This window comes from Acinetobacter ursingii DSM 16037 = CIP 107286, from assembly GCF_000368825.1.
GTDB classification, from domain to species: Bacteria; Pseudomonadota; Gammaproteobacteria; order Pseudomonadales; family Moraxellaceae; genus Acinetobacter; species Acinetobacter ursingii.
On sequence record NZ_KB849718.1, the window covers coordinates 14,874 to 72,544 of the forward strand.

Below are 57,671 nucleotides of genomic sequence, written 5' to 3' on the forward strand. Positions count from 1 at the left end.
ATAAAAGCTACATGATGGCCAGTACTGAGCACTGGCGATCTAAGTCAATGCTGCAGTTCTCATCATCATTGGAATAAGTGGACAAATTCCTGACACGGAATACTATAACTGAGGTCACTTAAATGGGATGCATAAGTTATGTAAGTTACGCCACTTAAATAAGTTGAGGTGCTAAAGCGATAAAAGTGGCACTGTTGGAAATATAGATTTAAGTCGATGATTTTTCCTTTAAAAAAAGTACTTAAAGACGGCTTTGTTGCACAAAGCTGTTTGTAAGGTCTGATTCAGCAATATAATTTCCGAATGAAGAAGCCAGCAACTAAAATCTACCGTACAACGAATTGGTCCGCATATAAACTCAGTGCGAGAAACTTTCAGAGCCAAGTGAATGAGATTCATGCTCGTGTGGCAGTATTAAATAAATTTACGGATTTAGGCAGACCTCACACCCAAGTTGTCACTTAAGTTTGAGAAGCTTAGGGGAGTTCTACTTTTAAAATCTTTGTGCAACAAAGCCACAGTAAATGTCAACAGACCCTAATTAGTCATAATAATATTTTCATAAATTTGTCATGTAAATTGAATATTTAAAGCGTATTTTTCGACCATCCTAAGATGAGGCGATGCAATGCTTTGGCATAAGAAAAAATTTAATAAAAAATCAATAAGTTTGGCATGCTGTAGTTTGGGCACAGTTATTTTGACGGGCTGCCAAAGTCCTGCTTTAGTTCAATCATCTTCTGCTTCAGTACAACCACTAAAACAGCCCCACCGTGTGGTTTTTTTCTTGGGAGATGGAATGGGTATCACGACACTGACAGCTGCACGAATTTATGCTGTTGGTGAAGATGGCCAACTGCCGATAGATCAACTGCCAGAGTCAGCATTTGTTCGTACTTTCTCAGAAGATGCACAGGTTACAGATAGCGCACCATCGATGGGTGCCTATATGACAGGTGTAAAAATGAAAAATGAAGTGATATCCATGCAGACTGGAACAATTGCAGTAGAACCAAATCAGGCCGGAAATCATCAATGTGGAACCAATCCTCAGAACCAGAATAAGCAAGACACTCAAACTTTACTTGAATTGGCCAAAGCACGAGGTTGGGGTACAGGGGTAGTCACAACAACTCGCATTACGCATGCTACACCAGCATCGACTTATGCCCATATTTGTCATCGTGATGCTGAAAATGACATAGCATCCCAATTAGTACCAAGTTCGCAAGGTGATACCTATCAGCGTTATAACGTCAAATTAAAAGATGGGGTTGATGTGATTCTAGGCGGGGGTAAGCGTCAATTTCTGCCGAAAGATCAAGGGGGAGAACGGATAGACCAACGGAATTTGATCGCAGAAATGCAACAAGCAGGCTATCGAGTGGTCTATGATCAAACTCAACTCTCCCAGATGAAGTTAGGAAAGAATGAAAAATTATTGGGTTTGTTTAATACTAGCCATTTAAATTATGACTTAGATCGAACCAAAAAAAACTTGCCTGAACCTAGCTTAAAGCAAATGACGTTGGCCGCTTTGGACATTCTAACCCAAAATAAAAATGGTTTTTTCCTGATGGTTGAAGGGGGACGTATAGACCATGCTTTACATGACACCAATGCTAAGCGTGCATTACAGGATACAATTGCCCTAAACGAGGCTTTGGATGCAACCATTAAAAAACTTCGACAAAGTGACCCTGAATTAAAAAATACCTTGATTGTGATAACTGCAGATCATGATCACACTCTAATTTTAAATGGCTATGCCAAGCGTACTGGAAAATATGTACAAGGTCAGGAAACCAGTGTACTAGGTTTGGTTAAAAACTATAACACTAAATATAAAAAAAATGGAAGAATAATTTACTAAGTTATTGTTTTTAAGTTGATCCTTGTTTTATATGGGGGTGATAATAACTTCTGATTACTAGTTTTTACCTTAAATATACCGATTGAAAGATTCATTTAAAGGCTATGAATACATGAGTTTTACAGTTTGGCTAGGTCAGCATGAGTACTTTTCACAAGATTTAAGATCGACCATGAACGTGATTAAGTTATAGGGGATTGATGAAATAGTTTTTATGAATTTCTGGCTTTCTGGGCTGATTTTATCAAATTCATGTCTATGCAAAATTGCGACATATTTCTCGTGCTGGTAGTTATCCAGAGTTTGGTCTGCATCTATCCATAGTGCAGACCTTTTTTTGGTGACAGTTTTTTCTTAGTGATTTTCGATCTGGATGTAGTGATTTCACGTTTGCAGAATATATCTTGGCGGTGATCCATCTAATATTCGTGATTATAAAGAGAGCTAATTCACAGGTTCTACAGATTATGTAGCGACTAACTATATCAAAGTCTATTTGCAGTTGATGGTTGGCGCTTAGTTTATATTTACGCTTAGGTTTCAGTTAAAAAATCAATATTCTGTTGAATCCGTGATTGAATCATCTGTAGGGTAGATTCTCGAATTTGATGGGGATACAGGCGCTGCGCAATTTGACTAAATTGAAGTGCAATTTCACGCATGGTCAAGATGATCTCATCGACTTCTAGAGTAGTCAGATTAGCTTCTGAAGTACCGAGTTTATGTATGTCATTTCGGGAAATATTGAGCGCTTCTCCCATAATGTCCATTTGATGATAACCACCTGGACCCTCGCAGAAGGTCACATCATAGGCTGGAGCCAATTTCCATTGACCATTTTTCTCCATGAGAAATGAAAAGTTCTTAGTATGGTCATCCCGATTATTGAAAAGCACATTAAACACAGCACGTTTAAAAGCATGCAATCTTTCTCGTACATCTTGCGTACACATCAAGGTTGCCCGGAGAAAATTGCGATAGTCTAGGCTACCTGGAACTTTATAGTCTGCTCCTGTATATGCAGCCAAACTCTGCATTGGAATCCGCATACCATTTTGACGATCGAATCGTTTAGAAGCAAAAGCCGTTAAACCATTGGGCAAATTAAAGAAATGGGTATCTGGAGTCTCAATTGCACAAAGTCGCAAACATTCTGCATAGACGGCTTCAATGGCGCAGACTTCAGGATGCTCTTGCTGAGCAGGAAACTTAATCAGCCAGGCTTCATGTTGATCAGAATCTTGAGTCGAAAACTCTAAATTGACAGGATCTCGGTAAACCAACGCTTTTGGTCTGGCACCTTGAGGGGAGCCACCCATGACCAATAAATGCTGTAGAAATTCACCACCTTCACCTTTGAGTACTTCTTGAACTTCCTGGGCCAGTTGTTGTAAAGGGATATTTTCTGAGGTTTGCATGTCAGCAACACAAGGTTCAAAGGAGAGGGCACCCATTGCGTGACTACTAATATAGGTCAGACGCTCCAAAGGTCCAATTCGTGCTGAATTTAAGCCAATTTTTTTGAAATATCGATCCATCAACATCATGCCCCAACCATCTGGTAAAGCGTCATAGACTGGACCTGGGAGTCCCATTTGATGAGTAGGAAAACCTTGTCTGAATGGTAGACCTTTTAAAGGCAGCAAGTAAGAAGAGAGCTCAACACCTTGCTGTATTGCTTCTGGACTATATTCAAAAACAATGGTGGGTCTACCTGTCGTGGCTGTTGAACTAATCAGCGTTCCCCATAACCATGATTCGCCCCAACCGTTGTAATAAACATTAAGTCTATTGAGCATTATCCCTTCCTCTTAATACGGTGGCGCTTACTTTGACTCTCATAGCGAAGAATGTCATTCACACTGTTAAGCTGAGGTTTAAATAGTTCCTGAAGTTCGTTTAATCGACCCAAGACCATTGCAATACGGACTAAATTTTCAACAGATACATTTCGTCCCGCTTCAAGATTCGAAACTGTATTCACGCCGACACCAGCGCGTGCTGCTACCTCAGCTTGAGACATCTCCAGAAAGAGTCGTTGCTTACGTAAACGCTCACCTAAAAGAGTCACAACTTCTTCTGGTTTAGTGAAATATAAATCCATTAAATTGGGTCTTAAGAATGAATAATTTAATTAAATCACAAAATAATGGAATTAATCTATAGCTATAGTGTGGCTAAGGAGGGCTTTGTTGCACAGCACATCAGAAGGGTAGGTATAGTCCTTGGGTATCGGTTACAGAAAATCATCAGGATGTACTTTGACTGATTGTTGATACGGAGATTTCAGTATTTTCATTTTTCCTAATAGGTCACATTACTTAGAAAGGGTTCTTCGAAAATTAGTTCATACTTTAAAAATCCTATAAATATTGAGGATATTTTCTTAATGCTTTCAATATAGCATGCGGCTATATGTAACTCGAACGGGCTTAATCTGCCTTTCAGTATAAATTTTTTGGGCGTGAGAGGGGAGAGGTGTGAGGGCAAGCAATTTATATCGTGGATACTTCTAAATTACTTATGTAATAGAAGGTGGTAAACATGGATTTAGAGGTAATAACACTAAATATAAAAAAATTGGAAGAATAATTTATTAAATTATTGTTTTTATGTGGTTATTGGTGATGTTATGAATAATAATAACTTTTTCTTGATGAATTTTACCTAAAAAAATTGATCAGATAATTTTCTTTAAATGTCATGCATACATAAATTTGACAGTTTGAAGGGATCGGTATGTGCATTTTTCACAAGGTTAAAGATCGACCATAAATGTGATAAACGGCAGAGGATCATTGAAAAATGAATGGATTTAAACACTACATGTATGCACGAAAAAAAGTATCGCTGCGGTTCTGCTGACAGGCTGTATTGAGCATTGAATGCAAATGATGTAGTAATTGTCTACAGGCTATAGGACCAGCATGAAGAAGTATGAAATGTAGTTGCCAATTTATAACCTTGGTTGAAAAGCATAGCATTGTTATTCGGAGAAGTGAGGTAAGCCATCCTTCTCTTATTCATTTAAAATGATTCTTACTCAACTGATCTCGACTCATGGGCTGGTTCCAATTAGACGGATAATAACTTCCATCCCCTATCTTTTTCTTACCACATTTCTTGCATTTAATCCCTTCTTTGGAGATTTGATTCAGCATCACTGTTGTCGGTTGAATCAAATCAATGACATAGTTCGTTGGTTCAGGAAAAGCAGAAGAGGCTGCTTTATTGCAAAAGAGAACATTCGGATCAAATGGATTGGATTGCACAAAAGCCATGATACAGCCACAGAGTAATTCACCTGCATGTAATCTGTAACATCCATTCAGGTCATCAGACGAAGATTAATCTGAAATTTAAGCACTAAACGCCATAAATCTATGTATGGGCAGACTTTTTTGAGACATATGTTGATAAACATGCGGCAAGTTACATTGCTTAAAAGTCTATCTAAGTTAACGATCTATTCAATTCTGGATAAGTAATCTGAATATTACGATCCTAAATTACCCGAAGAGTATTAAGATTTCTAAGAATCGTGATTGTTGGTTTATTTGGGAAATTAATCAGTGGATTGAAGCAAAGATGATGGCTCATTAAGGATTGTGGGCTTCGACTACTTAAATTTTAGGTATTTTGAATAAAGCATATTTCAAAAATCTTAATTAATGGATTTAAATTACCATAAAAACCTTCAATATTGGCTTGAATCCATTGTTGTTGAGAGTCAATGCGAGACCAATCAATACCATAACCACAATGAGCAATCAGATGCTCAAAGAAAATCCGTTGTGTACGTCCATTACCTTCACGGAATGGGTGTATGACATTAAGCTCACAATACAAGTCGGCAAGTTGAGGAATCAGTTGTTGTGGTGCTAAGCCTTGAAAGTATTTTTTTTCTTGAAGCGGTTTGAGTAGTTTATTGGTTTCAATTTCAATACGGGAAAAATTACAAAAACGGGTGTCACCTTTGGAAATATCGATTTGTCTTAACTTTCCTGCCCAGTCGTATAAGTCGCCAAAGAGCTGCGCATGAATTGATTTTAAGTATTGTAAGTCGTAAGGTGGTTCAGCATATTCAATTAAGTTACTTGCCAATCCAGACAGTTCTAGTTCAGCTTGTTCTAAAATTTGTTCATCATGAATATTGAGTTTGTTCTTTAGGATATTTGTGCCAGGGTAACAATACAGGCTGTCACCCATTTCCCCATATTTATCCATACATGCACCTGACTAAGTTTCGGGTTGCGAATACTTCTTATATTTTTGCAAGATTTCAGCTTTACTTTGTTGAGTTGTTTGAGCTGTCGTTGTAATGCCTTCAAGCTTTAGGCTGGCTTGATAGTTTTGCGCACGTGTCGCTTGAATATATTTTTTTTTCTGTTCAGTGGTTCTGAGCATTTCGAAACTCCATTGATGCTACACGTGAAGTAAGTATAGCAGAGAATCTTTTTGATCAATGCTGCATACACAGCATTTCAAAATGTAATACAACGGTATTGTTTCATGTAATAACAGAAAACTAAAAAAAAGTGGAAGAATTTTTAAAATTTAGACCACCCATGATAAGTAAACCATATGTATTTGTTGATAATTGTAATTTTGAGAAAATTTAGTTGATAAATTAAATGAATTTTAATATACAAAGATATGCTCATTTTTTATATCGATAAAAATGTTAAAATTTGACTATTTAGTAAAAAATATAGAGATATTTATGGGGCAATTTATCATGCCCTTTTGCTTTGAGCGACAAAATGTTCAATTTAAGATAGTAAAAATTAACTCAGAACTACTGAAAATCAAAAAGATTAAACAGAGCCAGAAAGTAGTAGTACAAGCAAAGTTCAAAATAATCTATGTGAAAATTTGGCAAAAAATATTGCTATTAATGCAAACGGAGCCATGCTTACGTGTACATTCTAATTATGTTGCAATCTTACAGTTGATACATAATCTTGATGATTTTATCGAAAAATCACAGCAACACTTGTGCTTTGAGAGAAAAGCTCAGAAAGAGCTGGATGCTAAATTTTTTGCTAGATTTTTTAAGCTGACAAAGAGTTCAATAAAAGATCAACTTTTACCAAATTGTTCAGATCGTAATGAATTTAACCAATGCAATTTGATAAAAAATTAAGCGAAAGCGAATATGCCAAAGATTGAAACAGAAGAGCAATTCTTAGATTTAGCAGAAAAATTCCAAAAAGATTATTGTTTATTACGCAATCATGTTGTGAATACACAATTTGTCGATCTATCAGATGATTTACGTGAAAAAGCCCATGCTCTAAATAAGGAAGCACAACAGATATATGGCTATATATCTAGTTCTAGACAATTAGGTAAATATTATTATCTAGCTTCTTTAAGTTATTTTGCATGCCCGACTACTAGTAATACTCAAGAGCTGTCGTCTGAACGTTATTTGATTCTACAAGCGAGTTTTTTAACATATCGGCAGTATCAAGAATTTGCAAAAATTGATAAAGCTGAGAATAAGCAAAAACATGTTTGTGATCTCTTTCGCTATGTATCACGATATGTTCTGGATTCTAATCATGCTGAATTATTTCAAGAATGCAGTGAGCTACTAAATCGCTATGTCATGTACGAACGTAACTTGAAAAAGGAGGATCGTAATCAACTTTTTAATATTAAAGATTTCAAACAAGTACAAGCCATAGAGTATTTATCGGCTCTATTAATAATTTTTAAAAGACTTGATGATCGTCGTGTTGTTCATCGTCAGCGTAAGTCAAAAAAAAGTAAAGTTTTGCAATGGCCGACGAAAAATGAACTCAAAAAATTTCGTGAAATTAAAACGGGTAAGCAAGTAGATATTGGACATAACGCAAAGATCAGTATTTATGATGCCGCTCTTCACAAAGATGAAGAGGGTGAAGTTGATCTATTAGATCCTGAAATGGAGTTTTATTCAGAAGATGAAAAGTCTAAAAATTTAAATTATATACTCAGCGATAATGCGACGCATCTAATGCGGCATCGCCAGCGCCGTCATGCTCCTTTTGTTACAAATCCACATTATTTGGCGCCAGATATACTGAAGCAAATTGTTTATGTGTTGAGAACCGAGTTATCCGGGCACTGGAGGGATGCTGCAATCGCTGCAGCATGTTTATTGTCACTTTTGACGGGATTATCACCCGTCGCACTGATGGATTTTAACGAGCTTATTCAAGATGGAATTTTGATCCAGAATGGTTCAAGTAGACGTCGCGAATATTTACTCAAATTAAATCTTAAAATTACAGAGCAGAAGATTAAGAGCTTAAATCATGTGCGGTGGAATGAAGTGATGACACATCAACTACATTTACCTTCTGCTTGGTTTGACTATATAGAACAAGCATCGAATCCACTAATTTCATCAACACACATTAATACGAAACTTAAGAATTGGCTTGATAATCGGTTTGTAGGTTCGATCACTGTAGAAAAACTGCAGGCTCAATTATATTTTCATATATATTATGAAACATATAATGAATATCTTGCTCATGTAATTGCTGGGCGGGATAGTCAGCATCACATGCCTGGTATCTATTATGGCGGGCTACCGAAAACTCAACTCAGTAGCACATATCTAGCCTTTTTAGAAAAAGCACTTACACCACATTCCACACATTTTACTGAAGACACGGCTGAACTAAAAATATTGCAACAACAATTCAAAGTGCAATCTGCATTATCTATAGGAAGGATAGGGAGCCAACTGGCACTTGAACCCAATTTTGTGAAAGAGCAATTCCATATTTTACATAGACATTGTCACGAAAACATCCAAGAAGATAAGCACATTATTAATCAACTTAATGCATATGCGTGTTGGATGTGGCATATCAGTTTGTTGAGTTTGGCAAGTCGGCCTAAAAAAAACCTGTTGGGGAATTTGGATGATTATTGTGTTGAGCTCAAGCTTTTATATGTGAATGATAAAAAAAATAGTAAAGCAAGAAAAGATGGTCGTTTTATCCCTTTATCTGATTTTTTCATAAAAACACTGCAAAATTACACTGCCTTTTTAGAACAAATTATTGAAGCGTACGGTTCATTTTTTAGACAAGTCTTTGCAAAGAAGAAGATAACTGTAAATGATCTTTTTGGTAAGGTCATTTTTAGTAAAGATATCTTGCCGATAACTGTCAAAGAATGGCAGAGCAGGAAAATTAAGTTAATCCCTTTATCGAGAAAATGGGTGAATTCATATATGCAAGGAGTCTTTCCAAAGAATATGTATTCGAATTGGTTACGTCATTTTGACATGAACTTTTTGATGCATGAGCAGCAAGAGGGTAAACCAGCATTAGCTTTTCACTTAATTCAGGCCCTGTATGGTCATGACCAACGTGACCGAGAGGCTTTTCATCCGCATTCTTCACTTATCCCGAATGTCTATGTACAGCAAGCCCGCCAGCAATTGCAAGATAATGTCAAATCTTTATCGATTAAACACTTAGAGCGAAAATAGTTGTATGCAAAAAATCAAAGAACTAATAAAACCACAACTAGATGATCTATTTGTTGATATTCATAAAATGGTGAAAAAGTCGCTAGATAGACAGCCTTCTCCACCTGAAGTATTGACGAAAGAAATGCAGCAAAAACTTGATCAGCAGATCGCTGAAAAATGGCATGACATTAAAGATAGTGTTGATTGTTTGAGTCAAAAGTTGAGCCGAGACGAACAATCAAAACTGATGCAATTTACTGAAGATGAATTTAATAAAAGAAGGAAGCAATTCAACCAGAATGTAGATAAAAAATCATACAGAATTAAGCTAAATCCACATACTAAACGGATCGTACTGCCTAGAAAAATTGAGAGTACAGAGTCACGGTTAGAACAGGGGCATCTACATATCCATGTACTTAAGGAATTAAGGCAGTATTGGCAAGATTCATTTGAATATTGGAATGAACCAAAGTACTTATGGGGAAATTTATGCTTAAGTTTTATATATATTTCAGGCTGTGCAGATGAACAGCATTTGATTGCTATTCAGAAGCAATTGCAGGAGGCCATTGAGCTTGGTACAGATCTGAATTGTTTTCGGTTATACCATTCGGACTACAAAAAAATCACTAATCCATTGTTACTACATTATCGTGTTGAAAACTCTCAATATGGCAACGATGTAGAACAGGGAAAGTTGTACCAATGGAAACATGTTTTTTTTAACCCATATGCGCAGTTCATTTTGCAATATTTAAAAAAGTTGAAAGCTACTCAGAAAGAATTTTGTCTGCAACATTCAGTTGAAGATTGTATTTTAGAAAGCTTGAGTAAGATAGGCAGGAAAAAAAGTCTTGGGGATCTGCAATATCAAATTAAACGCCGTGGATTTCGTGCATTTAATGATGTGCAAATGGTACTCGAATTTAATCCAAACCTCAGCATAGATATATTTTTGAGTAATGTGCTTCAGCAAGAGATTAATACTGTTGCTTTAAGGCCATCCGAATTTAGATTGCTGTGGAATAATGATTACAATCAAGTCACAGAACCAGATAATCGCCCTATTCATTTTGAACAAGAGCAGTTACTTCCTGAAGTTCCGACTGTTCAAAGCAAATTACAAACGATTCCGTATGAGTTGATGTTGTTTGGTCAAAAGAAACGTAAAGGTCAAAAAGTTGAGCGTTTAGATAAAAAGAGGAATAAAGAAGAACGCACGCTACGTTTTTGGCAAGAAACTAGAAGGGTGTTAGAGGAGAAGATAGTTGATGCTAATACGGAGGAAAAGTCTTTAATTGATGCTCAACTACGCTTAATTCACTGGTTAATGCATTTAAAAAAACGAGGGCTTCAATTATCAACTATTGAAAGCTACTTAGGATCGTTTGGCAAAGAATTTATATTTGAGATTTGGCTCAATAAATTAGATTTAAAGCAACAATCCATAGATGACTATGAGGATTTATATCGGCAGCTATTGAAATACAGCAGTGAACGTGATGAAAAAGCAGTTCAACGAGATTCGGTGAAAGGAAAAACCTCTCGTAAGATGCACCAAAGCGCAGAATACCGTTTTGGTCGCCTAAAAGATTTTCATCAATTCTGTATAGAGAATTATGATGCTCCAGGGGTATTGGTGTTACAGAATTCAAGTTTTAAGCATTTACAAATTTGCAATGCACGGCTAGTGAGTCCTTTGCTATTTGGCAAATTATTGGAAAAACTAGAAAATTTAAGTCAAGAGCCAACGGCATCAGAGTGGGTCGATCATCTGAGTTGTTTAAAGCTGATGTATTTACTAAGTTATAGAACTGGACTTCGATTAAATGAAGTTCGTTGTCTTAAAATACAAGATATTATTTGCCCAGAGCTACTTTATAAAGAAAAAGAAAATACAGTTTTTAATAATATCACGCTTCATATCCAAGACAATTCATATCGCCGTCTGAAAACGCGAAGTGCGAATCGTCAAATACCATTGAAAATTGCATTGTCAGAACATGAGTTTTTAGTAGTACAACGTTACATACAACATCGTTATGAGCAATATTTGGTTAATCAGCAGGATGATCTACTTTTTAGTGTGAATCATCGTGTATTAACTGATCAATGTATCAGCAAAATTACAGTAGATTTGTTTAGTCAAATATTAGGTATGCATCATGGCTTTAGTTTTCATACATTACGCCACAGTGCTGCTAACTATCTAGCAATAACTTTGCTCGGTTCAAAAGAAATGATCAAGACCTACACAGATTGTCCTTGGGTAAAAGCAAAAAAGATGAGGGATTTATTGTTTGGTATGAAAGCACGTGCTCAAGAAGAGATTATTCAACATAAATGGCAGGTGCTCGCCTCTTGGATGGGGCATAGCAGTATTGAGCAAACGGCTTCAAATTACCTTCATGTTTTGGATTTATTAGCAGTCGATCGAATTTATAATTCGCCGTGTATCATTTCAAAAAAAGTATTAGAACAGTGTTTTAGTCCAGTGAAGTCAAGTACAGACTACATAAACCTAAATCGTTATACTCAGCAGCAGAAATGGTTTAATTCTTATCAGCAAACACAGCCAGTTACGATGGCTGGCCGACAAGAAAAGAAGTTTAGTATAGAGAAGAGTACTCTGACACCTTTTCAACGTTTGATAAGTTTTAGAGAAGGTCGTTTAAGCGAAGATACCCAAGCTCAAGAATGGATGCAACGATGTCAATGGATGAGCACTAAATGGATGGATCGCCAAAAATTTAATTTAAAAACGAATTATGTTTATAGTAAGAATTTAGAAGAGAGTTGGTTTGATGAACTTTACGAAAAGGCTAAAAAACTGACTCGTCCAGATGAAATAATTCCTCTCCTTGATTTTCATTATAAAGATGATAGGCAGCAAGATGCACTGAAAGAAAAGAACATGGTTAAGGCGCTTAAAATATTATTATTATTTGGAAAACTGCGTAAGAATTTTCTACATTTTCAATGCCGAATGAAAGGTGATGAGCAACAAATTGTTAATTTTATTACTGGTATAGAGCCAATGTTAGGAGATCATCTGTATTTAGAAAAACAAAACTACCCAGTTAATTTGGATGCTCCTGAGCGAACCGTTAAATTTAGTTTTCAAAGAGTTGTCGGCTCTAACAAAAAAAATGTTACTCCGCTGGTTATATTTAATTTAATGTTAAAAATGATGCAAAAAGATGAACTCTGGATCAAATAGCCTAAGCAAACTGAAAAGGGGGAATTGTTTAAAAGGGACTGTTCTAAATTTTGTGTAAGTACTTAATTTTCATTTATCCTTCAGAGGATAATTACAAAAGGTACTTCACATGGATGAAGCAACAATCAAAAGTATGGCTGCTGAATTGGCTAAGGGTCTAAAAACACCAGAAGACTTAAACCAAATGACCGCCATATTTAAAAAGTTCATGATCGAAACTGCACTCAATACAGAGCTTTCAGATCATCTTGGTTATGAAAAGCATCAGCCGAAAAAAGGCTCAAATAGCCGAAATGGTTTTAGCTCAAAAACTGTTTCAACTCAAGATGGGCAATTGGCTTTAGATATTCCACGTGATCGGGAAGGTTCATTTGAGCCACAAATTATCAAAAAACATCAAACACGCATTACCAGTATGGATGACCAAATTCTTTCCCTGTATGCCAAAGGAATGACCAATAGAGAAATTGTCGCATTTTTCAAAGAAATGTACGATGCAGATGTCTCAGCATCACTTATAAGCAAAGTGACCGATGCTGTGATTGAGCAAGTGACTGAGTGGCAAAATAGAGCATTAGATAGTCTGTATCCAGTCGTCTATCTCGACTGTATTGTTGTAAAAGTCCGTCAACACTCCAATGTGATTAACAAGTCTGTATACCTTGCTTTGGGCATCAATATGGATGGGCAAAAAGAATTACTCGGTATGTGGATTGCTCAGACAGAGGGTGCCAAATTCTGGCTATCCGTCATGACAGAACTCAAAAATCGAGGGGTACAGGACATTCTTGTTGCCTGTGTAGATGGGTTAAAAGGCTTTCCTGATGCCATTGCCTCTGTTTATCCTCATACGGACATTCAGCTGTGTATCGTGCATGTTGTACGCAATAGCCTGAGATTTGTAAGCTGGAAAGACTACAAGGCTGTTACAGCTGGTCTAAAAGCGATCTATCAAGCAAGTACAGAAGAAAATGCCTTAAAATCTCTAGATATCTTCTGTGATCAATGGAATCATCAATATCCGAAAATTGGAGAATCCTGGAGAGCCAATTGGGAAAATATCCGTACAATATTTAGCTATCCAGCTGAAATACGTCATGCGATTTATACAACCAATGCGATTGAATCGTTGAATAGCGTAATTCGCCATTCAACCAAGAAGCGAAAGATCTTCTCGTCAGATGATTCAGTCAAAAAAGTCATTTACTTAGCAACAACCAATGCTGCTAAGAAATGGACAATGCCAATTCAAAATTGGCGTTTAGCAATGAATTGGTTTACGATTCAGTTCGATGATCGATTAAAAGATCATTTATAAAAAATAGAACTTACACAAAATAATTTACAGGCTCGTTTAAAAATCTCTCTGGTTATAAGTAAACTGTCTTTATGAAAAGCATCATACTAACTTTGATTCATAATAAAGGGAATTTAAAAGCTTTAGCATCACAATTTGGTCACTGGATTTTAGACAATAGTGTAAAGATTAGCACTTTGGTAAATCGATGAGCTAAAGTGTTGTAGTCCAAACTCGATCTGACAATTACCCATTTTTTAGTGTGCCCGTCAGGTTAAATTTGAACTGAATTTTTCTCAGCCCAAATTCATTTCCAATCAAGTTATGTTTCAAGTGGCGTGCGAACACTGCACAATTTAATTCACGGTGCCTAAGACAGGTATCAACTTCGGACCAGCCATTCTAGCTTTGCTAATGATTTCCACCAGCTCATCATAAGTCAGTTCAAACTTATCCTCACTATCAAATACATAGACCATATTCTTGCCTTCATGTTCAGGTGGAGTAGGTGGTACAAATCGTTTCGGGATAAGAATTTGTGCGAGTTGTTCGTCAGTTAATTTAAATAAGTGCATGTTTTTATCCTACTCTTGGTAAGTTGTTAGCGGCAGTGTAAAAATGACCCCCTAATGGCATTTAAAAACAGACCCCCTTGGTTAATATAGCGGTCATTTTGGACTGCTCAACATGTTAACTTTGGAGCAAGCAGTGACAATCCAAATACTTCATCAGCAAGGTAAATCTATTAAAGCCATTACTCGTGAACTGGGGGTGTCCAGAAATACTGTGCGTAAATATTTACGGCAAAACACCACACCTCAGTATCAGCGTATACAGCCTAGAATAAGTATCCTTGACCCATATAAACCCTATTTACTCCAACGTGTAAACGCAGCTCATCCTGAATGGATTCCTGCTGTTGTGCTCTACCAGGAAATTTTAAGGTTGGGATATCCAGGAAAGATCAGGATCTTGAGGGAATATCTTGCAACATTAAAACCAGTTGCCAAACCGGAACCGATCATTCGTTTTGAAACCCAACCTGGTCAACAAATGCAGGTGGATTTCACCACGATTCGACGCAACAACACGACTTTGAAAGCCTTTGTCGCAACATTAGGCTATTCCAGAGCGACTTTCGTGAAATTTTATGATCATGAACGTACCAGTGCATGGATCGATGGTCTAGAAAATGCATTTCAGTTCTTTGCAGGAGTACCTCAGGAAATCCTGTTTGATAACGCTAAAACGATCATGATTGAACGGGATGCCTATCAGGAGGGGCAGCATAAATGGAATCCCAAACTGCTCGACTGCGCCAAGAAATACAGCTTTCGTCCTCGCGTATGTAAGCCCTACCGTGCACAGACCAAAGGCAAAGTTGAACGCTTTAATGGATACCTCAAATCAAGCTTTATTGTGCCATTGAAAGCAAGCCTGAAGACTTCGGGTTTACTGTTAGATGTTGATGTCGCCAATGCCCATATTGGCCGGTGGCTGCATGAAACCGCCAATCAGCGGATTCATGCCACCACGCAAGAAAAACCGGCTGTTCGACTGCAACAGGAGCAGCAAAAATTTACGCCATTACCGCAATCAGATACAGGTTCTAGCACTGTACCTGTTGCAGCAGCTCAGCATGTCATGCCCTACGAGAGTTTGCAGCATCCCTTATCTGTATATGACCAGTTGCTGGGAGTTTCCTGATGAATCTGCAATACGACCGTATAGAGCAGCTTTGCCAAAAGCTCAATCTGCCTGCCATCGCATCACAATGGTCACATCATGCACAACAAACATTAGGTCAGGATGGAAGTTATGCCGACTTTGTTGAAGCGATCTTGACGCATGAATATGCTGCCAGGCAACAGCGCAGTCAGCAGGTACTGATGAAACTCTCAGGCCTGCCTCAAGTCAAAACCCTGGAAGACTATGATTTTAATTATGCCCTAGGGGCCCCTAAATCACAGGTGATTGAACTGTTCAATCTGAGCTTTATTGCTAGAGCAGAAAATGTGGTGTTTCTGGGGGCTAGCGGAGTAGGAAAAACGCATTTATCTATGGCATTAGGCTATAAGGCCATCATGAACAACATTAAGATCAAGTTCATTACCGCAGCGGATTTAATGCTGCAACTGAGTACAGCCTATCAGCAAGGTAAACTGAAAACCTATATGCAACGTGCGGTACTGGGACCAAAGTTACTGATTATCGATGAAATTGGTTATTTACCGTTTGGACGTGAAGAAGCGAATCTGTTCTTTAATGTGATTGCCAAGCGTTATGAAAAAGGCAGTACGATATTGACGAGTAACTTACCCTTTAGCCAGTGGTCCAAATCCTTTGCAGATGATGTCACGTTGACCGCTGCGATGTTAGATCGGTTATTGCATCACTGTCATGTGGTACAAATATCGGGTGAGAGTTATCGTTTGAAGGATAAAAAAAGAATAGGGATTCAGCCCCAGGTTGAAACTTAATACGAGATCAAAGGGGTCAATTTTACTTTGCCATTTGTAAGGTAAAAGGGGTCAATTTTAGAATGCCGTTGACAAAGTCAGACCATTTGGTTAAATACGAAGGTGATCTAAGGTTTTGATTCATGTGCCATGTGGCTTCTTTATTGTTGGCAATGCCTAGCGTGACGAGATTCTTCCCAAACCGTTCACTGATGGCTTCGATGGCATCTGAAAGCCTTTCTCGCTCTTGCTTATGTGAATAGTCCGTGAATAGATCGGGCACAAACTTGGATTGATCTGTAATTTCGAGCAGCACGATTCCCGCCTTTTTATACTTAAAGCCTTTCTTAAATATCTGATCGATGCCTTTCATCGCGGCCTTGGTGATGAGCAGTAGATCATCCGTATGCTCATGCATTTGAACGACGATGTAAGGCGAGTAGCGCTCTGTCTTATCAAAGCGACTGGTTTGGATATACACGCCGATCATCTTGCAGATTGAGCCATCTTCCCGCATTCGTTTCACGGCTCTGGCCACATAAAGCCGAACCGAAGCTTTAATGTCATCCATTTCATACACTGGGTTGCCATATGAACGGCTGCTGATGATTTGCTTCTTCGCTACAGTATCATCACTAAGGTCAATACAAGAAAGGCCCTGTAGCTCAAGCACCGTCTTTTCCATCACGATACTAAACTGCTTTTTGATTTCTTTAGGATTGGCATTGATCAGATCCAGCACAGATTGAACACCCATAGTATTGAGCTTCTTACAGTTCTGTCTGCCTACGCCCCAAACCTCAGACACATCAACCTGCGCGAGTAGCGTTTCTGCAGAGCATGGGTCCATATGGGCCAGATTACAGACCCCATTGAAGAACTTGTTTTTCTTGGCGAGATGATTGGCAATCTTGGCTTCGGTTTTAGAGCGACCAATTCCAATACAGCAGGGTAGGCCTAACCAACGCCAAGCCTTAGCCCTCATGTCTTGAGCATATACAGTCAGGTCAAATAGATGCTCGTAAGCTGTGAGCTTCAGAAAGCATTCATCAATGGAATAGACCTCTTGATCTCCTGGTGCAACATAGTCCCCAAGCAGCTCCATAAAGCGCTTGGACATTTCGCCATATAAGGAGAAATTACTGGATAGCACCTGAATGTTATGTTGTTTGATCAGCTCTTTAATTTGGAATACAGGAACACCCATCTTGATGCCTAAGTCTTTCGCTTCCTGGCTTCTGGCCACGGCACAGCCGTCATTGTTGCTGAGCACAATGGTTGGGCGATCATTCAAGGCAGGATTAAACACACGCTCACACGAGACGTAGCAATTATTCACGTCGACTAACGCGAATATTTCATTTTCACTTTGCATGGTTATTCTTCTTTTTATGAGCGGTGATAAATACGCTTTAAATTAAAAGTCACCACACCCCAGATTGATATGGTCTGACTATCATCAGGAATGATGTGATTGTAATTCGAATTTTCAGCCTTCAACCAAAGTTCTGGAAGCGGATAATCTTCATCTCCAAATATTTCTTTGATTTCAGACTTGGCCATCTTATTGGTGATCATCAGCCGCTTAATGGTCGAGGCATTGTCATCAATCAGGGCAACCACGATATCGTAATGCTTGACTTCAATACTGCGATCAATAATGATTGGATCATTAATCTCTAGGCCAGCATCGAGCATGGATTCACTGTCTACATAGGCAATAAAAGTAGAAATAGGGTTGTGAATCAGGAACTCATTCAGATCGAGTGCTTTGTCTTGCTCATCCTTGGTGCTGAAGGCCGGACCTGCAGGAATACGCTCTAAAGAGACGGGAATAGATACTTTGGATTTGGGTAGGACAGCAGTAAGCCCTAATTTTTCAACAAGCTCATTTTGAACAGCGATTTGTTCAAGCACGGTGTTGATGGTAGGACTTGGTTTACCCTCTGGACCCATGAGCTCTTGTAAAGATGACCATGCGTCGTCAGAGAAGTAAATAGGCAACTTCTTAGACATGAGATACTCCTACGCTACGAGGCGTGTTTGGAAGTAGAATTTGTTTAAATAGGATATTACTAACAGCGTTTAAAATTCAAATTTAAAAAGTTGTGGATAAACAAGGATGCGTCAGAATAAGACGTTTTGTTTCTGCTCATCGCGTGGAAATGTGACGAATTCATCGGGCATTTGAAAGAAATATTCATGCGCATGTTCATGATCGGCTGTTAGCCAGTCTTTTCTGTACTGTTCTGGAATAACGATGATGGATCGCTTCTCATCCTTCGGTGCATGGAATTGTTTCATAAAAGGGTGATGGTCCGAATTGATGGTCAACATTGAAAAGGAACGTACCTTATTGCCATTAATCACTGCATCATCATAGATCCCTGCAACAGTAAAAGGCTGATCATCTTTACGCTTGATGGTGTACCAGTGTGGCTTGCCATTGATGTATTTCGGCTCATAAAATTCTTGTACTGGGACTAGGCAGAACTTGCTGTACTTCCAAGCATGTCGAAAGCTAGGCTTATCTGCTACAGACTCAGTTCTGGCGTTATAAGTATGACTGCTGAACTTCAATTCTTTCGCCCAGCTCGGTAGTAATCCAAACTTTGCAATATCAAGCTCTAAGTGATCTGAGCCGTTCAGAATGATTGGAGCATGATAGGAAGGGAATACATGATCCTTAAGCTCAAGATCAAACTGGCTTGTATCGACACCTAAGAGTGTCAAATTTCTTTTATTTGGAAATAGGTAATTTGAGCACATAGCCTGATCACATAACTAAAGAATTTATCTGAAATTGTATACGATGCTTTATGGAACACATGGGATTTATGGTGTCAGTTCAAGTAGGCTATATGAAAAAAGTCATGATGGGGCAAGTTACATTTTCAGTATGACTTATGGGATGCAAAACTACGTTGGGCGTGAAGTCATAAAAAAATTAATCAGGATTTTGCATAAATAGTGCGCCGTAAGGCGCATTATTTTTAAGGAAGGTTTGTATTACTCGACAATATATAACTTATGTTTTTTCTTCGGGGGCTCAACTTTAGCTAAAGCATCAAATGTTAATTGATTAAAATCTTCTTCAGAGATTCCAATTTCATCAAGCATTTTATTTTTATCAAAAGATGGTTGTGAGGCTAAAACAGAGATAATTTTGGGCAACATCAAACTCTCATCTCGATGAGTTTCTTCAGGTTCATTAATGTTGTAGCCCAACGAATTGATCTTTATAGAGTTACTACGATTAACCCAATCACTAACTAATCCCAGCTTGTGAGCTTTATAGTTAATAGCCTTCAGGGATGTTCGCCAAATCTTTTTATACTCAATCATATTTTCTAGTGAAAAATAGCGTGGAGCAGTAGAAAGAAATGCATCTGTTGGCATTAAAAATTCAGATGAAAATTGATCCGCTTCAGTTTCGAGAACACGATTATCTTTCTCGACACGAATTTTTTTGTTATGCGTATGCATAACGATATGACCAAGTTCGTGTGCACAATCGAAGCGGGCTATTTCGGCAGACTTAAATGTATTTAGAAATATGAAAGGGCTACCACTTTCATCATCAAAAAAAGATAGTGCATCAATTTCTCGAATTTCAGTCGGTAATCTAAAGACACGGATTCCCTTTAGCTCACACAACGAAACAATGTTATTAATAGGTTGATTACCTAAAGCCCATAAACCTCTCAACTCTGACGCTAGGTGATCGGCATACTTAGATTCACCCAAAAACTCAGTAATATCTAAATCAGGACGGTGAAAAGTAGGTAACTTTACTTTCTGATTTAAGTACTTGTTAATATTTATTGCTAAAAGAGTATATGCCTCATTAGCTTTTCTATGCTGTGCTTTAATACGAGCAACCGATCTATAGAAGATTTGGTCTGTTTCATGTGGTTGTGTGTCATTACCTGCAAAGAATGACTTGGGTAAATTTAATACACGGCATATATCATCTTGATCATTTTCATTGATTTCTTTATCCACGTCTAAAAGTTGCTTTACCTTAGAGATAGAGCAACTCAATTTTTCTGCGAAATCGGTATTGCTAAGTCCTCGTAATTCTTTAGCAATACGTAAACGATCTTTATTAAACACATTAACCTCAGATTAAACTACAAGCTGAATATCAAAATCATCTGGTTTAATTTCATTAGATGGTTCCAATACTGGCTTAGGATCAGTTTTTACAGGAACTGTATTATCTATTTCAAATGCAATTCTGCAAGTATGGTCACTTGGTAAAATTGAAATTTTTTTCGCTTTTAAGTCCTGTACGAAGCTAGTTGGGTATGCAAATTCAAAAGGAATATTTGGGATATCAATGTCTTTATAGGCTGGATGTGATGCTGAAGGAAAGTATAAAATCCATGTTCTCAATTTTGTCTCATCATCATAAGCAGACTGATTCTCCTTAATATTATTTAATGTCATTAATCCTTTTTCACAGTGTGCTGATACAACTTGATCAGCTAACCCCAATGCAATATTCCCGCTCATAAAGATAATTTGTATTTTCTTTACTGTATTCTCAATTCTTGGCTGGCTGTCATTGTGGAATATCCAAGCAGGATCAGATTGTCGAAGCAGTAAAGCAATCTGTTCTCCAATTTTTCCCCATCGTGCAATAAAGCGTGCACGGTTATAGTGAGTATTTGTTCTATAGTCAGCATCACCGATCATAATTGCGTTTCTGACTAACTCGAGATCAGGTAATCCTAACTGTTTAGCTTTTTTGATAGCATTTTCACCTTTGAAAAAATCACATGGCGTGGGTTCAGAAGGTTGGATTGATTCTTCATCAAGGAGATTTAAATTCATCTTAAAAGTTATCCTAAAGTAGCGAATGTCTTTTTTATAACATCTTTTGATGTTTTAAAAAAGACATTTTTATAAATGTGTGCTATCTTCACTTACAACTTGATAATAAGAATTTTGGAGAAGAGACGTTGAGTAACTTATTCATTAATCATAAAAATTGTCCTGAATGCGGTGGCCGTATCAAAGGCTATTATTACTACTGTGGGCAGTGTGGTAGTCAAAATGTTGTAAACTGGAAGCACACGGGGATATTTTTGTTGATTGCTGGAACGATTTTTCTGGTTGCTATGCTTTTTTTTGCTAAAAAATTTTGTGCAAATCCATTTTTTTCACAAGTTTCATTGTGCTAATTTTTTAAATAATTCATAGAGGTTGATAGTAAAATGAAAGTTAAAGATTTAATTAAATAATTAGAAGAGTTTGATCTGGAATTAGATGTTTTAATTGCTAATGAAGAGAACAAAATCATTGGCATAAAAACCCTAGCCCGATTCTTTGAAATAAGCTATGTTTCTTTTGTTCATCCAGAGACACAAAGAAATGATATGGAAAGAAATGTTGAATTTACCTTTTTAGGAATGTCGACTAAAGACTCTAGAGTTATTGTTTTTATTGACGTTGTTCCATAATTTTCAAGTAGTCAAAATGAGTATACAATATTCATGTGATGCAAGAAGATACAACTGGATAGGATGGGCCCATAAGTATTTGAAGCTGCCTCGTGTATGATCATGGGGACTGTCCAAACAAACGGCTTTTGAGAGTGCTGCCTGATACGAAAAATAATATCCAAGAGATGCTAGCGGTAAATTTAGTGTAAAATTTAATGCTAGCCATCATTAAAACTTATTTAAAAATATGAAGTTATATCGCACAGATTGGAATATGCTTCCTAAAACGGTTATTGACCGTGGTCTTGGAGATGCAACCTCTCATTACATGTATGAAGCTGCTAAAGCAGGGGATGTTGAAAGTGCGTATATTTTAGCTAAAGATTTAGTTTCGGATGAGGCGATTGCTGAACTAGAAAGAATTATCGATGGTCGGGAAACTATTATAGTACCTGTACATGCTGAGGAAGCAGTCGGTCGTAATATGATTCCTTTAGCTACTTCAGCAGTTATAGCAAAGAAACTTGGGCTTGAAGTTGATACGAATATAGTTCAAGCTATAAAAGTATCAAGAACTGGCGGTGATGGGTGGCATAGATTAGCCAACCCACCAGCATTTGATGGGACAATAAACAATGATAAATGTGTTATTATTGTTGATGATACCCAGACCCAAGGTGGTACTTTTGCAGCATTAAAAGGTCATATTGAAACAACTGGGACGAATAAAGTTATTGGAGCATATGCACTGACGGGTAAACAATACTCATCACAATTAGCTCTAAGTAAAGAAACTCTTCAGCAATTGAGGGATGTATATGGTAATCTTGAAGCATGGTGGAAATCGATTTACGGGTACGATTTCGAAAGGCTCACAGAGTGGGAAGCAAAGTATATCCTCAACTCTCGTAAAACAGCTGACGAAGTCCGAGATAGAATCATTGCGTCAAAACAAACGTGATGCTTATGCACTTATGATGAAAATGAATTAATTATTATTTAATTAAGTTAAAAGACTGCTATATAGCGGTCTTTTTTGTTTTTGAGCTCTACAAATTTTAATGAGTACATATAGTTACTTTTATAAAAATGATAATAAAGGGTAGAGGAGGTCATCTAAGAATTTAAAGCACAAGACTTATTTAACATTGATGACAGAAAAAGTGAGTTGTTGGGAACTTAAAGAAGAGGTGGTACTTATAATGGTTACTAAAATACAAATACTTAAAATATTAAATATATAAAACAATATATTACAAATATATATGATGCGTAGTGTACGCATCATATATAAAGCGTTCTATTTTGATATAATTGATCCAATCAACCCCTTATTAGGTTTCATTTAAATTCCATGAGTCTTACTGAAATTAAAGTTCGCCAAGCTCATTGCAAGGAAAAAACCTGTTTTTTATCCGATGAAGATGGGCTTAGCCTGAAGATTGAGCCGAGTGGAAGAAAATCTTGGTGCTATCGCTATACAGATCCACAAACTAAAAAACGTCGACGCATTCAGCTAGGTCTTTATCCTGATTTATCGCTGAAAAAGGCACGACAAGTCAGAGATGACTTTAAAGACAATGATTTCTGTTTTGAACATGATACTGCCTCTAATGTCATCACCTTTGGTAAGGTCGGGGAGGAGTGGTTACAGTTCAAACTGAAAAATGCCTTCAACGATCTACCCCGCTGTGGTGTACTACAGTTAGCAGAAAGATGCTTACAGCAAGATATTTATCCAGACCTTCAGGATTTACCTTTTCAAAACATCAAGCGTTATGACCTGGTTTCAGTAATCAAAAAAATAGAGGGACGCCAAGTAAAAGAACCTGTCAAGAAAGCTTGTAGTTATTTGAACCAAATTTATGACTACGCTGTAGCGATGGGTTATTGTGAATACAATATCGCCCATGGTTTAAATAAAATTGTAATCAACAGTAAAATTAAGAAGAACTATCCGTATTTAAAAGCGGAGGAAATATCCGAATTTAAGAATAACTTACAAAAATTGGATACCCATCCCATTATTAAAAAAGCACTAATGTTCAAATTACATACTGGAGTGCGAGGGGCTGAATTGTTATTGGCTGAGCCTCATCATTTTGATTTAAATGCAAAAATATGGAAAATTCCTGCCTTGCATATTAAACAGTTTCGACGTAAAGTCATTTTAGGGCATGAGATTCCAGACTTTTTAGTACCACTTTCAGATCAGGCTTTAGAGATTTTAAAAGACGTCATGCAATGGTCATACGGTGAAAAATATATTTTTGCAAGCCCTCGGAAACACAATCAACCGATTCATTTCAATACATTAAATATGGCTATTCGTAAGATGGGCTATGGCAAACATCAATTATCCTCTCATGGACTACGTTCCACTTTTAGTACCATTTTGAATGACTCAGGTTTGTTTCAAGATAATTGGATTGAGGCACAACTTTCACATATTGATAAGAACCGTACCCGTGCCAGCTATAATCATGCTGACTATTTAGCTCAACGGACTGAAATGATGCAGTGGTGGGGTGATTATTTAAGTACTAGTAAGTGAAAATCGTACTTTTATACATAAACTTAAAATGATGTGGTTCCGTTAATTAGACCACTCAATTCAGTTTTATAAGTGATAAATCCGCTCTAAATATTTAAATTATGCTGCCGAAAGTGACATCGAGAAAGATTTGTTAATTGTTTAATTGTACTAGCTTGTATTTAAATGGATTCGCTAGCGGACACTTACGGAACTAAAGATTACAGTAGTAATCTTTAGTTCATATATTTTTTATACATTCATTTTTAAAGAAACTATAGAAAAAATCAATTTCAATTTAATGCTCTACATGGCTTTGTTGCACAAATACCTAACACTATAATTTTATTATGTTTATTTTTATTGAAATTCAACAAAAACATTAAAAATCAGTAACTTTCAAAAAATTTATGCAATAAAGCCTAAGGAAGTTACCATACTTTTTTATATGCTTAACTTCCTAAGCCTCTTATTTAATTATTTTATGTTGTTCGGACAAGTTTACGTGAAGTGATGTGTGATTGAATTTTTTGCCCCAATAAATGCACCATTAAACCCAGCATAACAATACAAGAACCCAGCCACTGCAAAGTATTTAATTGTTCATCTAAAAATAAATAGGCAAAAATCATACTTATAACAGGTACCCAGAGTGACAATGGGCTAATTTTAGCAGCAGGATAACGTGTCAGTAGGTAGATCCATAAGCCATATCCGACAATAGTGGCAAAGTAAGCGAGAAATGCTGCAGCACCAAATCCTTTCCATGTCAGCGCGTGCCAATCGGCTATGACGCCTTGCCAGCCAATATTTTGTACCGCTAAAAGTAAAAACCATAAAGGGGTAAGAATATTGCCCCATACGACCAGACCAATTGGGTTAACAGGCCCCATTTTTTTGACTACGATATTGCCACAGGCCCATGAAATTGCAGAGCATAAAACCAATGCCAGCCCCATTAATGGCACATGACTATGTTGTTGACCGAATGCAATCAGCATTAAGCCCATAAAGGCAATCGCTATGGCCAACCACTGGTTCCAGATGGCTTGTTCACGTAATAAAAATGCTGCAATCATGACAGTAAAAAATGCTTGGGATTGAACCACCAAAGCGACTAGACCTGTAGGCATTCCAGTCGCAATTGCACTGAACATAAATGCAAATTGAGAAAAGTTACTAATAAAGCCATAAAGTAATAACCATTTCCACCCGATGCTTGGAATACGAATGAAAAAGAGGGCAGGCAATAAAACCAGTAGATAGCGTAAACATCCGAGGAGCATAGGGTGTATCTCACTGACGCCAACTTTCATAAAATAAAAGTTAATACCCCATATGAACACTACTGCGAAAGCTGCAAGTTTATCTTTTAAAAGCATGTGTGATTTCCTAAAGACGAGGATGACCTGCACAAAGTACAGGTCAGTGTATTTGAGGATTAAATTTTGGTTTGTTTGGCAGGGATGAGCACATCAAGTTGAGTACTTTGATGACGTAATTTAACTAGCTCTACATAATCTCGAATAATAAAGATACAGAATAGAATTCCTGCACTTGCGATGCCGAACCAGAATGCTTTTTGAAGGCTAGGTATAAAAGCCATTGCAGCAAAGATTGAAAGCATGCCGATGATTGCAAAATAACTCAGGTATGGAAAACACCACATACGAACTTTTAAACGTTCAGGTGCAACACGTTCTAAGTGGCGACGCAAACGGATTTGAGAGAATGCAATCACGATATAGACAAATAAGGCTACAGTTCCATAAGATTCGACCAAGAAAGGAAATACAGCATCTGGTGAGAAGTATGAAGCTAAAATTGAGAAATAACCAAATAATGTACTGAATAGAATGGCACGAATTGGAACACCATTTTTTGAAAGTTTGGTCAAGCTACGAGGTGCATCACCATTTTGGGTTAAAGCAAACAACATACGGCTTGCAGCATAAACTCCAGAATTTAAGCAACTGAGTACAGCCACCAGAATCACAACATTCATAATGTCCGCAACAAACGGAATATTCAATACTTTTAGCGCACTTACGTAAGGTGTCGCAATTTCTGCACTGTCCCAAGGGACAATACAGACCACTAATAAAATAGAGCAAACATAGAAAATCAGGACGCGAGAAATCACGGATTGAGTCGCTTTGGCAACAGATTTTTCAGGGTCTTTAGTTTCAGCGGCTGCAATTGTGACGATCTCAGCGCCAAAGTAAAATCCAGTTGCAGCAACAGCGCCCGATAATACTGGTCCCCAACCATTTGGCATAAAGCCACCATGATTTAACAATTCACCAAATCCAGCGGCTTGATGGTTTGGCCAAAGACCGAACATATATAAAGAACAAAGGAAAATGAAAAGACCAATCGCAGCAACTTTAATAGATGAGAACCAAAATTCGAATTCACCAAAGGATTTTACGGAGAATAAATTGGTTGCTGTTAATAGGGCGAGTAAAACCAGACTGACGATCCATTGCGGTGTATCAGGTAACCAATAAGCAAAGAGTTTTGCACCGACAATCGCTTCTAATGCAATCACGATGACCCAGAAGTACCAATACATCCATCCCGTCATGAAGCCTGCGAGTCGAGATAAATAAGGCGAATCTTGGAAAGCATGGCGTGCATATGCATAGAAGGAGCCTGATACAGGAGAGGCGGTTGCTAGCTCACCCAGCATCCGCATCACTAAAATAATTAATACACCCGTAATCAGGAAGGACAAAATGGCGGCTGGACCTGCAGATTGAATCACTACAGAACTACCCACAAATAACCCCATTCCAATAACACCACCGAGTGCCATCATTTGGACATGACGAGGTTTTAAAGCACTTTTTAAACTTTGATTTGAATCTGAATCATACATGATGGATTCCCTCTTATAATTTTATAACCGAATCATTGCAGATGATTGAATGTGCACTCAAAGCACTTCATCTCTTAAGTGGTACCAGCGATATAACAATGCTTGCCCGAGTCGACGAAATGGTCGAAACAGATGTGAAGGCAAAGGGGATTGATAAATCGGAAGCTCAAATTGAGGGCGTTGTATTCCCATCACACGTTCTGCGAGACGGCGTCCTGCCATTGCGGAGAAAGACACACCATTACCACCATAACCAATAGCGTAATAAATGCTTTCCTCAGAGTTGGGTTGTACGATACGAGGCATCATGTCATGACTCACATCGACCCAACCCCACCAAGAATAAGCAATAGGTATGCCACGTAGACTTGGAAATTTGCGGTAAAGGCCTTCTTTTAACCGTTCGAGATGGACTGGATTATCCGCATCCGCACCCGTTAAGGAGCTTCTACTGCCACATTGCATAGATCCATCAGGGAGTAGACGATAATAGTGACGTAAAGTTCGAGTATCGGTAATAAATGTGGTGCTGTGTAAGCCTGCTTCAGCACGCTCCGCCGCAGTTAAAGGACGCGTTACAATAGAATTGGATAAAATCGGCATGATTTTTCCAGAAAGATGCGGGTGTAAGCCATTTGGGGTATAACCACCTGTTGCAACAGCCACACGTTTTGCTTTGACAATGCCATTTGGGGTGCGTAAATAATGGATACCGTTGTGCGTTTCCCAGCCAAGCACTGGACTTGAAGTGTGTACTTTGGCACCAGCAGCACGGGCACGTTTTAAATAGCCAAAAGCCAGTTTTAAGGGGTGTATGCCAACTCCATCGGGTTCCAGCAAAGCACCTGCAGCTTCCTGATCAGCAACATATTCTTCATGCAGTTGCTCACGGTTCAACATACGGGTCTGATAACCAAAAATCTCTTTCATGACTCGACCTTCATTTTCAAGGAAAGCCATTTTTTTTGCGCGATGAGCAATATAAAGATGTCCACCATCTTGAGCATCACATTCAATACCGCTCACGAGGTCTTTAAAGTAATCAAAACCTTCCCGAATTTCAGCATCAAGACGTTTGGCGGTGTCTAATCCCCATTTTTCAATCCATTGTGATCGGTACAAACGACCCGAGGCATTTTGACCTTGTCCTCCATTACGGCTGGTACAGCCCCACGCCGTACGGTTTGCTTCAAGGACAAGTGGTGCAGCACCAAATTGTTCAGCCAGTGTTAGTGCTGTAGATAGCCCAGTGAAGCCTCCACCAATAATGACGATGTCCGCTTCAGTGTCACCCATTAATGGGCCATCATCTTCGGGTGGCGTACCTGCTGTGCCGACCCAATAAGTTGGTGCATAATTTTCATTGCCTGATAGGACAGGAGCGGTTAAAGGGTCGAATTGTGAGTTGTAACTTTTAAAACTATGTGTCGGTATGGATTTATGCGGTTCTAGGCGTTCGCGAAATGAACTTGCATGTTGGACAGATTGATTCATTGAAAGACTCCTTACGCGATTGCTTGAACAGGTCTATTTTTACGGAATGCATTTTTGACGAGAATTTTTCCATCTTTAAATGTAAAGACATCAACCATATTGGCTTCAATCCAGCCACCATCAGCAGTTGTCGCAGTAAAGGTTGTTTCTGAAATACCAAATTCAGCATTATCACTGATCCAGTGTTTACCGTTTCGCCACTGAGCATCTGGAAAACTTTTGAAGGTATTGCTAAATGCTTGACGAACAGCATCTAAGCCTTCAATTCGGGTTCCATGAACATCCTCACCAGCTACAGTTTCAAAACGGCATTCTGGATGCATGCATGCCATGAGTTTTTCGACATCATGTTGATTCCATGCTGTAGAAAAATCCGTAAGTAGTTGGATTAATTTTGCTTGCTGCATTTGTATTGCTCCAAAATAAGGTTTATTTAGCTGTAGAATTGAATTTACGGAAATAGTGAAATATGGTGTAGTACCAGATTTAAAGTTTTGATGGATCCAGTGGTTTATATATTTAAATTATTGTTTTTTAAAAATTAGTTTAAATTGTTGATGGTGGAATGCCTTTTGCTTTATATCGAGTAAGTCCAGTTTTAGCTTAAAAGTGGACTGAAACTATGAGCTTTGCACCAGTTTGAGTAGGAAAGCATCAAAATTGATTGCAGCAATGCACAGATATAAGGATTGATTAGTGAGTTCAGTAATTTCAGCTACAGTTTGGCAGGCATTATTTTCTAATACGGCACAGAGTGGTTTGAATTTACAAGGCAGAATCTGCCGTATGATGTTTTCGGCTTTAGTACAAGGTTATTTAAAACCAGGTATGGCGGTACCTTCTAGCCGAGATTTAGCTGATCAACTGGGTGTTGGTAGAAATACGGTCACCATTGCGTATCAACAATTGGTTGCTGAGCGAATTTTGGAATCTAAACAGCGGAGTGGACATTTTGTCTGTTTAAATTTCCAGATTGATAGTAGTGAGAGCAAAACCATTCGGACTACATCAAAAGCGACGACCTGGGGTGCTCGCTTTTATATACGACCTTCAGCACAAAGGCATTTAACTAAACCAAGTGATTGGATGAATTATTCCTATCCTTTTATTTATGGTCAGCCAGATGCGGAAAGCTTTCCTGCTTCGGCTTGGAGGGAATGTGCATTACGTGCCTTATCTGCAAAAGATGCCTCAATATGGTCACAAGATATTACTCAACAGGGGGACGACGCTTATCTCATAGATGCAATCCGGCAGCATATTTTGCCCACGCGAGGCATCATGGCTCAAGAGAACGAAATCTTGTTAACCGTAGGGAGTCAGCATGGATTATATATGTTGGCGATGTTATTAATGCGGCAGAATCATGTGATTGGTGTCGAAGAACCTGGTTATCCAGATGCACGTAATATATTTTTGCTACAGACCCAGCATATTGTGCCTTTAGCCGTGGATCATGAGGGGGTGACTTTAATTCGGGCAAATGAGTGTGATTATTTATTTGTTACACCAGGGCGACAATGTCCAACAGGAGTAACCATGTCTCCACAACGCCGACAAAATTTATTGCAGTTAGCAGAACAAAACGACAGCATTATTATTGAAGATGAATATGATGCTCAAGTGTTAGTGCAAAATACAACGATCCCCGCGCTAAAAAGTTTAGATCGACATGGACGAGTCATTTATCTTGGAAGTCTATCTAAGCCATTGGCACCTGGGTTACGTCTGGGATATATCGTTGCCGCACCTGAATTAATACAAGAACTTCGACATTTACGCCGTCTGATGTTACGACATCCAAATGTGTTCAATCAACGTGTCTTTGCTTTGTTTATCGATCAAGGCTATTACCATAGCATGTTACGCCGTCAGCACCAATTACACCGACAACGGGGTGAAATACTCAATAAGGCATTAAAACAATATCTTCCAACATGGAAACCTTATGCTTTGAATGGTGGTTCAGCATGTTGGATTGATACCGCAGCAGATATTGATACTACGGTTTTGTCTCATTATGCCGCAAATTTAGGCGTATTCATTGAATCGGGGCAGTCTTTCTTTTTAGATGATCACAAACACAAACATTTCCTTCGTTTAGGGTTTGGGTCAATCAGTGCAGATAAAATTGATGAGGGGATAAGAAGGCTGGCTCAAGCCACTGAAGAATATTGTTTATATAATTGGGCAGATTAGCATTCCGCGACACTGTATTATTGAGGCGTGCTGAAAAAACAGGACACATCAGTTGCCGCTTTTTTTAGAAATTCTTTTTCCATTTCAGCAATTTTGAGTTGTTGTTTGAATTTCTTGTTTTCTTCGAGTAGAGCAACGAGATCGGGCAAAAATTGTTGTGTTCCTGCTAATGTCCCAACCTTTGCTTTCTTGTATCAATTTGATAAGGTTTTCATGGAAATACCGAGTTGTCGTTATTTAAGTGATGTGCTGCAAAAGCTGCCGACACACAAAGTGCCCCAAATTGAAGAACTGCTGCCGCACTGCTGGAAACCTAAATCGAATTAAAAATTGGTATGGGATTCAGCGGACGCTTACTTCACGAATCCATTTATCTAAAGTTGAATAACCCACACCTAATTTCCGGGCGATTGCAGCTATAGGCTCGTGTGAGTTTGAAAGTGCATAATCAATCGCTTGCTGTTTAAATTCAGGACTAAAACGTTTAGCCATTTCTTGAATCTCCAAAGATTAAAGTTAGGTTATCTTTAGAGGGACGTGCTGTCCATTATTTTGGCTAGGATCACGGCATGGCCAGTTATCTGGACGTCAATCACTGTTATAACAATCATGAAGCCATTCTGGTCTGGCTAGACCATTTACTGGCCGTCCAGCCCGAAGTCAATACACCTGATTCAGTGAAAATGGCATTGTTAAAACATTTTCCTGAATCGAGCTATGTACTGGCTTAACGTATAATTCTTCACTTAGGCTTTTTTGAGCCGTCTTGTCTAAAAGCCAAAGTCATGACCATACCCACTTTTCTGAGGTTTGGATTCATTCCGCTGCTGTGGTTCAATGGGTGGTGTTAGATCTGGTTGAGGTCGATTTGACTGACGTTCATGGGACGGAATCTCTGGTTGGGTTTGTCGCTGTTCGAGATGTTCTTTTCGGATCACGGGAATCTGATACTGCTGGGCAATGGCTTCCACCTGTGTCTTGAATTCTTCGTTGCCGGAGATCATGACTTCTCCATATCGCGCATGGGCTAAGAATAGGGCATCACGGACATGAACTTCCAGCGGACTGACGACAGTAATATATGCCTGATACATGTTTTCAATAAAGGCCGTCCGATTCAGCTCTCGGTCGATATAAAACTGATGCTCAAACTGACAGATAATCTGGTACCGGTCTGCGGGAAAGTGCGGGAGGGGTTTCACTTCAGTCTCGATGCGTTGACATGCACTGAGCAAATTTGAAGTTAAACTGATCTCAGAAATTTCAAGGAACTGTTGCTGCAGCCGGGATTTGCGAGACTCGAACTGTAATTCTTGCATCACCTCATTTAAAAAATCCGGATCTCTCTCGGGTAACACAATCTCTTCAATCACCAGTTTCGAACCACCCTCGGGCTTTGGCTTGTTGATGATTCTGGCTGTTTTTCGTTTTAATAAATTGTATTCAAGTTTTAAGGCGATTTGCCAAACACAATCAAGATCTTGCGCATTAAAATATTGCCTGTTCTGTGCAAGGGGCTGGGTGCAGAGCACGCTTTTTAAACGCAGCATCAAATTGTTGCGATCCGGCGCCTGCAAGTTGAAATTAAAAAATTCATCGCTGTATTCTTTCAGGTTCCGCTCCAGTCGATCGCTATTCACCTGGCAGCAGCTGAGTAGCAGGTTGGCTTTAAAAATCGCGGTCTGCAGATTGTGATGTTGCTGAAAGTGCTGATATAACTGGTCAAAGAATACCTCAAGATCGGCGGATGTGATCTGCTCCAGCTGTGGTAGCTCGTGGCGAGGATTGGGGTCTTCAATCTGGTGATCCCGATGCTGCAGGGCAATTTTTCCCTGTTGTTGAAACGCCCGATCCCCTGAAAACACAATTGGAGTATGTGCATCGAGGAGTTGCAGGCATTGCTGAATTCGTGGGATGGAATACTGGCTAAACATCTGGATGCCATGTTGATTCATGACAGCAATCGGCTCATGTTTAAGCTGTTCGTCATAGATCAGCCTCGCTTGACGGCAAGCTGGATTCGGTGCATGAATAAAATTGCCAGACTGGCGCTGATCCAGCAGAAACTGTTGGGCAATGACCAGTGGATGTTCCCGATCTAGGCATGAAACAAAATCAGCGTATGAAGTGATCTGTGCCGAATTTATCTTTGATGATGAAAAGAGCCGTTGTCCCAGCTCATCCTTGAACAGTTCATCCTTCAATAACTTGGCCGTCAATTGCCGGTGACTCAGTGCATACTGGGTCCGTCGATTGGCGCGATCATGTTGCTGTTGGGTCGCATGCTGATCGTCCAGTGTGGTCTGGATCCGGTCCAAGGCAATCGATGGATACTGCTGTTGCTGCTGTTTAATTTGCAGATCTCTTTCAACAAATTGATAATTTTCATGATTCTGCTTGATCTCAGCCGCGGCCTGTTTGTGCAGGACGGTGATGTAATCTTTCTGTGTCTTTAGCGCGAGATAGATCGTGTGCAATTCTGCGACCAGATAATTTTCAGCCTTGAATAGATGAAATGGATGAATCTTCATCTTGCTGGACGGAGACGCTACCCGAGACTGGACCTCCTGATCCGGGACAGCTTTGGGACGGATTCCCTCGGCGACCTGATATGCTCCCCAGTTGTTCTGCAGCTGGGGCAGGGTAGCTTGCTTCTGACAAAACAACGATGCTTTAAAAGTAATCTGTTCAGAATAAGTCTTTAACTGAAACACAGCACCATTTCTTTTCTTTTCAAAGCTTAAGCCCTTTTCTGCCAGCGCCTGATGCCACTCCGCCCAGCCGTTTACGCGACGCAAAATATTTTGGACGGTCGCCTCCACATATTGCTGATAACTTTTTGCGAAATCAATATCCTGCTGCAGGGTACTGGGCTGTTGATGCCGGGAAGCTCGGTCTAAAATTGGTACAGGAAGTTTCTCTGTATCTGGCGTACGCATGTAGGCAGGATTGTTTTCAATGGTTTGAGTGCGTCGATTATAAATAAACATCGGATTCGGCTCGGAACGCCAGCCCTGAGTCGCTTCAATTTCTGCCGCACTGCGGTGCAAGGCATTGAGGATCCAGCCGTCACCGAGATTGACGCATTTGTGCTGCTGATGCTGATTTTTTTCAAATGGATGAATTCTGTTGATCACGACATGATAATGCGCATTATCGGTATCGAGATGCATCGCATACTGCACTTGTAACGCTTCAGCATTTAAATGCCGCAGTAGAATATCGATCTGCTGTTCAATTTGCGGCACAGTTGGAACTTCAAATTTTTTAAAACTCGCCACCAGATGCACAATCGGGTCTTCTACTCGGCCATTTAAACTTGCGGTCTGCAGCATCTCGATTTTTTGCTGCTCAGGATCATCATCGAGAAAATTCCTTGAATTGGCATAGACACATTTTTCAAGCAGTGCATCTTCATCCCACGCTGGCTGAGAGGCAAAGGGCTGACGGATATAATTGCTAAGATTTTGTGTACGGGTATTTTCCGGATTTTGAATATAGTTCAATAGCCCGTTGACCCGTTGTTTCAATGACGTGGAGCGAGTATTTGCAATCAGCTTTAAAATCATACGAGGTGAAATCCTTGACTTAGTTTGCGCACGATCAATTTAAGCGCCTCGATCAACGCTTCAAGATCCGTTGTATGATCTGCCCGTTCAGCTGGGGTGAGACAATCATCGCGTTGTAAAATTTGCTTGAGCTGCAGTGCAATGATGCGAAGCTCTTGAATCTGTATCAGCTCTACATGTACCGACGGCCTTTGGCTGAACAGTTGATATAGTCAAACTACTTTATTATTCATACAAGATTCGAAAAAAACTCGAAATAACTCATCGACTGAGTCGATCAACCATTCTTTACGCTTACGTTTAACCCATGCCCACATCTGTTCTATAGGATTTAAATCAGGGCTGTATGCAGGAAGCCAAAGAATTTTATGCCCTTGTTGTTCCAATAACTCCTGAATATCTGCTCTTTTATGAAATGCTGCATTATCCATAACCACTACACTATTTTCTGGTAATGCTGGTATGAGGAATTGCTCAATCCAAAAATGAAAAACATCTGAATTGATTTTGCAGTCAAATAAACCGACTGAAAATAAATACCCTTTATGGATTGCTCCAATGGCATTGGTCTGATTCTTTAATTGCCAATTATATTGCCCTAGACAGGGTACTCCTTTTCGTGAGTAGCCATGAGGTCTGTAATCATGTGACTTAAAACCACTTTCATCCAGATAAATAATCGGATGGTTTTTTTCTAATTCATTCACTTGCAGAATAAATTTATCCCTAAGCTTTGTATCTGCTTTAGGATGGCTTAACGTCTTTTTTAACTGTAATATTTAAGCGCTTTAATGCAGCACCAATAGATGAAACACCACAATTAAAACGTGCAGCACGTTCATATTGATAAGCATCAGGATACTTTTCAACATCTTCACGTAAAGCATCATCGTTAATTTTAGAAGGTTTACGTACACGAGTTTTTTTAATCTCTATACGTTTCTTCCATTCAACAATGGTATTTTTATTAATTTCAAATTGTGCAGCTACCGCTCGAATAGAATAACCTTCCTCAAGCTTAGCTAAAATTTTACGTCTAAAATGTTCTGAATAACTCATTGCACCATTGTATTGGTTTTATAATGATTTGACTATATTCATTTGTTGGTAAGGTATTGAATATCCATTAATATTTAATACCTAATTTTTTTAATTTTGAAATCAGTGTCGTTGGATTAATCCCTAAAAGCTTAGCTGCACCCTCATCACCAAAAATTTTACCTTCACATTGTTTGATTGCCAGTTGAAGATTTTCAGTTTCTAACTGTTTAAGCTGTTGTATCGATAGGACTTGCTCAATTGCTGTAGCGTGATTGTGCTGCATAGTCTGAGAGGATTCTTGTTCCAGTAAATATTTAAATGAAACAGCGCCATGTTTGGCAGTAATCAATGCTCGCTCCAACACATTTTGTAATTCTCGAATATTACCCGGCCAGTCATAGTGTTGCAGTTCGAGGATGTGTTTTTGTGAAAAAGGTAAATAAGGCACTTTACGATTTTCACTGATCAGCTTGGTAAAGTGTGAAACTAATAGAGGAATATCTTCTTTTCTATCTCGTAAGGCGGGTGAGTGAATCGGGAATACATTCAAGCGGAAGTATAAGTCTTCACGGAAATTTTTGAGCTTCACTTCTTCTTTTAATTTTCGATTGGTGGCTGCAATAATTCTAACATCGACGTGGCGAGTTTTTTCTTCACCAATTCGTTCAAAAGTTCCTTCTTGTAATACTCTTAATAATTTACTTTGTAATTCTAGTGGGATTTCACCAATTTCATCTAAAAATAATGTTCCTTGATCTGCAAGTTCAAAGCGTCCAGCCCGATCACGCACTGCTCCCGTAAATGCGCCTTTAACATGCCCGAAAAATTCACTTTCAAATAGTTCTGAGGGGATGGCTGCACAGTTAACACGTATAAGAGGTTGTTGTTTACGATGACTAGATTGATGGATTGCACGTGCAATCAGTTCCTTTCCTGTACCAGATTCGCCATAAATCATGACATTGGCATCAGTAGAAGCAACCACTTTAATTTTTTCAATGATTTGTAAAATTGAGGCACTATTTCCCACAATTTCATGATATTGATTCTCTTGTAATATCTCTTCCTGTAAATATTCATTTTGTTGTTCTAGGCGACTTTTTAAGTCTTGTAGTTCGTTAAGAGCATGGGTGAGTTGTTTTTCTGTATTTAAGCGTTCGCTGATATCTCTAAAGATTACAACTGCACCAATGATCTCGCTTTCACGGATGATTGGTGTACTTGTAAATTCCACAGGAAAAAAACTGCCATCACGTCGCCAGAAAATCTCTTGTATTCCTTCATGTACTACACCATCGTGTACAGCTGCGTAGATTGGGCATTCCTCGACAGGATAGTGCGTACCATTCTCATGAGTATGGTGGTGTATTTTATGGATATTTTTACTAAGCACATCTTCTGGTTTTAATCCTAGCATTCTCGCACCAACGGGATTTATAAAGGTACATAATCCTTGTTTGTTAATACTGTAAATGCCGTCACCGACTGAACTGAGCAATAAATGTTTGCCTGTGTCCGAGTCAATAAAAAGTTCCTGTAAGGCTTGCCATTCTTTTAGTCCTGCGCGGATGACTTTGTCTGCATTTTTATTCAGTTGGCGTAGCTCCAGATCTTTGACATCGACCAATGACCAAATAAGTAAAGTTTTATTTTTATATGGAATTGAAACAGAACTGACATCGAATTGAATTTTTTCTCCATTTTTATCAAAAGCATATAGCTCATTATTCCATGCATAGCCTTTAGCTAGTGTTTCTTCTGTAAATGCCACTAAGTCTGGGAGTTGACTAAAATGACCAAAAATAGAGGTGATAGTTTTTTGAATCAGCTCATGGCGTTCATAGCGGAGTAATTTAGTAGCACTAATATTTACATCAATAAACTGATTTTGATGTGGGTCTAAAACGAGTAAGGCTTGAGAGGTGTGTTCAAATGCAAGTGGACGAATTGAATTCTCAGTAGTTACCCAATCGGAAATGAAGTCAGTATTATTCACGCTACGAAATTTCATAGAATAGGTTATGAAATTTCATAATACTACGAAAAATCATAACCTTCCAGCACTATATTTATCATCTAAAAGAGCAGTTTTGAAAATATTAATTATTATATTTCAATGATATAAAAATTAATTCCTACCAGAAAATAGATCTTGGCACAGCTCTCGCAATAACACGGATAGACCAAAACAGTTGGTTGAATCGAAACCGTAGATATGAGGAACGGCTATGCCTAAAGTAGATATTGAACAATACAAAGATGGTGATTTTCTTGTCGATTATGAAGAAAAAGTATTTGAGGATGTAAAAGCTCAGCCGGGTGAAAAAGCATTGGTGACTTTCCACACCGTTGCCTTTGAAGGTTCTATTGGCTTGGTCAATGTCTTACAAGCAAAACGATTATTACGCAAAGGTTTTGAAACCAAAATTTTGCTCTACGGTCCAGGTGTTCAGTTGGGGGTACAACGTGGTTTCCCAACTTTAGGTGCTGAAGCTTTTCCTGGACATTTGGCGGTCAATAATCAGCTTAAAGCCTTTATGGAAGAAGGTGGTGAAGTTTATGCCTGCCGATTCGCATTACAAGCGCTATATGGTCAAACCGAAAAAGCATTAATGCCAGGGATTCGTCCAATCAATCCTTTAGATGTAATGGACTTGAAATTACTGATGCGTCGTGACAATGCACTGATCATTGATACTTGGACTGTTTAAAGATTTAAGAAAGGGGAATAAGACATGAATCAGATTGTAAAAGCAGCAGCAGTACAGTGTAGTCCAGTGCTTTATAGCCAAAAGGAAACTGTACAAAAAATCTGTAATACGATTTTGGAGCTAGGTAAACAAGGCGTACAGTTTGCTGTTTTTCCTGAAACGGTAGTGCCTTATTACCCTTACTTTTCTTTTGTACAACCACCGTTTGCAATGGGTAAGGAACATTTAAAGCTTCTCAATGAATCTGTGGTTGTCCCTTCTGAAGCAACCTTTGCGATTGGTCAAGCATGTGCTGAAGCAAAAATGGTGGTTTCTATTGGGATTAATGAGCGCGCGGGTGGAACAATCTACAACGCACAGCTGTTATTTGATGCTGATGGTTCAATCATTCAGCATCGTCGAAAAATTACCCCAACTTATCATGAACGTATGGTGTGGGGACAAGGCGATGGCAGTGGGTTGCGTGCGATTGATTCTGCTGTCGGGCGTATTGGGTCACTGGCATGCTGGGAGCATTATAACCCTTTGGCACGTTTTGCCTTAATGGCAGATGGAGAACAGATTCATGCTGCCATGTTCCCTGGTTCATTAGTCGGACAGGTGTTCGCTGATCAGATCAGTGCCACCATTCAGCACCACGCTTTAGAGTCGGGTTGTTTTGTGGTGAATGCCACAGCATGGCTTGATCCAGAGCAACAACAACAAATTATGCACGACACTGGTTGTGAAATTGGTCCAATTTCAGGTGGATGCTTCACTGCTATTGTATCGCCTGAAGGGAAATTTCTAGCCGAACCTGTTACTCAGGGTGAAGGTTATTGTATCGCTGACTTAGACTTTTCATTAATTGATAAACGTAAACGCATGATGGATTCGGTTGGTCATTATAGCCGTCCAGAATTATTAAGTTTATTGATTGATCGTCGTCCGACACAGGTACTACATGAACTTAAAGTCGAATCTTCAGATTTAACAAATCTTGAAAAGATTTCCAGATTTACGGAAGAGCAGGTTTAAGCCTTATTAAACCAATTCTATAGAGAGGGGTGAGTATGTCTGCAATACAACTTTTGACTGATTTGCAATGTAACGGTCTGAAATGGGATGGTGAATTTGGTCTATCTCGTAAAGGCGGTGCAGGGCCAAGTGATCATAAGGCACTCAGCCTAGATGGGCAGACGATGATGATTCCAGTGTTGAATCTAGCTGCACAAGAGTCTCCATACAGTGCCAAAGCTGATCCAGATTCTGACCAAGTGATCGTATTTAAAAACCGGATTCCTGTAGCAACATTAACAGCCCCATCTCGTCCAAAGTTTTATGACTTAACTACAGACGAAGGTATTCCATATGAGCAAATTGCAACTTTGCATAGCCACGATGTCTTGGCAACAACAGTATTACAACATTGCATTCGTATGAATGATAAAGCTACGGCTTGTCAATTTTGTTCGATTGACCAATCTTTAAAAAGTGGTCGTACTTTAATTCGGAAACGTCCTGAACAGCTCGCAGAAGTTGCAAAAGCAGCTGTGGAACTTGATGGTGTACAGCAAATGGTCATTACCACTGGCACACCCAACACTCCAGATCGTGGAGCAGAGATTTTATATGACAGTGTGAAAGCTATTCTGGCTGAAGTGAATTTGCCTATACAGGTGCAATGTGAGCCACCCGATGATTTTGCATGGTTTCAAAAGTTAAAAGATGCAGGTGCGGTGTCAATTGGTATGCATCTTGAAGCGGTAAGTGATCGGGTACGTCATAAAATTATGCCGGGTAAAGCAGAGGTTTCTCTTGATACTTACTTTGCAGCATTTAAGGCAGCTGTAGAGGTATTTGGTCGGGGGCAAGTGAGCACCTATATCTTGGCTGGATTGGGTGATACCGAAAATGAAATTATCGAAATGACTGCCAAATTGACAGAGATGGGCGTTTATCCGTTTGTGGTGCCATTTGTACCAATTCAAGGAACGGCACTTGAACATCATTCAAAACCAGAGCAAGCCTTTATGCAGGCACTCTATCCAAAAATTGGTGAGCAACTTCGTCAAAATGGATTGCATTCAGAAAACACTAAAGCGGGTTGTGCCAAATGTGGAGCATGTTCTTCACTGAAAGCTTATGAGTAGGAGAAACAGTATGCAACTTTCTGGTTATCCATGGTTATTAGAATTAAATGAAGGCCTAAAACAGTTTGTCACAGATGACATTGTTATCAAGGTGGTCACTGAAGACTGGGAACGACGTCAATATTATCGCCTGCGAGAGGCAACTTTTCGTGATGAACAAAAAATCCTAAAAGAAGACCGTGATGAATATGACTTTAAAGCTCTAGGTATTGTTGCGATCGGACAAATGTTTGGTGAGCATGATCGTGTCATAGGTGCTGTGCGTATCTTCCCAGATGAAACAAATACATGGTGGGGTGGGCGTTTATGTGTAGAGCCATTATACCGCCATCATCATGCTATTGGTAAAGCGTTGATTAATGCAGCAGTGACGACGGCAAAAAATCTAGGATGTAAAACATTCTTAGCGACTGTACAGCAACAAAATGAGCGTTATTTTCAGAAATTATGTTGGGACAGTGTCCGTGAATTAATGGTTGCTGAAATTCCACATATGATGATGCAAGCTCAAATTGAACATTATCCGCTACAGCATGTGGTCATGCAGGCTTATATGCAAAAAGAGGTGGAATGATGATGTCACTCAATCAACTTCTTGAATATTTAAGACATACCCCAGCGATGCAATCAAAACAGGTGATTGCTAAAAGTGTAAAGATCCCGAATCTGGATAAAGTGAACTCTCTGCAAGCTTTATACGCTTATCCTGGAGATGATACTGCCGCTATTGCCGTCCAAGGACAATATATTTTACATGCGTGTGAAGGGATGTTACCTAGTTTTGTTGCTAATCATCCTTATTTTGCGGGTTGGTCTGCAGTCATGGCAAATATCAGTGACATTGCAGCAATGGGTGGTCGTGCATTGTCAGTTGTGAATAGCTTTTGGCATACAAATGTTGAGCATGCTCAATTATTAATGCAAGGCATGCAAGATGCTTGTACTGCTTATGATGTTGCATTGATTGGTGGGCATAGCAATATCGCTGAAAGTTATCAGCCTGCTTTATCCGTTGCCATTCAAGGAACAGCACAGAAATTATTGTCGGTTTTGCATGTTAAACCACAGCAAAAGATTTTGATTGCTTTAAATCTACAAGGTCAATTTCATCCCAACACTGTGTATTGGAAATGCTTTGAACGAGTATCTGGACGTATTTTACAAGCACAGCTCTCAGTAATGCCGCAACTTGCACAACAAGGAGTGGTATATGCCGCACGAGATATTAGTAATGCAGGTATTTTAGGCAGTTTGCTCATGCTACTTGAGGCAACGCAAAGTGGCGCAGACATTGACCTTCAAAAAATTCCAAGACCACAAAATGTGGACTGGCAGACGTGGCTACAAATATTTCCAAGTTATGGCTTTTTGCTGACAGCTGATGAAGGCGAATGCGAAGAGATCATTGAGTTATTTGACAGTCAGGGTATTTGCTGTGCAGTGATTGGTGAAACTAATGCCAGTGGAAAAGTTCATGTGCATGATCAGAAGCAAAGTGCTCAATTCTGGGATTTTCAACAGCAAATATTTACTGGTTTTAACTATGCCGAAATTTTAAAAAAGTTAAAGGCTCAGTCGGATCCGACTGAGCCGATAGAGAAGGAGGCAGCATATGCCTAGCGTGAATTTTACCGTGAAATGGCCGAATGGCGAGCAGATTCAATATTACTCTCCATCCACGGTGATTTATGAATATCTAGCTAAAGGACATTCATATCCAGCAATACAGTTTTTAAAGTTGGCTGAAGATGGGTTATCAGCTGCATCAGAACGAGTACGAGTACGTTATGGCTTTGCATGTAGTTCAGCCATGGACAGTCTATCCACGATTAAACGCCAAGCTAACTTATTCGCCTTAAAAGACGAAGACCAAATTGAAATTACTGAAATGCACAATGAATAAGGGGAACATGATGTTTAATATGCAAATTCAAGATTTACAACCAAATTATGACGTCGTGATTGTTGGTGGTGGCCAGGCAGGGTTATGTATCAGTCATTATTTACAAAAAGCAGGGATTGATCATGTGATTCTAGAAAAAGAATCAGAGTTGACCCATAGCTGGCGTAGTAAACGGTGGGATAATTTCACTTTGGTTACCCCCAATTGGCAATGTTTGCTTCCAGAGCATCCATATAACGGTAATGACCCTGATGGATTTATGAAAAAAAATGAGATTGTTGAATATTTGGATCAGTTTATTGAAAAGCTCAATCCACCTGCAATTTTAGGTGTTGCAGTTCAGCATGTTGAAAAAGTTGCAGACCAGTCTTTTGTGATTGAGACAGATCTGGGGACGACAACTGCGAAGCAGTTAGTGGTTGCTGCAGGAGGGTATCACACGCCAATTTATCCAAAGCTTTCATCTGCTTTACCTGAAAATGTCACGGTAATTCATTCTGAACAATACTTTAATGCTGAGCAATTACCTGCGGGCAATGTTTTGGTGGTTGGCTCTGGGCAGTCAGGTGCGCAAATTGCTGAAGATTTACATCTTGCTGGCAAAAAAGTTTATTTATCTACAGGAGATGCACCACGTTGTGCGCGTTTTTATCGTGGTAAAGACGTAGTGAAGTGGCTTTATGAAATGGGTTATTACGAAACAACTGTCAAAGATCACCGATATAGTGAAGAGGTTCGTAACAGCACTAATCATTATGTGACTGGGCGAGATGGTGGTCGTGATATTGATCTACGTAAATTTGCATTAGAAGGTATGAGATTGCTTGGAAGATTTGAGGACTATAAGGAAGGTCAGTTTGTCTTCCGTCCAGATTTAATCCAGAACCTAGACATGGCAGATGCAACTTACAATCGTATTAATGCCTCTATTGATGACTATATAGAGAAAAATAATATTGTTACTGAAGAGCCAGCATCTGTATATCAGCCACTTTGGCAGCCAGAACAGGAAATTACCCATATTGATTTAGTTGAAGAGAACATCACTTCGATCATTTGGTGTATCGGATTTAGACCAGACTATTCTTGGATTGATTTAGACATATTCCAGACAAATGGATATCCAAAACATGATCGCGGTATTACCGTTGACCCTGAAGTAAGCTTTATTGGTTTACCTTGGTTAAACACATGGGGTTCAGGACGTTTTATGGATGTTGCTAAAGATGCTGAGTTTATTGCTGATCATCTCATTCAACAATTAAATGTTGCACCTCTGCATATATCCTCAACATTATCATCATAGGCTTATGATATACGCTGAATTATCAGGAGACTTTCCCTTGGGAGATTCTAGGCAGCTAACTTATAAAAGTCTTCGACCATTTGATTTGGTGTCTTAAAACCCAAACCCTTTTGAATTCTTCGATGATTATAAAATAACTCAATGTATTTTATAATATCTGATGTGTGCTGAATTATCAGGAGACTTTCCCTTGGGAGATTCTAGGCAGCTAACCGATAAAAGTCTTCTGCCATTTGATTTGGTGTCTTAAAATCCAAGCCTTTTTGAATTCTTCGTTGATTATAAAATAACTCTATATATTTTGTAATATCCGCTTTGGCTTCTTCTCTTGTTTTGTAGTTGCGATGATGGACTAGTTCATTTTTGAGTATGCCCCAGAAACTCTCTATCGGTGCATTATCAAAGCAGTCTCCGCGCTTGCTCATTGAACCTTGAAAACCATATTGCTCAAGTATATTTCGATATTCATGGCTGCAATATTGACTTCCTCTGTCTGAATGCATAATCAGTTCTTTGGTTGGTTTTTGATTGTGAATAGCCATATTTAGCGCATTACAAACAAGCTTGGCTGTCATGCGCTCATTTAAGCTATAGCCAACAACCTGTTTCGTGTAAAGATCTTTGACAGCTGCCAAGTACAACCAGCCCTCAGCCGTCCAAATGTAGGTAATGTCACTCGACCACGCAAGATTAGGCTTCGTCATTGAAAACTGTTGCTTGAGTAAATTGTCATCAATAGAACGGTTGTGATCACTGTTCGTGGTTCTTTTGAAACGCTTATGGCGCTTACAATGCAACTGATTTGATTTTTTTATTTGGCGCACAGCATACGTACTTATTTTGATACCTTGCGCTTGTAAATGCTTGGTTAATCGAACATAGCCATAGCTTTGTTTGGTTTCTTCATGGGCTATTTTGACCAAAATTGTCTGCTGATTTCGCTGAATTGATCTTTTACTCATGCCTCGCTTTAGCCAATCATAAAAGCGAGAAACGGATAGACGAAGTAATCGAGCCATTAAAATAATCGGAAATAAGTGGCTTTGCGATTTCATATAGGCGTACCTCCTTACCCAAGTTACGCCTTAAATTTGGCTCAATTAGGGGCGCTTTGCATTTCAAATCTTTGTGTAACAAAGCCGCTGTACATTGACTCTTGATATTTTTTCCTGGTAAACGCAAAGTCTTACAAAGTCTTGCAAGGATTTCCTTGGCCGGAACCGCAAAGCGACGCGATTGGAGAGGGCGAAATGAAAGCGCACCTACAGGTGATTTTCACGCTCGATCCCGATCAACGGCTGACGCGGGGCAGCGCGTTTTTCTCAAAAAACAAAAAGAGATGAGGCACCGTGATCGTCGGTGCCTCGTCAGATCAATCTTTACAGGAGCATCATCATGGACAGAAAACAATGCCAGGTCTGCAGCCAACCCGCCACCGTGCGGGTGGAAGCCAATCTCAACGGTCGTCACAGCACCATGCTGTTGTGTGACGACCATTACCGTCAACTGGTGCGCCAGCAAAAGCGCACCGTCTCGCCGCTGGAAGCCTTGTTCGGCTCGCGCAGCGGCCTGTTCGAGGACTTCCTCGACAGTGACTTCTTCCGCATCGGCGACGCCGCGACGCCGATGGCCGCCGATACCGATGACGTGGTCGATGCCTCGTTCGGCGAGCCCGCCGCCGCAGGTTCAGGTGCGCCGCGCCGTCGCGGCAGTGGGCTCGCCAGCCGTATCAGCGAACAGTCCGAGGCCCTATTGCAGGAGGCCGCCCGACACGCTGCAGAGTTCGGGCGCGCCGAAGTCGATACCGAACACCTGCTGCTGGCGCTATCCGACAGCGATGTGGTGAAGACCATCCTGGGGCAGTTCAAGATCAAGGTCGATGACCTCAAGCAACAGATCGAATCCGAAGCCAAGCGCGGCGAGAAGCCGTTCGAGGGCGAGATCGGCGTGTCGCCCCGGGTCAAGGACGCGCTCAGCCGTGCTTTCGTGGCCTCCAATGAACTCGGCCACTCTTATGTCGGGCCGGAGCATTTCCTGATCGGTCTGGCCGAGGAAGGCGAAGGGCTGGCCGCTAACCTGCTGCGCCGCTACGGCCTGACGCCGCAGGCGCTGCGCCAACAGGTCAGCAAGGTGGTCGGCAAGGGCGCAGAGGATGGCCGCGCCGAGACGCCGACCAACACGCCGGAACTCGACAAGTACTCACGTGACCTGACCAAGATGGCGCGTGACGGCAAGCTCGACCCGGTGATCGGCCGTGCGCAGGAGATCGAGACCACCATCGAGGTGCTGGCCCGGCGCAAGAAAAACAACCCGGTGTTGATTGGTGAGCCCGGCGTCGGCAAGACCGCCATCGTCGAAGGACTGGCGCAGCGCATGGTCGCCGGTGAAGTGCCCGAGACGCTGCGCGACAAGCGTCTGGTCGAACTCAACATCAACGCCATGGTGGCCGGCGCCAAGTATCGCGGCGAGTTCGAGGAGCGCGTGCAGAAAGTGCTCAAGGAAGTGACCGAGCACCAGGGCGAGATGATTCTCTTCATCGACGAGGTGCACACCATCGTCGGTGCCGGCCAGGATGGCGGCGAAGGCGGGCTGGACGTGGCCAACGTGTTCAAGCCGATGATGGCGCGCGGCGAACTGAACCTGATCGGCGCCACCACGCTCAACGAGTATCAGAAGTACATCGAGAAGGACGCCGCGCTGGAGCGTCGCTTCCAGCCGGTGATGGTGCCCGAGCCGACGGTAGCGCAGACCATGATGATCCTGCGCGGCCTGCGCGACACCTTCGAGGCGCACCACAAGGTCAGCATCACCGAGGATGCGATCATCGCCGCCGCCGAGTTGTCGGACCGCTACATCACCGCACGCTTTTTGCCTGACAAGGCCATCGACCTGCTCGACCAGGCGGCCGCACGCGTGAAGCTGTCAGCCACGGCCCGCCCGGTGGCGGTGCAAGAGCTGGAGTCCGAACTGCACCAGCTGCGGCGTGAGCAGGACTATATGGCCTCGCGCAAGCAGTACGACAAGGCCGCCGAGCTGGGCAAGCGCATCGAGGCCAAGGAGACTGAACTCAAGCAGCTCGTCGAGGAATGGGAACGCGAGCGCGCCTCGGGCAGCGCCGAAGTCAAGGCCGAGCATGTCGCGCAGATCGTCTCGCGCCTGACCGGCATTCCGGTCAACGAGCTGACGGTGGAAGAGCGCGAGAAGCTGCTGCATCTGGAGCAGCGGCTGCATGAGCGCCTGGTGGGTCAGGATGAAGCAGTGCGCGCGGTGGCCGATGCCGTGCGGTTGTCGCGCGCGGGCCTGCGCGAAGGCGGCAAGCCGGTGGCGACTTTTCTGTTCCTCGGGCCGACCGGCGTGGGCAAGACCGAGCTCGCCAAGGCGCTGGCCGAGTCCATCTATGGCGATGAAGGTGCGCTGCTGCGCATCGACATGTCCGAGTACGGGGAACGCCATACCGTGGCACGCCTGGTGGGCGCGCCTCCGGGCTATGTCGGTTACGACGAAGGCGGTCAGCTCACCGAGAAGGTGCGGCGCAAGCCCTACAGTGTGGTGCTGCTGGACGAGATCGAGAAGGCACACCCCGACGTCTACAACATCCTGCTGCAGGTGTTCGATGACGGCCGCCTCACCGACGGCAAGGGCCGGGTGGTGGATTTCACCAATACCATCATCATCGCCACCTCGAACTTGGGCTCGGACATCATCCAGCGTCGGCTGAAGGCCCGTAGCGCCGCCGGTGAGGAATACGAGAAGACCAAGTCCGAGGTGATGGACGTGCTGCGCGGACACTTCCGCCCCGAGTTCATCAACCGCATCGACGAGATCATCGTCTTCCATGCGCTGGGCAAGGAGGAGATCCGCCATATCGTCGGCCTGCAGCTCGATCGCGTGGCCCGCAACGCCGCCAGCCAGGGCGTGACGCTGACCTTCGACCAGACCCTGACCGACCACTTCGCGGAGGAAGGCTACAAGCCCGAGTTCGGTGCGCGTGAACTCAAGCGCCTGATCCGCAGCGAACTGGAAACGGCGCTGGCGCGCGAGATGCTCGGCGGCGGCATTGGCAAGGGCGATCACGCCAGCGTCCGCTGGGACGACAAGGCCGAACGGGTGGTCTTCGAGCGCCAGGAGCCACCCGCGAAGCCGGCCGAGCCTGAGAAGCCCGATGCCGCGAAGCCGGCCGAGACGCCGCCGAGCGACGCGAGCAAGCCTGCGCGCAAGAAAAAGCCGGCGGGGGGCGAATCTTGAGTCATGGGGAGGCTGTCGTGTCCGACCCCAACGGGCTGACATGATCACCCGCTTTGGCATGGACGGGGGGCTCGGCTACATCGCGTTTGAGGCGCAGCGGCCGCGTTTTCTCGACGTCCCCGAGCTGGCCCAAGGTGGTTGCCGGATGGCGGAATCGACCCAGGCGCGCATCGATCAGGCCATCCGCGACATCGTGATGGGCGTGTTCGAGCGCGCCTACCGGATCCTCGACACCAACCGCGCGGTGCTGGAGCGTTGTGCGCGCGAACTGCTGGCGCGGGAAACGCTCGACGAGAACGACATCCTTCAATTGACCCAAGGACTTATTCTAGATAAAAAACGAAAAGTAGTAGGCGCTATTCAAAGTGAGCTGGCGGCTCTGTTCGGTGCGTCATCCAATTCGCCGGCATTGTTCAAGGAGAACCGATATGACTGCATTGACCCCGTGGGACCCCTTCCGGGAACTGGATGAATTGCAAAACCGCCTGGCGACGATGTTGGGACGGACACCCCAGCGACAGGGCGCCCGTACCGGCAACGAAGCCATGACCACGGCGGACTGGGCACCAATGGTGGACGTCAGCGAGGATGAGAACGCATTCATCCTCAAGCTGGATCTGCCGGAGGTCCCCAAGGATGCCGTGCGCGTCAGCGCGGAAAACGGCGTGCTCACCATCAGCGGCGAGCGCAAACTGGAAAAAGAGGAGCAGGGCAAGAAGTTCCACCGCATCGAACGTGCGTATGGCCGCTTTGTGCGCAGCTTTGTCTTGCCTGACAACGTTGATCCGACCAAGGTGACGGCTTCGATGAAAGACGGCGTGCTGGAAGTGCGGCTTGTCAAGGCCGAGCAAGCCAAACCGAAACAGATTGAAATCTCAGTCAACTAACTTTAACTAGGAGCCCAAGATCATGAATATCAAACAGCCCCAATTAACCTTCTCCGCACTTGCCCTGGCGGTCGTCGTCGGACTGAGCGGACCGGCCCAGGCCCAATCGGCGGCAGGTTCTAGCCCAGGTGCTGCAGCACCCTCTGCCGCATCCAAAGCGGCGCTGCCACAGGTAGATGACAAGGTCGCCCGGAAAGCCGCGGAAAAGCGCGCCAAACTCGCCCAAGATGCAATCACTGCGCTGGCCAAGACCCGTGAGGCATTGATCCTCCTTGATGCAAAGAAGAACAAGCAGGCGCTCGCTGCGCTGGAACTGGCCAGCGGAAAGCTGGAACTGGTATTGGCACGCGACGCCAAACTTGCTTTGGCGCCGGTCGATGTACGCGTCATCACCCGCGATATCCACGCCAACGTGGAAACGGTGAAGAAAGCGGTCAAGTTGTCTCGGGAGTTGTTGGGTGATGGCGAGGTGCAAAAGGCCCGGCCCATCGTCGCCAATCTGGCCAGCGAAATCGTGATCGAAACCGACAACCTGCCGATGGCAACGTACCCGGCAGCGATCAAGTCGGCCGCACGGCTCATCGACAGCGGCAAGATTGACGATGCCAAGGCGGTGCTCGCCCGAGCGCTGAACACGCTGGTGAGGACCTCGGTCGCCTTTCCTCTGCCCGTGCTACGGGCCGAAGCCGCGATGGCAAAAGCGGAAAAGCTGGCCGAGACCGGCAAGCGCAATGCCAAACAGAGCGAGGAGCTCAGCGCCCTGCTGGCTTACGTGCGCACGGAAATCGAGCTGGCGCAGATCCTGGGTTATGGCAAGAAGGCGGACTTCAAGCCCATCTTCGATCAGGTGAAGGCTATCGAGCAGAAATCCGCCGGAGGAAAAAGCGGCAAGGGATGGTTCGACGAGTTGAAGACGCGCCTCCAAAAGCTGTTTTGAGGTGATGAAGGGGCCGACTGTTCGGTCGGTCAGTCTCGCGATGTTCGCAGTCAGCCCCAATAGATTCGCCTATTTTCACTAACTCATACGAGGCATATCACCATGAACGAGCAAACATCGAATCCCAATGCGACGAACAAAGAAATAAACGAACAGGCCGCGGTAAGCAGCCTTCCTGTCAGTCCAGAGGCCAAGCCTGAAGTCGTCACGGAGGTACAGCCTGAGGTTCAGAAGGAAACGGACTCGCAGGCGGCAGACAAACGTAAACAAGTCCTCGATGAGGCCGTCTCGGCCTTGTCGCTGACCAAATCAGCGCTGGCCGCACTTGACGGCAAGGACGCTGCACGCGCATTGGCATCGCTGGCCGAAGTGACGGGAAAGCTGGAGCTGATCGTTGCGCGCGAACCCACGCTCGCCCTGGCCCCCGTTGATGTGCGCACCATCGTGCACGACTTGTTCGCCAACACGGAAACCATTGAGGCGATGACCGACGAGGCGCTGTATGCCCTCAAACATGGCGAGGTGCAACAGGCGCGTCACGTGCTGGCTTTGCTGGCCAGTGAAATCGTGATCGCGGTCACCAACATCCCTCTGGCGTCCTATCCCGCAGCCGTGAAGTCAGTCGTGCCGCTGATCGATCAGGGCAAGATCGAAGAAGCCAAAGCCGCGCTGCAGGCAGCGCTCAGCACGCTGGTCGAGACGCGCAGCGTGCATCCGCTGCCCGCACTGCGCGCCAGGCTGCTCCTGAAGCGCGCCGAGACCTTGGTAGAAGATGGTCAGCGCAGCGAAGCGTCCAATGAGCGCCTGGAGACATTATTGAACGAAGCGCGGCAGCAGTTGGAAATGGCAGAACTGCTGGGCTATGGAAAGAAGAAGGACTTTGAGCCCCTGTATGCTGAACTCAAGATAGTCAAGCAAAAGACGGCTGGGGGAGGCGGCGGAAAAGGCTGGCTCGATGAAATCAAGGCAAAGCTGTCCAAGTTGTTCTGAAACCGCTGGATAGGGCGTAAGAGGGGCGCGTCGCGCCCCTCTCTTGGCTCAGGAGTGTTTGCTTTTTCACCCCATTAGATCTTTAGGAGATATAGCATGAATACAGACACCATCACCAATTCCAATGCGGATGACCCCACCAGAGCACTGTGTTCGCTGAGCCAGAATTGGTGGCTTTTTGCGCTGCGCGGTGTCTTGGCATTGATTTTCGCAGCCCTTGCGTTCTCGATGCCGCAATCGGCTCTGTTGGCCATGACCTTAGTGTTCGGCGCATTTTCCTTGGTCAATGGCGCTTTCAACTTGGTTGCAGCGGTGCGCCATATCCAGAAAAAAGAACGCTGGGGCTGGCTGCTGTTCAGCGGCATTGTCGGCATACTTACCGGCGTCGTCGTCCTGGTTGCTCCTTGGGTCGCCACGATGGTCATGGCTTCTTTTTTATGGGCTAGCGTGGGGTTCTGGGCGATTTTCACCGGTGTGCTGGAGATATCCGCCGCCGTTCGGCTGCGTCAAGAAATCAAGGGTGAAATCTGGCTTGCCTTCAGTGGACTGCTCTCGATTGTCCTTGGCGCCATCGTCTTGTGGATATTTTTTTCCCGTCCGGTCGAGTCATTCCTGGCCGCAGGCTGGCTGTTGGGCTTCTATGCGGCAGTCTCTGGTGTCACGCTTTTGTTCTTGAGTTGGCGTCTTCGCAAAACGCGCCAGGGATAAGAGCGGGTCAAACTAAATTCTATGGATATGAGCATTTTCGGTTCGTGCCTCCATAGAAATGACATCAAAGGAGTCATGCATGCAGATGCAATATAGCTATCGAGCTATCGACAAAGAGTTTCATGAACCATGGCAGAGAGCTTTGGGAAATGCGGTCGAGCACGCCCTCAAGCCATTGCTCGACAAACACACTAAAGATTCAGTGCGACTTCAAATCGTCCTTGATCGCGACAAGACCAAGCGGCAATTTCTGGCAAGTGGCTATATGCACCTGCCCGGCAAAAAGATTGTCAGCGTTACTGCATCACATGACGAGCTGACGCCCCTCGCGCAGATGCTCGCACAGTCGTTGTTCCGTCAGGCCAAGAAGCATTTTGACCGGCTGCATGCTCAGGACCAAATCAAGCGCAAAGCACGACGCGCTCGCTTGCGCGAGCTCAAGGTGCGAATTGCCGCAAAACCCGCGTCAGCCGCCCATGAGGCCAAAGTGACCCGAATGCCTCTACTGTCGAAACTTGAGGCTGTCGCAAGGCGTGAGCTGGCTTATCTGCGTGCCGTCGGCGATTTACCGCGCGATTATCCGACGCTGCGCGACGTGGTGGATGAAGCGATTGTCCAAGCTGAGGTGGAATGGCAATCCGTGCCGGAAGAAAAAGCGGCTTACTTCGGTCTTCTGAAGCATCTGTTCGCCGTCCTGGATCACGAAGTGGCAAACAGCCGGCAATTTGGCGAATTCGTTTCTCTGGACGCGCCGGTCGAAGCGGATGCCCAAGACGTGGCCGAGGCCATGGTGGAAGAGGAAGTCTTCGAATTTTATCAGCCCGATGACACACTCAGGCTGGCCGATATCATCGCTGACAGTCAGCATCCCGATGCCGCAACGATCGCGGAACAGGAGGAGCTAGTTGATCGGTCGAGCGAGTTCGCTTTTGCATTCGACCTGCTGAAGGACATGCCGCGTTTGTGGCGGCGCATTTTTCTGCTTATCCGTGTGGACGGGCTGGATGCCAGCAGCGTCTCTGAAATCCTGCTGATTCCTAGTAAGGAAGATACTGTCCAAAGGTGGCTCATGCAGGCCGAAGCGTTCATCGCTGCTCATTTGGAAGAGGCCGGAGTAAGCAAAGACGGGAACGATTGGCTCCAAGGCGTTGATTGGTCGGCATTGTCTGTGACCCGAAGCGCGGCAGCCTCACTGTGGTCCAAGGAGGCGAACCATGAAGAATGATCTTCACCTCGTCTGTCCGCATTGCCAGTCCATCAACCGCGTACCGACTGCGAAGCTATCGGAACATCCCAACTGCGGCCGCTGCCAGCAGCCCTTGTTCACGGGCGAGCCCCGCGAGTTGACCGGCGTGCTCGGCCACGAAATCGCGCATATTGCGAACGAGGATTTGCGTGTCATGGGCCTGGCCGATTCCATCAGCCGGCTCACCCATCTTCTGGCCTTGTTGGGGCAAATCATGCTCCTCTTCAGCCTGCCGGCCTTGCTGTGGGGCACAGTCGCTATCCAGTGGCCGGCGCTGCTGTTGCTGGCCGTTTCGCCGCAGCTCGCGCTGCTGGGTTTGTCGCGGGTGCACGAATTCGACGCCGACCGGCTCACCGCCGAATTGACCGGCGACCCACAGGGATTGGCTTTGGCGCTCGCCAAGATCGAGCGGGAGAGTCGCGCCTGGCTGCTGCCCGGATGGGGCAATCCGGAACCCTCCTGGTTGCGCACGCATCCGGCGACGACAGAGCGCATCCAACGCTTGCGGGAATTGGCTGATTCGATGGCACCGCAACCGCTTCATTCCAGCCCATTTCTGCCGGACATCCCCTTGGCGCCACGCCCACCGCGTTGGCGCGCCAGCGGTGTCTGGTGCTGATTTCAACAAGGAGAATGGCATGACCTACCCCGACCTCAACAGCCGCCCGGCGCCGGACCGATTCATCCGGCGCTGGCTCGTCATCACTGGCTGCATCGCCGCACTCATGCTGCTGTGGCAGTTCTTGCCTGCCATCGAAGCCTGGTTCAGTCCGCGCGAAGCGGCCGAGCGCACGGTGACACCGCGTGGTGATCTGGCGGCAGACGAGCAGACCACCATCCAACTGTTCGAGAAATCGCGCGGGTCGGTGGTTTACATCACCACGGCGCAACTGGTGCGTGACGTCTGGTCGCGCAATGTCTTTTCCGTGCCGCGCGGCACCGGCTCCGGCTTCATCTGGGACGATGCCGGCCACGTGGTGACCAACTTCCACGTCATCCAGGGGGCATCGTCTGCCACGGTCAAACTGGCCGACGGTCGCGATTATCAGGCTGCGCTGGTGGGCGCCAGCCCCGAGCACGACATCGCCGTGCTCAAGATCGGCGTCGGCTTCAAGCGCCCGCCCGCTGTGCCGGTGGGCACCAGTGCCGACCTCAAGGTCGGGCAGAAAGTGTTCGCTATCGGCAATCCCTTCGGATTGGACTGGACGCTCACCACCGGCATCGTCTCGGCGCTCGACCGCACCCTCGACGGCGAAGGGGGCGGGCCTGCCATCGATCACCTGATCCAGACCGACGCCGCTATCAACCCCGGCAACTCCGGCGGCCCGCTGCTCGATTCGGCCGGGCGGCTGATCGGCATCAACACCGCCATCTACAGCCCTTCGGGCGCGTCCGCTGGCATCGGTTTCGCTGTGCCGGTGGATACCGTCATGCGCGTGGTGCCGCAACTCATAAAGACCGGCAAGTACATCCGTCCGGCGCTGGGCATCGAGGTGGATGAGCAGCTCAACGCGCGTCTGCAGGCGCTGACCGGTAGTAAGGGCGTATTCGTATTGCGCGTGACGCCGGGCTCGGTGGCGCACAGGGCCGGGCTCGTCGGCATCAAGGTCACCGCAGGCGGCATCGTGCCCGGCGATCGCGTTATCAGCATCGACGGTATCGCCGTCGACGACGTCACCACATTACAGGCCCGGCTAGACGACAAGAACGTTGGAGATGTTGTGGTCTTGTTAGTGGAGCGGGCCGGCAAGACTCGCGAGATGCTTGTGGAACTACAACCGGGAGTTTGATGGAAAGTGGGTCATGGATCTGCACAGCGAAGCAGTCAAGCTGTTTTTGAGTAATAAAGTTAAATACTAGGTAATAAATAATCATACTTAGTAATAAAGTTTCATACGAATTTTCAAAATAAAGAAAATATATTCATTATTTTCAGTATTTTGTAATTTTGGTATGAAACTTTTTTTATTTTGATAGAATTAAATTTAGACTAGCCCTGCCTATAGTATGATACTTTAATAAATACAATATAATTTTGGAACCAATAAAAACAAATACTTATGCACAACAAAGGATGAAACTTTATTACTCTCATATAGGTGTTTATTCTTCCTATACTCGACCGGATGTTGTGGCGACCTGCAAAAGACCGACACCGAAGATCAGCCGCCGCAGCTCCATCAGCTTGCCAAGCGAGAATTCCAGCCCCAGCATGAACAGCAACAAGATCACGCCCAATTCACCGATAGCGCCAAGGGTTGCTTCACCATCAATAAGCTCGAGACCGTGCGGGCCCAAAGCCATGCCTGCAAGCAAAAACCCAACGATCGAAGGAACACCTAAACGGGAGCATATGGCAACGGCAATGAATGCGCCCGAAATCAGGGTCGCACCCGCAATCAGGAATTCGGCGGTTCCATGCATCGACTTCAGCCCCTTCGCCCGGATACTGTCGTTCCAATCCACGCCGGCGGATCAGAGGCTGGAAAGGACTCGATGGCAGCCTCCAGAACTGGATCGAGAAACTCAGCCTCCGATTTCTGCGGCGTTCCCGTGTTTTCGGATGCGCCGTATCCTTTTGGGAGGTGATGCTCCGACATCGTCGGTTGCCCCATCTGAACCCACCCTTCCTTGGAAGTATCGACCCCGCGATAAAGCTGATGACTGCTTGTGCCCGCCCAAGGGTTTGGTCCGATGCGCCGCGGACGATCTTCACGCACGATATAGCGCCAATCGTTCTTGAGGGCATAGTCGACAGCGCTGTCGCGATCTGGAAATGTCATCCTGATAGGCCGGTAAGGATCCTGAGACGTCGTCCATCCCATCAAGGGCTCAAGGTTCTGCGGGCGTGACGGTTCGAACTCCAGAACCCAGTGTCGGGATCGTGGCGCGGACGTGGCGGCCGCGCGCGCGGGTCGGTAAATGATGGCGGTTGGCACATCATGAGAACGAAGGTTGGTTCCGGGAATTGTTGGTGCGAATGGCGGGCGGTTATGTCCTTGCATCATCTTTCGAATCTCCTTTCTTCTGTTTATTGTTGGCTGCATTTGCGTCTGGCTTGGACTTTGAGTGCTCGATGTCGTCCAGCCGCTCGATCTTGCGTGAGTTCGCCATGATCGTTTCTGCAGCCGACCGAAGCGCTTCAGGGTCGTTGTCGCTGCTGATGTCCGAACGCATCGCAATCGTGACTTCAGCTACGGCATGCATCACCTGTTCTGCGTCATTGCCGTTCAACTGGCCATCCTCAAGTCCATCAACAAGCAGATCAAGAACGCGTCGGAACGCTTCGACAACTGGCGCGCTGCCGACAACGGCAAGCCTGTGGCTGATGACCCTGAGTTCATCAATGAGCGCAGAATCATGACGTTCACGCTCCACGATTTCAGCAACCTTTTCGATGACGCGCATATATGTGTCATGCTTTTGTTGAAAAAGAAGAACTTGCCCTTCTTTTCTTAACTCAAGCTCAGTCTGGCGATTGAGGAGCACAGCTGTCAGATAGATAGTGGTAGCTGCACCCAGGAACACTAGGATCATCTCTTGGGCAAAAGGAACGTTTTCACCAACAAAGTATAAGCCGCGGTAGGCTGCGTAACCTACGCCCACTAAAACAATGGAAATTACCAGGTAGGCGACGTCCCTGCCGCGAAAGCTCGTCTTTACCGGTGGCTTCATGGGTTGGCCTTTCTTAATCATGGCTGTCGTTGCCTAGCGAACGGGTGTCAGGGGCAGGTTCGGTCTCCTTTTCGGGCCGCAAGAGAATAGGGGTTGGTCCAGAGCCAAATACATTGAACCCATCCCGCAGACAGCGCTCGAAAATCGTTTCATCCCAGTTCGAGAAATCTCTTTCCACTTCATATGTATATTTTGGCCGTGTCATTGGGCACCAGCCGGAGCTTCGATCCGAAAGGCAGGGGCTTTTCCATCCTTGTCCTGGCCGGCATAAAGCGTCAGATGCGGATAAGGGATTTCGATGCCAAGTTCGTCGAAGCGCTGTTTTATCCTGTGCAGATATTCGCGCCGGATTGACCATTGCTCACCTGGCAAGACCTTGAGGCGAAGACGCAGGATAACCGAAGAGTCACCCAACGTTTCGACCCCAAAGACCTCTGGCTCGGCTAATATTCTCGTTGACCAGGTTGTTTCCGAAGCTAGCTCACGGGCGACACTCTCCATAACGTTCAATGCCTCCTGAAGGTTTTCGCGATAGGCGACACCGACATCGATTACGGCCATCGAATAGTCCGTTGTCTTATTTGTCAGATTGGTGATGGCTCCGTTGGGCACATAGACCACGTCACCATTGAGTTGACGCAGGCGCACATAGCGCAACGTCATCTCTTCGACTTGGCCTGCCACACCGCCAATATCCACGATATCCCCGATGCGGAGTTGCCCTTCCAGCAACAAGACCAAACCCGAAAAATAGTCTTTTATCAGGCTCTGCGCAGCAAACCCCACTGCGATGCCGCTTACCCCCGCAGTCGTCAGGATCGGTGCCACAGAAATGCCAAGGATTGAGAGGGAAATGGTCACGGCCAAGGCCCACACGACCAGCCGACTGACGAAACGGATCAGACGAAAAGATGTTTCAATGCGTTTGACCTCATCTGCAGATCTCTTGGAAGTGCGGGTTCTTTTGCTGATGCGTGTGATGGCCCGCGAAAGCACTGCGGACACGAGCCACGCCACGGTCATGACGAGCACAATCTGTGCAACTGTTTGGGAAACGGAAATAAGGCCGGATAGGAGCTCTGCCTGTGTGACCTGCAAATTCAAAAAATTCATTTATATGCACTCCCTATTATTCTGCAACGAAAGGTCGGCTGGCGCAGCGCTGCTTCTCTTTTTTTAAAGGCAGCCAGGTCCTGTGACGTGCCTGGCCGCCGTTCTCGCGTTTTAAGTGGCTGTAGTTTCGGCCCCAGCGTGTCGTCCGAAGCGCTGACTTTCCGAAGCTTCAATGCCAACAGGATCATGGTTACACCGAAGATTTCGGCATAGACGCCCAACAACCAACCGAGGGCCATAATACTGCCTGCGGGTGTCGTGAACAAGACCCATGTGACGGCAGCGCCAAGCAAGATGGAAATGACACCGCTGAGGACGA

The 57,671-nt window shown here is 43.3% G+C and carries 50 protein-coding genes and 5 pseudogenes (1 of these 55 only partly in view); 28 read left to right on the top strand and 27 right to left on the bottom strand.

The window, feature by feature from the left end:
* Positions 1-354: 354 nt before the first annotated feature.
* Both F944_RS17005 and F944_RS14590 read left to right on the top strand, forming a co-directional pair.
* Positions 355-465: pseudogene (locus F944_RS17005) on the top strand (IS5/IS1182 family transposase); the annotation flags it as partial.
* A 163-nt stretch (positions 466-628) separates the two neighbouring features.
* Positions 629-1,837: pseudogene (locus F944_RS14590) on the top strand (alkaline phosphatase); the annotation flags it as partial.
* 569 nt (positions 1,838-2,406) lie between these two features.
* On the opposite strand, the gene F944_RS14595 reads toward F944_RS14590, so the two are convergent.
* The 5 genes from F944_RS14595 to F944_RS16850 all read right to left on the bottom strand — a co-directional run bounded on the left by F944_RS14595 (position 2,407) and on the right by F944_RS16850 (position 6,280).
* On the bottom strand, positions 2,407-3,672 hold the full coding sequence (locus tag F944_RS14595; protein ID WP_004992164.1) for a type II toxin-antitoxin system HipA family toxin: 1,266 nt from the start codon (positions 3,670-3,672) through the stop codon (positions 2,407-2,409).
* Positions 3,672-3,977 (bottom strand): helix-turn-helix domain-containing protein, encoded by a 306-nt coding sequence (locus F944_RS14600; protein ID WP_000366814.1) that lies wholly within the window; start codon positions 3,975-3,977, stop codon positions 3,672-3,674. The genes F944_RS14595 and F944_RS14600 overlap by 1 nt, the downstream gene beginning before the upstream one ends.
* Positions 3,978-4,896: 919 nt before the next feature.
* Positions 4,897-5,154 carry a hypothetical protein gene (locus F944_RS14605; protein ID WP_004726728.1) on the bottom strand — a complete coding sequence of 86 codons (258 nt, stop codon included), beginning with the start codon at positions 5,152-5,154 and terminating at the stop codon, positions 4,897-4,899.
* Between the two features lie 349 nt (positions 5,155-5,503).
* On the bottom strand, positions 5,504-6,100 hold the full coding sequence (locus F944_RS14610; RefSeq protein ID WP_004658347.1) for a putative adenosine monophosphate-protein transferase Fic: 597 nt from the start codon (positions 6,098-6,100) through the stop codon (positions 5,504-5,506).
* Positions 6,101-6,112: 12 nt separating this feature from the next.
* The gene (locus F944_RS16850) at positions 6,113-6,280 is read right to left on the bottom strand and encodes a YhfG family protein (protein ID WP_002125865.1); all 168 of its coding nucleotides are present in this window, start codon (positions 6,278-6,280) and stop codon (positions 6,113-6,115) included.
* A gap of 274 nt (positions 6,281-6,554) precedes the next feature.
* On the opposite strand from F944_RS16850, the gene F944_RS14615 reads away from it, so the two are divergent.
* The 4 genes from F944_RS14615 (at position 6,555) to F944_RS14630 (ending at position 13,894) form a co-directional block, all read left to right on the top strand.
* A complete protein-coding gene (locus F944_RS14615; protein WP_000911011.1) occupies positions 6,555-7,019 on the top strand; it encodes a hypothetical protein in 465 nt (154 codons plus the stop codon).
* A 12-nt stretch (positions 7,020-7,031) separates the two neighbouring features.
* Positions 7,032-9,371 (top strand): hypothetical protein, encoded by a 2,340-nt coding sequence (locus tag F944_RS14620; protein WP_004992168.1) that lies wholly within the window; start codon positions 7,032-7,034, stop codon positions 9,369-9,371.
* Between the two features lie 4 nt (positions 9,372-9,375).
* Positions 9,376-12,576: a site-specific integrase gene (locus F944_RS14625; RefSeq protein ID WP_002046149.1), complete on the top strand. Its 3,201-nt coding sequence runs from the start codon at positions 9,376-9,378 to the stop codon at positions 12,574-12,576.
* A 109-nt stretch (positions 12,577-12,685) separates the two neighbouring features.
* Positions 12,686-13,894, top strand: a complete 1,209-nt coding sequence (locus tag F944_RS14630) for an IS256-like element ISAba26 family transposase (RefSeq protein WP_004987597.1) — start codon at positions 12,686-12,688, stop codon at positions 13,892-13,894.
* Between the two features lie 335 nt (positions 13,895-14,229).
* Here F944_RS14630 and F944_RS14635 read toward each other — a convergent pair whose 3' ends face one another.
* Positions 14,230-14,448, bottom strand: coding sequence for a hypothetical protein (locus F944_RS14635; RefSeq protein WP_000550047.1), 219 nt, complete (start codon positions 14,446-14,448; stop codon positions 14,230-14,232).
* Positions 14,449-14,560: 112 nt separating this feature from the next.
* Here F944_RS14635 and istA point away from each other — a divergent pair, with 112 nt between their 5' ends.
* Entirely contained in the window at positions 14,561-15,580 is a 1,020-nt protein-coding gene (gene istA, locus F944_RS14640) for an IS21-like element ISAba8 family transposase (RefSeq protein ID WP_004988759.1), read from the top strand.
* Positions 15,580-16,353 carry an IS21-like element ISAba8 family helper ATPase IstB gene (gene istB / locus F944_RS14645; protein ID WP_001053379.1) on the top strand — a complete coding sequence of 258 codons (774 nt, stop codon included), beginning with the start codon at positions 15,580-15,582 and terminating at the stop codon, positions 16,351-16,353. Before istA ends, istB begins: the two co-directional genes overlap by 1 nt.
* A 22-nt stretch (positions 16,354-16,375) precedes the next feature.
* Here the strand turns inward: istB and F944_RS14650 are convergent, their stop codons facing one another.
* The 5 genes from F944_RS14650 to F944_RS14670 form a co-directional block, all read right to left on the bottom strand.
* On the bottom strand, positions 16,376-17,707 hold the full coding sequence (locus F944_RS14650) for a Y-family DNA polymerase (protein ID WP_004992171.1): 1,332 nt from the start codon (positions 17,705-17,707) through the stop codon (positions 16,376-16,378).
* Positions 17,708-17,721: 14 nt separating this feature from the next.
* On the bottom strand, positions 17,722-18,348 hold the full coding sequence (locus F944_RS14655; RefSeq protein ID WP_004658359.1) for a LexA family protein: 627 nt from the start codon (positions 18,346-18,348) through the stop codon (positions 17,722-17,724).
* Between the two features lie 111 nt (positions 18,349-18,459).
* Positions 18,460-19,101, bottom strand: coding sequence for an SOS response-associated peptidase (locus F944_RS14660; RefSeq protein ID WP_002046584.1), 642 nt, complete (start codon positions 19,099-19,101; stop codon positions 18,460-18,462).
* A gap of 240 nt (positions 19,102-19,341) precedes the next feature.
* On the bottom strand, positions 19,342-20,448 hold the full coding sequence (locus F944_RS14665) for an ImmA/IrrE family metallo-endopeptidase (RefSeq protein ID WP_004992176.1): 1,107 nt from the start codon (positions 20,446-20,448) through the stop codon (positions 19,342-19,344).
* A 12-nt stretch (positions 20,449-20,460) separates the two neighbouring features.
* Complete coding sequence (locus F944_RS14670; RefSeq protein WP_001052588.1) at positions 20,461-21,171, bottom strand: hypothetical protein; 711 nt, start codon at positions 21,169-21,171, stop codon at positions 20,461-20,463.
* A gap of 858 nt (positions 21,172-22,029) precedes the next feature.
* On the opposite strand from F944_RS14670, the gene F944_RS14680 reads away from it, so the two are divergent.
* Together F944_RS14680 and F944_RS14685 are read left to right on the top strand one after the other, a co-directional pair.
* Positions 22,030-22,743, top strand: a complete 714-nt coding sequence (locus F944_RS14680) for a phosphoribosyltransferase (protein ID WP_004992178.1) — start codon at positions 22,030-22,032, stop codon at positions 22,741-22,743.
* Between the two features lie 393 nt (positions 22,744-23,136).
* The gene (locus F944_RS14685) at positions 23,137-24,336 is read left to right on the top strand and encodes a tyrosine-type recombinase/integrase (RefSeq protein WP_004992181.1); all 1,200 of its coding nucleotides are present in this window, start codon (positions 23,137-23,139) and stop codon (positions 24,334-24,336) included.
* Between the two features lie 461 nt (positions 24,337-24,797).
* Here the strand turns inward: F944_RS14685 and F944_RS14690 are convergent, their stop codons facing one another.
* From F944_RS14690 to F944_RS14705, 4 genes are read right to left on the bottom strand one after another with little or no spacing between them, the layout of a single operon-like run.
* Complete coding sequence (locus F944_RS14690) at positions 24,798-25,697, bottom strand: EamA family transporter (protein ID WP_004992183.1); 900 nt, start codon at positions 25,695-25,697, stop codon at positions 24,798-24,800.
* 59 nt (positions 25,698-25,756) lie between these two features.
* Positions 25,757-27,196 (bottom strand): amino acid permease, encoded by a 1,440-nt coding sequence (locus F944_RS14695; RefSeq protein WP_004992188.1) that lies wholly within the window; start codon positions 27,194-27,196, stop codon positions 25,757-25,759.
* Positions 27,197-27,253: 57 nt separating this feature from the next.
* Complete coding sequence (locus F944_RS14700; RefSeq protein ID WP_004992190.1) at positions 27,254-28,690, bottom strand: NAD(P)/FAD-dependent oxidoreductase; 1,437 nt, start codon at positions 28,688-28,690, stop codon at positions 27,254-27,256.
* Positions 28,691-28,701: 11 nt separating this feature from the next.
* On the bottom strand, positions 28,702-29,097 hold the full coding sequence (locus F944_RS14705) for a nuclear transport factor 2 family protein (protein WP_004992199.1): 396 nt from the start codon (positions 29,095-29,097) through the stop codon (positions 28,702-28,704).
* 289 nt (positions 29,098-29,386) lie between these two features.
* Between F944_RS14705 and pdxR the strand changes: the two genes are divergently transcribed.
* Positions 29,387-30,889, top strand: coding sequence for a MocR-like pyridoxine biosynthesis transcription factor PdxR (gene pdxR / locus F944_RS14710; protein WP_004992200.1), 1,503 nt, complete (start codon positions 29,387-29,389; stop codon positions 30,887-30,889).
* 50 nt (positions 30,890-30,939) lie between these two features.
* On the opposite strand, the pseudogene F944_RS17010 reads toward pdxR, so the two are convergent.
* Positions 30,940-31,122: pseudogene (locus tag F944_RS17010) on the bottom strand (IS3 family transposase); the annotation flags it as partial.
* Between the two features lie 118 nt (positions 31,123-31,240).
* Positions 31,241-31,381: pseudogene (locus F944_RS14720) on the bottom strand (transposase); the annotation flags it as partial.
* 77 nt (positions 31,382-31,458) lie between these two features.
* Between F944_RS14720 and F944_RS17015 the strand changes: the two are divergent.
* The gene (locus F944_RS17015; RefSeq protein WP_004992203.1) at positions 31,459-31,620 is read left to right on the top strand and encodes a hypothetical protein; all 162 of its coding nucleotides are present in this window, start codon (positions 31,459-31,461) and stop codon (positions 31,618-31,620) included.
* A gap of 39 nt (positions 31,621-31,659) precedes the next feature.
* On the opposite strand, the gene F944_RS14725 is transcribed toward F944_RS17015, so the two are convergent.
* From F944_RS14725 to F944_RS14740, 4 genes are all read right to left on the bottom strand, one after another.
* Entirely contained in the window at positions 31,660-34,458 is a 2,799-nt protein-coding gene (locus F944_RS14725; RefSeq protein ID WP_004992204.1) for a relaxase/mobilization nuclease domain-containing protein, read from the bottom strand.
* A 212-nt stretch (positions 34,459-34,670) separates the two neighbouring features.
* Positions 34,671-35,165 carry an IS630 family transposase gene (locus tag F944_RS14730; RefSeq protein ID WP_001003818.1) on the bottom strand — a complete coding sequence of 165 codons (495 nt, stop codon included), beginning with the start codon at positions 35,163-35,165 and terminating at the stop codon, positions 34,671-34,673.
* 37 nt (positions 35,166-35,202) lie between these two features.
* Positions 35,203-35,517 (bottom strand): IS630 transposase-related protein, encoded by a 315-nt coding sequence (locus tag F944_RS14735; RefSeq protein ID WP_004992205.1) that lies wholly within the window; start codon positions 35,515-35,517, stop codon positions 35,203-35,205.
* A 67-nt stretch (positions 35,518-35,584) separates the two neighbouring features.
* On the bottom strand, positions 35,585-37,510 hold the full coding sequence (locus F944_RS14740; RefSeq protein ID WP_004992206.1) for a sigma 54-interacting transcriptional regulator: 1,926 nt from the start codon (positions 37,508-37,510) through the stop codon (positions 35,585-35,587).
* Positions 37,511-37,727: 217 nt separating this feature from the next.
* Between F944_RS14740 and F944_RS14745 the strand changes: the two genes are divergently transcribed.
* From F944_RS14745 to F944_RS14775, 7 genes are read left to right on the top strand one after another with little or no spacing between them, the layout of a single operon-like run.
* Entirely contained in the window at positions 37,728-38,210 is a 483-nt protein-coding gene (locus F944_RS14745) for an MSMEG_0572/Sll0783 family nitrogen starvation response protein (RefSeq protein WP_002058090.1), read from the top strand.
* 24 nt (positions 38,211-38,234) lie between these two features.
* Entirely contained in the window at positions 38,235-39,227 is a 993-nt protein-coding gene (locus F944_RS14750) for a Nit6803 family nitrilase (RefSeq protein ID WP_004992208.1), read from the top strand.
* Positions 39,228-39,262: 35 nt separating this feature from the next.
* A complete protein-coding gene (locus tag F944_RS14755) occupies positions 39,263-40,342 on the top strand; it encodes an MSMEG_0568 family radical SAM protein (protein ID WP_004992210.1) in 1,080 nt (359 codons plus the stop codon).
* Positions 40,343-40,352: 10 nt separating this feature from the next.
* A complete protein-coding gene (locus F944_RS14760; protein ID WP_004992218.1) occupies positions 40,353-40,916 on the top strand; it encodes an MSMEG_0567/Sll0786 family nitrogen starvation N-acetyltransferase in 564 nt (187 codons plus the stop codon).
* Positions 40,916-41,962 carry a sll0787 family AIR synthase-like protein gene (locus tag F944_RS14765; protein ID WP_004992219.1) on the top strand — a complete coding sequence of 349 codons (1,047 nt, stop codon included), beginning with the start codon at positions 40,916-40,918 and terminating at the stop codon, positions 41,960-41,962. The genes F944_RS14760 and F944_RS14765 overlap by 1 nt, the downstream gene beginning before the upstream one ends.
* Entirely contained in the window at positions 41,955-42,245 is a 291-nt protein-coding gene (locus F944_RS14770; protein ID WP_002058039.1) for an MSMEG_0570 family nitrogen starvation response protein, read from the top strand. The genes F944_RS14765 and F944_RS14770 overlap by 8 nt, the downstream gene beginning before the upstream one ends.
* 10 nt (positions 42,246-42,255) lie before the next feature.
* On the top strand, positions 42,256-43,551 hold the full coding sequence (locus tag F944_RS14775; RefSeq protein ID WP_010588892.1) for an MSMEG_0569 family flavin-dependent oxidoreductase: 1,296 nt from the start codon (positions 42,256-42,258) through the stop codon (positions 43,549-43,551).
* Between the two features lie 200 nt (positions 43,552-43,751).
* On the opposite strand, the pseudogene F944_RS14780 reads toward F944_RS14775, so the two are convergent.
* A pseudogene (locus tag F944_RS14780) lies at positions 43,752-44,618 on the bottom strand (IS3 family transposase); the annotation flags it as partial.
* Positions 44,619-44,946: 328 nt separating this feature from the next.
* Between F944_RS14780 and clpK the strand changes: the two are divergent.
* The 9 genes from clpK to F944_RS14825 all read left to right on the top strand — a co-directional run bounded on the left by clpK (position 44,947) and on the right by F944_RS14825 (position 54,354).
* Positions 44,947-47,796, top strand: a complete 2,850-nt coding sequence (clpK, locus tag F944_RS14785; protein ID WP_004992225.1) for a heat shock survival AAA family ATPase ClpK — start codon at positions 44,947-44,949, stop codon at positions 47,794-47,796.
* Positions 47,797-47,836: 40 nt separating this feature from the next.
* A complete protein-coding gene (locus F944_RS14790; protein WP_004992228.1) occupies positions 47,837-48,268 on the top strand; it encodes a hypothetical protein in 432 nt (143 codons plus the stop codon).
* Entirely contained in the window at positions 48,225-48,683 is a 459-nt protein-coding gene (gene hsp20-GI / locus F944_RS14795; protein WP_004838850.1) for a small heat shock protein sHSP20-GI, read from the top strand. Before F944_RS14790 ends, hsp20-GI begins: the two co-directional genes overlap by 44 nt.
* 22 nt (positions 48,684-48,705) lie before the next feature.
* Positions 48,706-49,620 carry a heat resistance protein YfdX1 gene (gene yfdX1 / locus F944_RS14800; protein WP_004992231.1) on the top strand — a complete coding sequence of 305 codons (915 nt, stop codon included), beginning with the start codon at positions 48,706-48,708 and terminating at the stop codon, positions 49,618-49,620.
* Positions 49,621-49,722: 102 nt separating this feature from the next.
* Positions 49,723-50,610, top strand: coding sequence for a heat resistance protein YfdX2 (gene yfdX2 / locus F944_RS14805; protein ID WP_004992233.1), 888 nt, complete (start codon positions 49,723-49,725; stop codon positions 50,608-50,610).
* A gap of 96 nt (positions 50,611-50,706) precedes the next feature.
* Positions 50,707-51,318 (top strand): heat resistance membrane protein HdeD-GI, encoded by a 612-nt coding sequence (gene hdeD-GI, locus F944_RS14810; RefSeq protein WP_004992236.1) that lies wholly within the window; start codon positions 50,707-50,709, stop codon positions 51,316-51,318.
* 79 nt (positions 51,319-51,397) lie between these two features.
* Positions 51,398-52,543, top strand: a complete 1,146-nt coding sequence (locus F944_RS14815; protein WP_004992239.1) for a hypothetical protein — start codon at positions 51,398-51,400, stop codon at positions 52,541-52,543.
* Positions 52,533-53,183: a M48 family metalloprotease gene (locus F944_RS16870; protein WP_004992243.1), complete on the top strand. Its 651-nt coding sequence runs from the start codon at positions 52,533-52,535 to the stop codon at positions 53,181-53,183. The genes F944_RS14815 and F944_RS16870 overlap by 11 nt, the downstream gene beginning before the upstream one ends.
* A gap of 19 nt (positions 53,184-53,202) precedes the next feature.
* Entirely contained in the window at positions 53,203-54,354 is a 1,152-nt protein-coding gene (locus F944_RS14825) for a S1C family serine protease (RefSeq protein WP_004637115.1), read from the top strand.
* Between the two features lie 322 nt (positions 54,355-54,676).
* Here the strand turns inward: F944_RS14825 and F944_RS14830 are convergent, their stop codons facing one another.
* The 5 genes from F944_RS14830 to F944_RS14855 all read right to left on the bottom strand — a co-directional run.
* On the bottom strand, positions 54,677-54,988 hold the full coding sequence (locus F944_RS14830; RefSeq protein WP_004637114.1) for a cation:proton antiporter domain-containing protein: 312 nt from the start codon (positions 54,986-54,988) through the stop codon (positions 54,677-54,679).
* Positions 54,989-54,993: 5 nt separating this feature from the next.
* On the bottom strand, positions 54,994-55,572 hold the full coding sequence (locus F944_RS14835; protein WP_004637113.1) for an NADH dehydrogenase ubiquinone Fe-S protein 4: 579 nt from the start codon (positions 55,570-55,572) through the stop codon (positions 54,994-54,996).
* Complete coding sequence (locus tag F944_RS14840) at positions 55,556-56,239, bottom strand: hypothetical protein (protein WP_004992245.1); 684 nt, start codon at positions 56,237-56,239, stop codon at positions 55,556-55,558. Before F944_RS14840 ends, F944_RS14835 begins: the two co-directional genes overlap by 17 nt.
* A gap of 201 nt (positions 56,240-56,440) precedes the next feature.
* Positions 56,441-57,352: a mechanosensitive ion channel family protein gene (locus F944_RS14850; RefSeq protein WP_004733146.1), complete on the bottom strand. Its 912-nt coding sequence runs from the start codon at positions 57,350-57,352 to the stop codon at positions 56,441-56,443.
* On the bottom strand, positions 57,349-57,671 hold the 3' portion of the coding sequence (locus F944_RS14855) for an HdeD family acid-resistance protein (RefSeq protein ID WP_004992246.1). Its footprint extends 475 nt past the window's final position; only the last 323 of its 798 coding nucleotides appear in the window; its start codon lies beyond the right edge, outside the window — the gene reads right to left on this strand; the stop codon is at positions 57,349-57,351. Before F944_RS14855 ends, F944_RS14850 begins: the two co-directional genes overlap by 4 nt.

Coding starts and splice junctions, on each gene's coding strand:
- F944_RS14695 (WP_004992188.1), bottom strand. CDS start 27,196: ATGTATGATTCAGATTCAAATCAAAGTTTAAAAAGTGCTTTAAAACCT.
- F944_RS14600 (WP_000366814.1), bottom strand. CDS start 3,977: ATGGATTTATATTTCACTAAACCAGAAGAAGTTGTGACTCTTTTAGGT.
- F944_RS14790 (WP_004992228.1), top strand. CDS start 47,837: ATGATCACCCGCTTTGGCATGGACGGGGGGCTCGGCTACATCGCGTTT.
- F944_RS14825 (WP_004637115.1), top strand. CDS start 53,203: ATGACCTACCCCGACCTCAACAGCCGCCCGGCGCCGGACCGATTCATC.
- F944_RS14655 (WP_004658359.1), bottom strand. CDS start 18,348: ATGTCTAAGAAGTTGCCTATTTACTTCTCTGACGACGCATGGTCATCT.
- F944_RS14680 (WP_004992178.1), top strand. CDS start 22,030: ATGAAGTTATATCGCACAGATTGGAATATGCTTCCTAAAACGGTTATT.
- F944_RS14755 (WP_004992210.1), top strand. CDS start 39,263: ATGTCTGCAATACAACTTTTGACTGATTTGCAATGTAACGGTCTGAAA.
- F944_RS14650 (WP_004992171.1), bottom strand. CDS start 17,707: ATGCAAAGTGAAAATGAAATATTCGCGTTAGTCGACGTGAATAATTGC.
- F944_RS14705 (WP_004992199.1), bottom strand. CDS start 29,097: ATGCAGCAAGCAAAATTAATCCAACTACTTACGGATTTTTCTACAGCA.
- F944_RS14625 (WP_002046149.1), top strand. CDS start 9,376: ATGCAAAAAATCAAAGAACTAATAAAACCACAACTAGATGATCTATTT.
- F944_RS14660 (WP_002046584.1), bottom strand. CDS start 19,101: ATGTGCTCAAATTACCTATTTCCAAATAAAAGAAATTTGACACTCTTA.
- F944_RS14770 (WP_002058039.1), top strand. CDS start 41,955: ATGCCTAGCGTGAATTTTACCGTGAAATGGCCGAATGGCGAGCAGATT.
- F944_RS14630 (WP_004987597.1), top strand. CDS start 12,686: ATGGATGAAGCAACAATCAAAAGTATGGCTGCTGAATTGGCTAAGGGT.
- F944_RS14615 (WP_000911011.1), top strand. CDS start 6,555: ATGTTAAAATTTGACTATTTAGTAAAAAATATAGAGATATTTATGGGG.
- istB (WP_001053379.1), top strand. CDS start 15,580: ATGAATCTGCAATACGACCGTATAGAGCAGCTTTGCCAAAAGCTCAAT.
- istA (WP_004988759.1), top strand. CDS start 14,561: ATGTTAACTTTGGAGCAAGCAGTGACAATCCAAATACTTCATCAGCAA.
- F944_RS14835 (WP_004637113.1), bottom strand. CDS start 55,572: ATGATGCAAGGACATAACCGCCCGCCATTCGCACCAACAATTCCCGGA.
- F944_RS14750 (WP_004992208.1), top strand. CDS start 38,235: ATGAATCAGATTGTAAAAGCAGCAGCAGTACAGTGTAGTCCAGTGCTT.
- F944_RS14635 (WP_000550047.1), bottom strand. CDS start 14,448: ATGCACTTATTTAAATTAACTGACGAACAACTCGCACAAATTCTTATC.
- F944_RS14610 (WP_004658347.1), bottom strand. CDS start 6,100: ATGGATAAATATGGGGAAATGGGTGACAGCCTGTATTGTTACCCTGGC.
- F944_RS14725 (WP_004992204.1), bottom strand. CDS start 34,458: ATGATTTTAAAGCTGATTGCAAATACTCGCTCCACGTCATTGAAACAA.
- clpK (WP_004992225.1), top strand. CDS start 44,947: ATGGACAGAAAACAATGCCAGGTCTGCAGCCAACCCGCCACCGTGCGG.
- F944_RS14850 (WP_004733146.1), bottom strand. CDS start 57,352: ATGAATTTTTTGAATTTGCAGGTCACACAGGCAGAGCTCCTATCCGGC.
- F944_RS16850 (WP_002125865.1), bottom strand. CDS start 6,280: ATGCTCAGAACCACTGAACAGAAAAAAAAATATATTCAAGCGACACGT.
- hdeD-GI (WP_004992236.1), top strand. CDS start 50,707: ATGAATACAGACACCATCACCAATTCCAATGCGGATGACCCCACCAGA.
- F944_RS14685 (WP_004992181.1), top strand. CDS start 23,137: ATGAGTCTTACTGAAATTAAAGTTCGCCAAGCTCATTGCAAGGAAAAA.
- F944_RS14775 (WP_010588892.1), top strand. CDS start 42,256: ATGTTTAATATGCAAATTCAAGATTTACAACCAAATTATGACGTCGTG.
- F944_RS14830 (WP_004637114.1), bottom strand. CDS start 54,988: ATGCATGGAACCGCCGAATTCCTGATTGCGGGTGCGACCCTGATTTCG.
- F944_RS14760 (WP_004992218.1), top strand. CDS start 40,353: ATGCAACTTTCTGGTTATCCATGGTTATTAGAATTAAATGAAGGCCTA.
- yfdX1 (WP_004992231.1), top strand. CDS start 48,706: ATGAATATCAAACAGCCCCAATTAACCTTCTCCGCACTTGCCCTGGCG.
- F944_RS14740 (WP_004992206.1), bottom strand. CDS start 37,510: ATGAAATTTCGTAGCGTGAATAATACTGACTTCATTTCCGATTGGGTA.
- F944_RS14735 (WP_004992205.1), bottom strand. CDS start 35,517: ATGAGTTATTCAGAACATTTTAGACGTAAAATTTTAGCTAAGCTTGAG.
- F944_RS14595 (WP_004992164.1), bottom strand. CDS start 3,672: ATGCTCAATAGACTTAATGTTTATTACAACGGTTGGGGCGAATCATGG.
- F944_RS14670 (WP_001052588.1), bottom strand. CDS start 21,171: ATGAATTTAAATCTCCTTGATGAAGAATCAATCCAACCTTCTGAACCC.
- F944_RS14815 (WP_004992239.1), top strand. CDS start 51,398: ATGCAGATGCAATATAGCTATCGAGCTATCGACAAAGAGTTTCATGAA.
- F944_RS14765 (WP_004992219.1), top strand. CDS start 40,916: ATGATGTCACTCAATCAACTTCTTGAATATTTAAGACATACCCCAGCG.
- yfdX2 (WP_004992233.1), top strand. CDS start 49,723: ATGAACGAGCAAACATCGAATCCCAATGCGACGAACAAAGAAATAAAC.
- F944_RS14700 (WP_004992190.1), bottom strand. CDS start 28,690: ATGAATCAATCTGTCCAACATGCAAGTTCATTTCGCGAACGCCTAGAA.
- F944_RS17015 (WP_004992203.1), top strand. CDS start 31,459: ATGGCCAGTTATCTGGACGTCAATCACTGTTATAACAATCATGAAGCC.
- F944_RS14605 (WP_004726728.1), bottom strand. CDS start 5,154: ATGGCTTTTGTGCAATCCAATCCATTTGATCCGAATGTTCTCTTTTGC.
- F944_RS14620 (WP_004992168.1), top strand. CDS start 7,032: ATGCCAAAGATTGAAACAGAAGAGCAATTCTTAGATTTAGCAGAAAAA.
- F944_RS14840 (WP_004992245.1), bottom strand. CDS start 56,239: ATGAAGCCACCGGTAAAGACGAGCTTTCGCGGCAGGGACGTCGCCTAC.
- F944_RS14745 (WP_002058090.1), top strand. CDS start 37,728: ATGCCTAAAGTAGATATTGAACAATACAAAGATGGTGATTTTCTTGTC.
- hsp20-GI (WP_004838850.1), top strand. CDS start 48,225: ATGACTGCATTGACCCCGTGGGACCCCTTCCGGGAACTGGATGAATTG.
- F944_RS14690 (WP_004992183.1), bottom strand. CDS start 25,697: ATGCTTTTAAAAGATAAACTTGCAGCTTTCGCAGTAGTGTTCATATGG.
- F944_RS16870 (WP_004992243.1), top strand. CDS start 52,533: ATGAAGAATGATCTTCACCTCGTCTGTCCGCATTGCCAGTCCATCAAC.